Genomic DNA, 49,168 nt, shown 5'->3' with positions numbered 1-49,168 from the left:
ATTGCAGGCTGCACCACGATTTCATCGCCCGCCGCAAGACTGCCGCCACATACAGTTCCGGCATAGCCACGGAACGAAGCATCCGGTCGATTCACCCATTGCACCGGCATGCGGAAATCCGCGGGCGCATCGGCTTGGGGCTGAACCGTCTCAAGCAATGTCAGCAGGCTCGGGCCCCGATACCAGGTCATGCGCGGCGATACCGTGCCGACGTTGTCGCCGTGCAGTGCCGCGACCGGCAGGCTGTGCACCTGAGCGATGCCCAAGGTCATGGCAAGCTCACGGTAAGACTGGACAACCCGGTCGTAGACCTCCTGGCGGTAGCCCACTCGATCCATCTTGTTGACCGCCAACACGACTTCGCGGACGCCAAGCAATGCGCAGATATATGTATGCCGGCGCGTCTGTGGCAGCACGCCTTTGCTCGCATCCACCAGCACCACAGCAAGTTCGGCATGCGAAGCACCGGTGGCCATGTTCCGGGTGTACTGCTCGTGCCCGGGGCAATCGGCCACAATGAAGCTGCGCCGCGTCGTATGGAAGTAGCGGTAGGCCACGTCTATGGTGATGCCCTGCTCGCGCTCGGCATCCAGGCCATCGGTCAGCAGGGAGAAATCGAGCGCTCCCGAAGTTCCGCCGTGCAACTTTCGGCTGTCTTGTTCGAGCGCGGCGAGCTGATCGTCCGGCAACATGCCGGCATCGTAAAGAAGGCGTCCGAGCAGGGTACTCTTGCCGTCATCGACGCTGCCGCAAGTAATAAAACGGAGCAATCCGGCCGTCATCAAAAGTAACCTTCCTGCTTCTTGCGTTCCATCGACGCATGCACGTCGTGATCGATGACCCTGCCCTGACGCTCCGAGCTGCGCGAGGTGACCATCTCATCGATGATCTTGTCCAGCGTATCGGCAGCCGACGCCACCGCGCCGGTCAGCGGATAACAGCCCAGCGTACGGAAACGCACCTGGCGCATCTGTATCGACTCATCGGGGCGTAGCTGGAGCCGCTCGTCGTCGACCATGATCAGCGCGCCGTCGCGTTCGATCACGGGCCGCTGCTCGGCAAAATAAAGGGGGACGACCGGAATATTTTCGCGGCGGATATACTGCCATACGTCCATCTCCGTCCAATTGGAGAGTGGAAACACCCGGGCGCTTTCGCCCTTGCGCAACCGGGTGTTGTAGGTGTCCCACAGCTCCGGACGCTGGTTCTTGGGATCCCACCGGTGCTGGGCGTTGCGAAAGGAAAAAATCCGCTCCTTGGCGCGGGATTTTTCCTCGTCGCGGCGCGCACCGCCAATGGCCGCATCGAAGCCGTACTTATCCAGCGCCTGCTTCAGCGCCACCGTCTTCATGACATCGGTGTGCACAGCCGCCCCATGTGTCAATGGCGAAATACCCTGGCGCAAGCCGTCTTCGTTGATGTGCACCAGAAGCTGGACGTCGCCCTCGGCTACGATCCGATCGCGGAAGGCAATCATCTCGCGAAATTTCCAGGTGGTGTCCACATGTAACAGCGGCATGGACGGTCGCGCGGGAAAGCAGGCCTTGCGCAGCAAATGCAGCAATACCGAAGAGTCCTTGCCGATCGAGTAAAGCATGACCGGGCGCCGGAACGACGCCATCGTCTCGCGAAAAATATGGATGCTCTCCGCTTCAAGCACATCGAGCCAGGACATCGAGGACATAGACCCTTTCGCGTAGTAAATCCAACAGTCGATCCATCGCGGCGACCATCGGGCAAATTTAGCCCAAAATCGCTCCCTTCACACGATCGCCACAAATACCTGGCACTCGATCGCAGGATGCTGCCGCTGCCATTTCAAGACCGAACCGAACATGTAAGATCCTGCTTATGAGCGCATCGAACGCGAAGGGAACAGCCCGACTCGATGTCGAAACCCAACCGCCGTGCTTGCGCATCGCGGGGGACTGGACGCTTGCCCATTACGCCGAGCTGGAAACGACTATCAGGCCGTTAGCCGCCGCCATAGGCGACGGCGTAACCGTCGATATGGAGCGCCTGGGCGCCCTCGATACCGCAGGTGCCTCCCTGCTTGTCGGCCTGCTCGGCGCAAAGCGGCTGGCCAGCCTGGCACAGGCCGTACCTTCGATGGCACCCGCCCGCCGCGCGCTGCTTCAGACGGTCGGCGATGCGCTCGATGCCTATTGCAAACCCTCGCCGCCCAAACGCCCCTCGTCGGTGATCGACCTGCTGGAGCGGATCGGTCTCGCGATGGAGACATTCTGGCGGCATGCCGTGGGACTGCTCGCCTTCATCGGCTTGACCCTGGAGACGCTGGCCCGCACGTTGCCGCGCCCGCGGCGCTGGCGTGTCACACCGCTGGTTGCCCATCTGGAGCAGACCGGCCTCGATGCGGTCCCGATCGTGGCCCTGCTGACCTTCATGGTGGGCGCCGTGGTGGCCTTCCTTGGTTCGACCGTGTTGGCCGATTTCGGCGCGACCATCTATACCGTCGACCTGATCGGTTTTTCGTTTCTACGCGAATTCGGCGTTCTGCTGACGGCCATCCTGATGGCCGGCCGCACCGCCAGTGCTTTTACCGCGCAGATCGGCTCGATGAAGGCTAACGAAGAAATCGATGCGATCCGCGCGATGGGTCTGGACCCGGTGGAACTGCTGGTGCTGCCACGCACGCTCGCGCTACTACTGGGTTTGCCGATGCTGACCTTCATCGCCATGATCGCCGGCCTGATCGGCGGTGGCGTCGTCTGCGCACTGACCCTGGATATCCCGCCGCCGATGTTCCTGTCGTTGCTCAAGTCCGATATCGGTGTGCGCCATTTTCTGATCGGCTTGTCAAAGACGCCCGTATTCGCCTTCCTGATCGCGGTGATCGGTTGCCTGGAAGGCTTCAAGGTCAGCGGCAGCGCCCAATCGGTAGGCGCACACACTACCTCGAGCGTCGTGCAGTCGATCTTCGTAGTGATTGTGATCGATGCACTGGCAGCACTGTTCTTCATGGAGATGGGCTGGTGAGCGCGCACCCGCCAGAAACGTCCGACGACGTCATCCAGGTCCGCGACCTGACCAATCGTTTTGGCGAACAAGTGGTTCATGAACACTTGGACCTTGACGTTCGCCGTGGCGAGATCCTCGGTGTGGTCGGCGGATCGGGTACCGGTAAATCGGTATTGCTGCGCTGTATCGTCGGCCTGCGCCGCCCGACCTCGGGACGCGTACATGTCTTTGGCGAAGACCTCCTGACCTTGCCTCCAGAGCGCCGCTCGCTGGTCGAGCGGCAATTCGGCGTGCTGTTCCAGAACGGTGCGCTGTTCTCGTCCCAGACGGTCGGCGAGAATATCGCCATGCCGCTGATCGAGCATGCCGGCCTCAAACGTGAGGAGGCGATGCACCTGGCTGGCGTGAAGCTCGCCCTGGCTGGCCTGCCGATGGGCACCGAGACGAAATATCCGGCGCAGCTGTCCGGTGGCATGGTCAAGCGCGCTGCCCTGGCTCGCGCGCTGGCACTCGATCCGAAAATCCTGTTTCTGGACGAACCTACCGCGGGGCTCGACCCGATCAGCGCAGCAGCATTCGACCGCTTGATCGTGACGTTGCGCGATGCGCTGGGCTTGACGGTATTTCTGGTAACGCACGACCTGGACACGCTCTATACCACCTGCGATCGCGTCGCCGTGCTGTCGCAACGCAAGGTCCTGGTGGCCGATCGTCTCGATACTGTCGCCCGCACAAACGATCCGTGGGTGCAATCGTATTTCCACGGCCCTCGCGGCCGTGCTGCCGAGGAAGCCGCTGCACGGCATTCCGGCTCAACGCACGAGGTGGATTGATATGGAAACCCGCGCACATCATGTCCTGATCGGCGCCTTCACTGTCATCGTGGTGGCCGCCGCGCTGCTGTTTGCGCTGTGGCTGGCCAAATCCAGCGCGGATCGCCAGTTCAGCGAGTACGACATCGTCTTCAATGAAGCCGTTACGGGCCTCTCCCAGGGCAGCGCCGTGCAATACAACGGCATCAAAGTGGGCGACGTAACGCATCTGCGCCTCGATCCGGCCGATCCTCGCCGCGTACTGGCACGGATCCGCCTTCGCGGCGACACGCCAGTGCGTGTCGACACCCATGCCAAGCTGGCACTGACCGGCGTTACCGGCCTGGCCATCATCCAGCTCAGCGGCGGCTCTCCCGACAGCCCGCCCCTGACAACCACAGACGGCAATGTGCCCTCGATCGTTGCCGACCCATCGCCGCTGGCCAAGCTGTTGGCCAATGGCGAAGACCTGATGACCAACATCAATGAAGTCGTCGCCCGCGCCAGCAAGCTGCTCTCGCCGGAAAACGTCGACCGCATCGATCACACTCTGGAGCATCTCGACCAGGCTACCGGCGTGGTCGCCGACCAGCGCGAAGACATCCGCCAGCTGCTGCGCGAACTGGCTACCGCCAGCAAACAGGCCAATGCCACGCTGGCTCAGACCGAACGGCTGGCCAGCAACGCCAATACCCTGGTCGACGGTCAGGCCCGGGCAACGCTCGAAAGCGCCAAGAACGCCATGGCCTCGCTCGAGCGCGTCACAGCAAGCGTCGACAAGATGCTCAACGACAACCGCGACGCGCTCAATGGCGGCCTGCAGGGACTCAATGAAGTCGGCCCGGCCGTACGCGAGCTGCGCGATGCGGCCGGTTCACTACGCGGCATCACCCGCCGCCTCGACGAAAACCCGGCCGGCTTCCTGCTCGGTCGCGAACGCAGCAAGGAGTTCGTGCCATGAGGATGATCCGCCGCGCCATCTCGATCTCGCTGCTGCTCTCACTTGCCGCCTGCTCAGTGCTACCCAAGGCCGAATCGCCAAGCATCTATCGCTTGCCGGCATCCGCCATCCCGCGTAACCAGGCTCCAACACTCGGCCGGTCACTACGCATCGACACGCCGCAAGCCGAACGCATGATCGACAGCGCGCGCATCGTCGTGCTGCCGGAAGACAACGTGATCAGCAATTACCAAGGGGCGCGCTGGAGCGATAACGGCCCTACCTTGCTGCGCAACCGCCTACTCGATGCCTTCCGTGACGATGGCCGCATTGCTGCTCTGAGCAGCGACGACGCGGGACTGCAGGCCGACGATAGCCTGAGCGGCGATCTGCGTGCCTTCCAATCAGAGTATCGTGGCGGCCTGCCGACGGTAGTGATCCGCTACGACGCCCGCCTGGTGCATACCAATGGCTTGCGCATCGTCGCTGCGCGCAGCTTCGAGGTGACCGAGCCAGTCAATGGCAAAGCCGTGCCGGAAGTCGTCGCCGCGTTTGGCCGCGCCAGCGATAGGCTGGCATCGCAAGTCGTGGATTGGACGTTGCATCAATCTACGCGCTAGCACCGATCAAGCGAAAGGTCAGATGAGTCGAGGCGCCTCCAGCCCCGGCATCTTGGGTAGATCGTGCCGGTAGTGACGCTGCGTGTCTCCGCTCATGCATAGCACGCTACCCGATGGCAGCTCCAGCGATCGAGCCGCTGCTTTGCCTTCACGCGGACGGAGGCGGAACACCCGTGTCGCGCCCAGACTGACCGAAGCGATCGTCGGGCGCGCGCCCAACTCCGGCTCATCGTCGCTATGCCAGCCCATCGAGTCCCGGCCATCCCGATACAGATTGGCCAGGACGCTGTTGAAGCGTGTCCCGCACAAGCTTTCCAATCGCGCACGCAACGATGCGAGGCTGGCGGTCCATGGCCGAGGCTCGAAACGCGTACGTGAATAAACGTAGGTCGCTTCCTGATCGCCGATCCAGCAGCTCAGGCGCGGCGAATCGACCTCTCGGCCAAAGATGCGGATGCGATGGATCTCCCAAGGAATTTCTTCGCGCAATGCGCGAAACAACCGCTCCGCATCGACAGCCGACATCCAGCCGGGCAACAACCGCAACTCGGCCCCCGGCAGATCGATGGCCTGCCACTCCGACGCTTCGTGATGAAACAAGGGCATGTCGAACAACGACTCGGAATCAGGCGATCGCTGGATAGGCAGGCTCCGCATCCAGCGTTGCCGCGCACACTGCCGCCAATTCGAGCAGGCGCAGATCCGAACCACGCGCACCGACCAGTTGCATGCCGATCGGCCGGCCATCTGGCAACATACCCATCGGGATGCTGACTGCGGGGCAGCCTGCCAAGCTAGCGAAGCCTGTCAGATCGGCCTGCGAATCGGGCGCCTCCGTACCGAGCGGAAACGCGCCCTGTGGCGTAGTCGGCATGACCAGGACGTCGACCTGGGAAAAGAGCCGACGCATCTTGAGCGTAGCGATGTCGAGCACGCGATCGGCCACGGCGTAATCGGCCGCACTCTTGTTCGCGGCGTAGTCGAGCATCTGACGGAAACGAGGCGATACGGCCGGCTCGGCACTTTGCAGTTCGGCGGCGAAAGTACTCAACATCTCCGCCTCCATCAGCAACAAACCGGCACGGCGCGTGCGCGCAAAATTCCAGTCGGCAAAATCCACGATGCGACGCTCACCCAGCTCGCGCGGCAGCTTGGCCAAGGCAGCTTGGAATACTTCGATGACCTCCGGTTCAACGCCAGCGCCCGCCAGATCGTTCAGAAGCCCTGCGCGCAGGTTGCCGGGCTCCCAGTCCGGTGGAGAGAACGCCACCCGGCGACGACGCGAACGCGGATCGTCCGCGTCGTAACCGGCCAGGACCTGTAGAAGGACAGTCAAATCGTCCACACTACGCGCCAACAGGCCAACGGCATCCAGCCGACGTGCTGCCGGAACCATGCCGCGCGCGGAAATCTCGCCATGCGTGGGCTTGAGAGCATAGATGCCGCAATAGCTGGCGGGGATGCGAATCGAGCCCAGGCTGTCCGAACCCACTGCCGCAGCGGCCAGACCGGCGGCCACCGCCGCCGCCGCACCGCCTGACGACCCACCGGCACTGTAACCGTGCCGATAAGGATTATGGGTGGGACCGAAATGGGGATTATCGGTCGCCGCGCCCAGGGCGCCCTCATCCATGTTGGTCTTGCCCAGCAGGACCGCACCCGACGCTCGCAGCCGCGACACCACATGGGCATCGTCTTCCGCTGGCATCCTGCGCCCTGCCAGACCGGCCCGCGTCGGCCAGCCGGCCACATCGAAATTGTCTTTCAGAGCGATGGGAATACCATCCAGGCGCCCGATAACCCCGTCGCGGCGCCGGTGCTGCGCGGCTCGCGCCTGTTCCTGCACCAATCCCGGCACGATCTCCAAATAGGCGTTCAATTCGGGGTTGATGCGTTCGATGGCATCCTGGTAGACCTCCGCCAGCGATTCGGGCTGGGTGCGCCCCATAGCCAGCCAGTGCAACAACTGGCAAACGCTGGCTCGACGCAACTCCTGGTCGGTGACGGGCGGCAAAGTACTCATGAACGCTCCCTGGGAGATTTGGCCCGATTATCGCTGGCCGGCGTGAAACGTTTGCAAGCCGTACCGCAGCAGAAACGCCCTGCGTTGCCCCGAGCGCCACGAAACCGGACAATGACCGTTTATCCGTACCCGCCAGCACGGTGAGCCGTGCCAGCACGATTGGAGTCCGCCATGAGCGAACGCGAAACGATGGAATACGACGTGATTGTCGTCGGCGCAGGCCCTTCCGGCCTGGCCTTCGCGATCCGCCTGAAGCAGATCAAGCCGGAGATCACCGTGTGCGTGATCGAAAAGGCCTCCACCATCGGTGCGCAGATCCTCTCCGGCGCGGTCATCGAGCCCCAACCGCTCGATGCCCTGCTTCCCGGCTGGCGCGATACCCCCCCGCCGGTCTGCATTCCGGCCAAGGAGGACGAATTCTGGCTGCTCAGCAAGACCGGCGCGCGCAAGCTGCCGATTCCGCCGGGCATGCACAACCAAGGTAACTTCATTGTTTCGCTGGGCGCGATGTGCGCCTGGCTGGCCCCGCAAGCCGAAGCGCTGGGCGTGGATATTTTCCCGGGCTTTGCTGCTGCCGAGAACATCTACAACGACGACGGTTCGGTTGCCGGAGTACGCATCGGCGACATGGGCGTAGCCAAAGACGGTACGCACAAGAGCGGGTACACCCAGGGCATCGACATCAAGGCCAAGCTGACGGTACTAGCCGAGGGCGCCCGCGGGCACCTGACCAAGCAATTGATCAAGCGCTTCCAGCTCGACAAGGAAAGCGACCCGCAGGGCTATTCCATCGGCATCAAGGAGCTATGGCAGGTGCCGGCAGGACGCGTGCAGCCGGGAAAGATCGTGCATAGCTTCGGCTGGCCGGCAGACAACCATACCTACGCCGGCAGCTTCCTCTATCACCTGGACAAAGACCGCATCGCTCTGGGTTATGTCAGCGGCCTGGATTATAGCGATCCCGACTATCAGCCGTGGGAGGCCTTCCAGCAATGGAAGAACCATCCGACCGTCAAATCCTTGCTTGAGGGCGGCACGATCCTTTCGGCCGGCGCACGCGCCATTGTCACCGGCGGCTATCAATCCCTGCCGAACGTGGAAATGCCAGGAGCACTACTTATCGGCGATACCGCCGGCCTGCTCAACGTGCCCAAGATCAAGGGTACGCACCAGGCCATCCGCTCGGGCATGCTCGCTGCCGAGCATGTCGCCGATTCGTTGAGTAGCGCAGGCTGGAACGCCAAGCTGCGCGGCTCGGAGGTCATGGTCGAACTCAAGAAAGTCCGCAACATCAAGCCCGGCTTCAAGAAAGGCCTTTGGTGGGGCATGCTCAATGCGGCCTGGGAAACCGTTACCGGCGGCGCATCGCCCTGGACATTGAAGAACAAGGCCGATTGGAATGCCCTGCACAAGCTCGGCCAGCAAGAAGAGCCAAAGCGCGATTACGCGCAGCGCGATCTTGCCCCGCGCGATCGCTTGGCCGGTGTGTATTTTGCCGCCACCGAGCACGATGAGGACCAGCCCATCCACTTGCGCGTGGCCGATACCACCATCTGTATCGATCGCTGCACCACCGAGTACGGCAACCCCTGCCAGCGTTTCTGCCCCGCCAATGTTTACGAGATCGTCCAGGACGAGGCGGGCAAGCGCCTGCAGATCAACGCGGCCAACTGCGTGCACTGCAAGACGTGTGACATCAAAGACCCCTACCAGATCATCGACTGGGTGACGCCGGAAGGTGGGTCGGGACCGAATTACCAGAATTTGTAAAGGTACCCGCTCCGGCGGGATGCCTCGCTCCTCTCACTTCAACGCATCTGGCTCGGAAGAGCCGGCCTGGTGGTCAGCATCCGTCGCCAGCTTGACCTGTAGTGATGAAATCGAGAGTTCCGCATCTTCTGCGACCCAAATCCGCGTCTCGATGCGGCGCATGCCCCGTTGTACGTGGAAAGGAACGCGTATCAGCGGGTCGGTTTTTGGCGAAATATCGTCTCTCGTCGCCTTTGCAAGCGTTGTGGCAACCCCGTTGGCCACAACATCGATGTCGACCTTGCCCTTGTCTCCGATCAACTTTCCTTTTATCTCGAGATAATAATCCCCGGGAGCAAGGACCTGGTACGGCCCGAAGAAAAGGAAGCCGGCCCGATGATCTGTCCTGAACTCTTTCGACGAGATGTCAAAATGGCCTACTTCATGGCCGAAACGAGTTGACGAAAGCTCGGGCCATTCGAATGGAGGCAAGCTTGGGCACATGGCTTTTGCTTGCTCCCAATGGGCGACACCCTGTTGCTCGATCGCCTGTCGCCCCTGGGCACTCAACGTCAAGACACCGTAGAGCGGGCCATCGACAAACATGAAGTCTTTGTCTTCGCGCAGGCACCGCAATACCACGGACATCTGCTCACGTTGGGCCGAAATCGCACTCGGATCCGGCGGCCACGTGTCCGCATTGCGCAGCATGTCGATAAACGGAAACACCGCAGCATCGACCTCACCTCGCGCCAATAGAGATCGCGTGTCATCGACGAAATCGAGTGCAGAGGCATCCGGCGTAAGCGCCAGGAACGTTGTGCTCCAACGGCGGATGGCAATCGCTACGTTCTTGTCGCCCCCCACGTTCAACGTATCGAATTTGTTGAACGCACCAAGATAATTGGCGAGAAAGTCGTTGCCACGCGGCAGGAAGGCAACCTTGCGATAGCCCTTCAGCGACTCGCCCATCGGATCGGACAGATCGCGCTTCAGCGCGAAAAACTCATCCCGACACAGGACACCTGACGCCACCCTGATGGGGATGTTGGGCATACATACAGTCAGAAAAACCAATGATGCTATGGCATAAGCCAGTACCGGCCGACGCTCCTGTTGCGAAGCCAGTAAAACGATAGTCAGTCCCCACAGCCCCAGCATGCCAAGTGCGAGCCACCGATAGGATGCTCGCATGTTGTCGAAAGCCGTCACATGCTTGGATATCCAGGCGCTGCCCGTCGATCCGCTCGCATAACTTGCATCCATCAGGCCGGCAATCTCGCCCTTCGGTTTCACCGAGTTCACTTTCAGCGATGGGCCAAGAGCGAAATAGATTCCGAACAATGCGATGGCAACTAGATATTTTGCCTTTGGCTGGCGCCGCCCAAACCACAAGCCGCAAATAGCGGTCAGGATCAGCGGTAGACAATACGTCGTGTTCCAAACCGATGGATCGCCGAACAAGGTATCTGGATCGTAATTCGTGCTGAGACCCAGATGGCCCCATAACCAGATGATGTCCTGGTCCGGGACGACCAGCATTTTCAGATCGGCCCCAAACGCACGAAAGAAGTCGATCGGCGACGGTTCGAAATGCCTCACTCCTTCGTACTTCATGTAGAGGAGCGCAGCCACTCCAAATCCCATCGCCATGGTCGGCGCGACCACACGAAACAGATAGCGGCGAGAGGGGGCGTGGGATATGAACCTGAAGATCCCATACAAGCTTGCCGCAACGAAAAACAGCACGAATGTATAGCCATCCATGAAAGCGGCCAGCAAGGCGACGCCAAAGAAAATGCTCATTCTTCGCCAAGGAAGGCGCTCCGAGTGGCTTGCCGCTACTTCAATCAGTGCGATTGCCGCGTATAGATACGTTGGGAGCAACGCGAATCCGAGCGACAGCATTGAGTATCCGCTATGCACCCACACCATGGGCAGACAGACCCATACGACGGCGGCAGCAATCCTCAGTACTCCGTTGACGCCTAACTGACCCGCCAGCTTCGTCGCCCCCCAGAAAGCGAGTGCAAGATACAGGAGAGCCATGATGCTGTAAGCATCGACTGCTGCGACCGGCAACAAGAGCAGGATCAGTGACTCGAGGAAACCACCGGCCAGTCCAAAGGCCATCGGCGACCGGGCCGGCATTCCGAAATCGTGCGCATATATGGAGGGCCAACCACCATTGACGAACGATTGGGCAAAGCCGGAAGTCCACATCATCTGTCCGAGGCTTGCGGACGAGTAGAACGGGATGGCTGCATAAATCAGCGCAGATAAGGTGAACCCGGCAAGCCAGCACATCACGTACGTCGCAATGGCAAGCCTGGAACGGCCATCGGCGCGGCTCAACGACACTTCATGATTTACAGACACGCTTCCCCCCAACGGCTTAACGATCAGTACCGACGTCCCCACGAGCGGCACCTGAGAAATTCATTCTGGTTGCAACAACGCCGATGAGCAGAAGACCGACGTCGCCAGCAAAACTGATTACCCGGAATGTTGCGGCCAATACCAGTATGTCTTCCTGCGCAAGCTGTCCGCGAAGCAGCAGGAGAAATACCGCTTCACGTACTCCGAGGCCTGCGGGCGCGCCGACGACCAAAAATCCTGCGACCCAACTGGCAGCCGCAGCCATGGCAAGAAGCGGCAACGGCACACCGCCCTCCACCAAAGCGTGCGCCGGGACCTCCATAGCCAGTGCCATACAACAGAAAAACGCGCAATACAGCGGAAAGACGCGAGCTATTGCCATCGGTCTTAGTGGAGGTGTCCACATCTGAAGCCATCGACTACGTGCACGCAATCCGCTCAATAAAACCGTCCCGAGATAAATCAGCAGCCAGGCAATCAGCAGACAGCCAGCTATGGAGGGACTCCACGTGAGATAGGCTCGCCACTGAGGCAAGGCTGGCCACGCCCAAGCCATTGCCGCAACGACCAGCATCGACGCTTCGGCAAGCGTTCCGAACAGCAACGCCACGTGCCCCAGCCCTATGCGGCGAAGCAGCACATGGCGACCGACATAGTGGGCGACGTTGCCAGGCGTGTACTTGGCAAATTGAGTCGTCGCGTAAACGGGAAATAGCCGCCCGTACGTTGCCGAGGATTCAAGCAAAGCGTTTTGCAATAGACACCATGCAGTGGCGACAAGACACAGGCCAAGCAAATAGACAGGTACGGCAACAGCAGCACCCCGGATAAGCGCCCCCCAATGTGCCGAGCTCGCTAACCGCGACCACGCTTCTTGATGTGCGAATTGCCAGACGACCCAGGCACAACCGACGACGGCCAGTATCGAGCCGAGCGGGCGTAGCCATGCCTTAAGCGCGACGGACACGGCAAAGCACCATGGTCCAGGGCAACGGAAATCTCGTCTCCACCACATCCAGGTGACGATCGAGCATGGCAAGAAACGCGGGTGCCGACCAATGCTGTACGTGCCCAGGCGTATTGCCCATATCACGGATATATCGCCCACGCGCAAGATTCAGCGCCCGCCATAAAGGTTCGCGCGGCACACTGACCAGAACATATTGCTGGCTAAGCTGAGACAGGATGCGAACGGCTGCATCCGGATCGTCCAAATGCTCCAGGACCTCGCAGCAAACCACCAAATTCGCAGGTTCAAGGCTCGTCGGATCATCGAAGATATCCTTTACGGCAAAGGGAATATCCAAGCCGGCTCGCATGGCGCGCCGCCTCGCCTCTGCAACGGCTTCAGGCGCGATGTCGCAACCTCTGATCTGCCAACCCGCTTGCGAAAGGCGCATTGACAGTTCGCCTTCTCCGCAACCGATTTCCAAAGCCCTGCCAACAGGCCCGGCCTTTTGAGCAAGGTGTTCGAAAGCGCCCAGGAATCCCCTCATCAATGCCCGAGCGATCGGATTTCGTGTGTGATATTTATCGTAATAGTTGCCGGCTGGCTGCATCCGGTCGCCCTTGCGCCACTCAGTCTTGCTTAAATAAAACGCGCTTCGAACCCAATAGGTGTACGAACGCACGCACCTGTGCCCGCAATTTTCTGCGCCCCCCCTGCGCAGCCAGCTCCAGACGCAGCCTTGATCCTGGCGGGATTTAGTGTGACTCTCGCTCTATGTAAGGTACTCGACAGCTTGTAACAAAGCCATTGTGCGGCGCACAACGGTTGCCACCCATGGCCCAGTTGTCCGTAGTCCAATCAGCAATGTCTTCGCCGGAAGCCGTCAACCATGGGTCCTCCTCTGCGCAAACTGATCATCCAGATCCCTTGCTTCAACGAAGCGGAAACACTGGGAGTGACCCTTGCGGCCCTGCCGCGTAGCGTGCCCGGATTCGACATTGTCGAATGGTTGATTATCGATGACGGATCCCGTGACGGCACCGCCGAAATTGCGGCTGCTCTTGGCGTCCATCATGTCGTCCGTCATCCGGTAAACCGAGGTTTAGCGGCGGCCTTTATGACCGGACTGGATGCGAGTCTGCATCGTGGTGCCGATGTCATCGTCAACACCGACGCGGACAACCAATATAACGCCGACGACATCCCGGCATTGACGCAGCCCATTCTCGACAGGGAAGCGGATATCGTCATTGGTGCTCGCCCCATCGATGATACGGAGCACTTTTCGTTCATCAAAAAGAAACTGCAGCGACTTGGCAGCTGGGCAGTCCGTATGGCCAGCCATACAGACGTGTCGGACGCTCCCAGCGGGTTCCGTGCCATGTCGAGGGAGGCCGCGATGCGCCTGAATGTATTCAACGAATACACCTATACCCTCGAAACCATTATCCAAGCGGGCTTGAGCAACCTGGCCGTCAAATCGGTACCCGTGAGGACAAATCCGGATCTGCGACCGTCGCGACTAGTCAAAAGCATCTACAGCTATGTCAGGCGTTCGTTAGGAACGATTCTGCGGGTATTCGTCACCTATCGCCCCTTGACGCTGTTCCTTTGGATCGCCTTTGCTCTTGGATCTATCGGCCTGATCGCTATTGCGCGTTTTATCTATTTTTACGTGCATGGCGACGGCAGCGGACATGTGCAGTCCCTGGTGCTTGCCTCCACCTGCCTGCTGCTTGCCTCCCTGCTTGCCGTCCTGGGCATCCTCGCCGATTTGGTAGCAGTGAATCGAAAGTTGCTGGAACGTGTGTTGTATCGCGTCAAACGACTGGAACAACGCATGCCCGACATAAGCCTGCGGCGGCCGAGCATCGCCCCACAGCTGACCGGGCATGCTCATCATCATCCCCATGCCCCGACACCGCCCTGCCCCGAACCGGCCATACAGCCGGGTTCCAAAGAGGTCTGAGCTTGCGTGATGGGGAGAGAGCTCTAGGGTTTCCGCTCAGAAACCGGCGTAGTCGCTACAATGGCTCCTCCCTGGCCCAGGCACGAAGCGCGCCAGCCCCCTACCCGAACACCTTCATGTCCGATCTTAGTTGGAGACTCCAGCGTATAGGCTTTTTCTTCCGCCGGCTGAACGGCAGCCTGGCGGCTCGCGGCTGGGCTGGCACATTGCAGCGAATCAAACAGGAACGCGTCCGGGCACGCGGAGCCAGGCTGGCATCTGAGCCCATCCTTAAGGACGAGCCCTCGATCTCCCCGACAACACGGCGCATCTTGATCGTGGATGCCATGGCTCCCGATCCGACGCGCGATTCCGGCTCGGTGCGCCTGCTGCATATTTTCGACGCTTTGCGCGCCGAAGGCTGGCACGTCGATTTTTTTGCCGACGACGGTATCGCAAGCACGGACGACATGGCTCGACTGGCCATGCTGGGGGTCAGAACCCATGGCGGCGACTTACGGCGCTGGCTCATCGATAAAGGCGCCGGACTGGATGCAGTGATGTTGTGCCGGTTACATGTCGCACGACAACACCTGGCGATCGTTCGAAAATATGCCCCGCAGGCCACGGTCGCTTTCGATACCGTCGATTTGCACTATGTTCGCGAGCGTCGCGCCGCTGTCGTCAGCGGCAGTTCGCGCATGCTTCGTCAGGCACAACGCTCACAACAACTGGAAACCGACGTTATCGGCGAAGCCGATGTGACTTTTGTCGTGAGCTCGGAAGAGCAGACCATTCTCTCCAAGGATATTCCTCAGGCACATATCGTGTTGCTGAGCAATATCCATGAACCTTCAAGACGAACCCGGGAATTCACCGAGCGCCGTGACTTGCTCTTCGTCGGGGGTTTCGGGCACCCCCCCAATGCCGATGCCATGCAATGGTTCGTGGCTGACATCCTTCCCCGCATCCAACAAGCGGAACCGGACATCAAGCTGCACATCGTCGGCGACATCGACGATCTCTCCAGGCAATGCATGGCCCGCGATGGCGTCATCGTGCATGGTCGTGTCGCGGATCTGCTTCCGCTCATCGAGGCTAGCCGGCTATCGGTCGCGCCATTGCGCTTCGGTGCCGGCGTCAAGGGCAAAGTCAATCAAGCCATGAGCCACGGCTTGCCGGTCGTCCTGACCACGATTGCCGCTGAAGGCATGCATATCACCCAGGACGTCGATGGCTTGCTGGCCGATACTCCTGAGGATTTTGCCGCCGCGGTCCTCAGAGCCTATCGCGACGAAGCGCTATGGCTACGCCTGTCCGATGCGGGCCCGGAAAACATCCGAGCGCATTTCTCATCGAATCTCGCCCGGCAAGCATTGCGGGCGGCGTTTCAAAACACACGCCGCCCCTAGCCTGAACAGCCTCCATCAACGCGGGCCAAGCGCCACGCTATAATCTTAGGCCAATTTGCCCGGGCAGGCCTAAATTCCCTGCTACATCAAGGACTCGCACATGAAAATTCTGGTCGGCTATAAGCGCGTTGTGGACTATAACGTCCGTATCCAGGTCAAACCGGATGCGACCGGCGTCGTTACCGACGGTGTCAAGCTCTCGGCCAACCCTTTCGACGATATTGCCCTGGAAGAAGCGCTTCGCCTACGCGAAAAGGGGATTGCCGAAGAAGTAGTGATTGTCAGCATCGGCCCCGCCGACCTTACCGCACACCTGCGCAACGGCTTGGCTATGGGCGCCAATCGCGCCATTCATGTGCAGACCGCCGATGCCATCCAGCCACTAGCCGCCGCGCGCGCGTTCCTTAAGCTCATCGAGAAAGAACAGCCCGGCCTGGTCATTCTCGGCAAACAGGCCATTGATGACGATGCCAATCAGACCGGCCAGATGCTGGCTGCACTCTGGGACCGTCCGCAGGCGACCTTCGCCAGCAAGGTGGATATTGCCGACGGCAAGGCCGTGGTGACGCGCGAGGTCGACGCTGGCCTGGAAACCATCGAGGCAGAGCTGCCTGCGGTGATAACGACCGACCTTCGCTTGAACGAACCCCGCTTCATCAAGTTGCCGGACATTATGAAGGCCAAGACAAAGCCCATCGATGTCATGGAGTTGGCCTCGCTGGGCATCGATCTGGGGCACAAGATCCATGCAACGCGCTTTACCGCCCCGGCCAAGCGCAGCAAGGGCGTCATGGTCAAGGATGCCGCCGAGCTAGTCGCGGCCCTTAAGCACAAGGGCCTGCTGTAAAGCAGCCAGAAGGAGACTATTCAATGAGCAAAATCCTTGTTATCGCCGAGCACCTCGACGGGAAACTGAACAGCTCGACAGCTCGCGCCGTCAGCGCGGCCAAGGCAGTCGCGCCGGAGGCGATCGACGTGCTGATCCTGGCTGACCGAGTCGAGACCCTTGCCGTTGACGCCGCCAAGATCGACGGCGTCAATCGCGTACTGACCGTCGAACGCTCAGAAAACGCGCACGCTCTGGCAGCGATGCTTGCGCCGCAGATTGCCAAGGTCGCGGCGTCCTATAGCCACGTTTTTGCCCCCTCGACGACCTTTGGCAAGGATCTCTTGCCGCGTGTGGCAGCACTGTTGGGCGTAGGCCAGGTCAGTGACGTCATCACGGTCGCTGGACCGCACGCGTTTACCCGCCCGATGTATGCGGGCAACGCCATCGTGGATGTCGAGGTTCCCGCAGAACAGATCGTTGTTGCCACGATCCGCACTGCATCGTGGCCAGCCGCTTCCATGTCGTCGGGCTCAGCAACGGTTGAATCTATCCAAGTAGACGTCGCGCTGCCGACTCACACACGCTTTGTCGAACTCAAGCAGGGCAAAAGCGATCGTCCGGATCTGCAGAGCGCCTCGCGGGTCGTCTCCGGTGGCCGTGGTGTAGGCTCCAAGGAAAACTTCGACATCATCTACAAATTCGCAGACAAGATTGGCGCTGCCGTCGGCGCATCCCGAGCGGCTGTCGATGCGGGTTATGTGCCCAATGAACTACAGGTCGGCCAGACCGGGAAAATCATTGCCCCTGAACTCTATGTCGCAGTCGGCATCTCGGGCGCGATCCAACACCTGACAGGTATCAAAGACGCGGGCACCATCGTGGCCATCAACAAGGATGGCGAAGCACCGATCTTTGAAATTGCGGATATCGGCTTGGTGGGAGATCTCTTCAAGCTGCTTCCGGAGCTGGAGCAGGCACTCTGAATATGGTGGCAACCATGCATGAGCTGCGCTGCTTCAAGGCTTACGATGTCCGGGGTCGCGTTCCGGACGAACTGAATGAGGACCTGGCCCGCAGAATCGGCAGAGCCACCGCCGAGATACTGGGCGAAGGTCCCGTCGTGCTCGGACGCGACGTTCGCCTGAGCAGCCCCGTGCTTCAGGCGGCACTGGCCGAAGGCCTGCTGGATGCCGGCCGCGATGTGATCGACATCGGCTTATGCGGCACGGAAGAGGTCTATTTCCAGACGCCGAACCTGAGTGCCGCTGGCGGCATCATGGTGACCGCAAGCCACAACCCCATGGACTATAACGGGCTCAAGTTCGTCCGCGAGGGCGCGCGCCCGATCAGCGGGGATAGCGGCTTGTTCACCATTCGTGACCAGGCGCAGCGCAACGCTTTTGCGCCAGTGCAGGCGCGCGGCAGCATTCGCAGTGCACCGGGCAAGAACGACTACACAAGTCACTTGCTCAGCCACATCAAGCGCGACGCACTCAAACCGTTGAAGATCGTGGTCAATGCCGGTAACGGTGGCGCGGGCTTAATCGTGGACCAGCTGGCCCCGCACCTTCCCTTCGAATTCATCCGTGTCCATCACGGACCCGACGGTAGCTTCCCGAACGGCATTCCCAATCCATTGCTGCCTGAAAATCGAAGCGCGACGGCGGACAAGGTCCGCGAACACGGCGCCGACATGGGCATTGCATGGGACGGCGACTTCGACCGCTGCTTCTTTTTTGACGCCGATGGCCGCTTTATCGAAGGCTACTATCTGGTAGGTCTGCTCGCCAAAGCAGCACTCGCCAGGCATCCGGGCGGGAAAATCATTCACGACCCCCGTTTGACCTGGAACACCATCGAAATGGTGGTCCAGGCCAACGGCATTCCTATCCAGAGCAAGACCGGACATGCGTTCATCAAGGAACGCATGCGCGCTGAAAACGCGATCTACGGCGGCGAAATGAGTGCGCATCACTACTTCCGCGAATTTGCCTATTGCGACTCCGGGATGATTCCCTGGCTGTTGATTGCCGAACTGGTATCGGCCAGCGGCATGTCGCTGGCGGAACTGGTCGAAGACCGCAAGCGCGCGTTTCCCTGCAGCGGCGAGATCAACTTCAAGATCGACGAAGACGCATCGAAAGTAGTGGATCGCGTGCTGTCGCACTTCGCCTCCGCGTCGCCGACCTTGGATCGAACCGACGGTGTGAGCGCGGACTTTGGCATGTGGCGCTTCAACCTTCGAAGCTCCAATACGGAGCCACTACTACGCCTGAATGTCGAATCCCGCGGGGATGAGGCACTAATGCACGATCGCACTCGAGAAATCGCCGATCTGATCGGCCCGTCTGGCCACGCCTGAGGACATACGATGAATATTCTTCCCATCATTCTTTCCGGGGGCTCAGGCACGAGACTGTGGCCGGTATCGCGCGAGGCTTATCCAAAGCAGTTTCTCCCACTCGTGGGGGAATCGACCATGCTTCAGGCCACGTGGCAGCGTATCGCACCGATCGCTACCGGCCAGCCCATCATTGTCGCCAATCAAGAACACCGCTTCATGGTAGCCGAGCAATTGCTTGAAGTTGGCGCAAAGCCGCAGGCGATCATTCTCGAACCTATCGGCCGAAACACCGCGCCGGCGATCGCCATCGCCGCGCTGGAAGCCATGCGCCAAGGCGAAGATGCACTTCTGCTGGTGCTTCCGTCCGATCATGTCGTGCAAAACGAAGCTGCATTTCATGCAGCTGTCCGTGCGGCGCTGCCGGTGGCATCGGAAGGCAAACTGGTCACATTCGGCATCGTGCCGAACAGTCCGGAAACCGGCTATGGCTATATCAAGGCGGTATCCGGCACAGGTGTCCGTGCTGTCGAACGCTTTGTGGAAAAACCCGATCTGGAGACCGCACGAACATATGTGTCGTCCGGAGAGTATTACTGGAATAGCGGCATGTTCCTGTTCAAAGCGTCGAGTTACCTTGCGGCGCTGGAGACATTCCAGGCACCCATGCTCAACGCCTGCCGCCATTCCTGGGAACAGGCCAAGCGCGACGACGACTTCGTAAGGCTGGACTCCGCGCTTTTTGCCGAGTGCCCTTCCGACTCCATTGACTACGCTGTCATGGAAAAAACGGATGCAGCGGCAGTCGTCCCGCTGGATGCCCAATGGAGCGATGTGGGCTCATGGTCGGCTTTGTGGGAGGCCCAGAAGCACGACGATCATGGCAACTCGCATCATGGCGATGTCATGGCCATCGATTGCCGTAATACGTACGCGCACGGCCAACGCCTGATTGCCATGATCGGCCTGGAAGATGTCGTTGTCGTCGAGACCGACGATGCCATCCTGGTAAGCGATAAGAATCGCGTGCAGGAAGTAAAAACCATCGTATCGAAGCTCAAGCAAGATGGGCGGTCTCAAGTTACCTGGCATCGCAAGGTATACCGCCCGTGGGGTGCCTATGACTCCATCGACAATGGCAATCGTTTCCAGGTGAAGCGCATCACGGTGAAACCCGGCGCCACCTTGAGCTTACAGATGCATCATCACCGTGCGGAGCATTGGATCGTTGTCAGCGGCACAGCCAAGGTGACGCGAGGCGACGAGGTCATACTGCTGACCGAGAATCAAAGCACGTATATCCCGCTTGGCGTAAAGCATCGCCTCGAAAACCCGGGACGCCTCCCTCTGGAACTGATCGAAGTGCAGTCGGGAAGCTATCTGGGAGAAGACGATATCGTCCGGTTCGAAGACGTCTACGGCAGGACAAGCTGATTCAACAGGCCCGATGTGGGGCGTCCTTTCAACTCACAAGGGAAGTAGCTTAGTTGTAGCCGGTGGGCGTTAAAATGGCCGCCGGCTTTACTCCGACAGCAGCCTCCCGTTGGCGCCAGCCAGGCAAGACCTCATGCACACCCCAGATGGCCCCCTAGCCAACGCCCCTGCCCCCGCCACCGTTCCTCGTTGGCTGCTGCCATCCTGGCTTCTGCGCTGGGTTCCACTGGGGCGTGAAGTCCTGGCATTTGGCATTGTCGGTCTCATCCAGATCTGCATCGACTGGATGATCTTCGTTGTACTTACCCATTTCGGGGTCGGTCCCGCCGCGGGTAACGTCACTGGCCGCATTACCGCTGCGGGACTTGGATTCTGGCTCAACGGCCGCTGGACATTCGCCCAAAAGAACTGCAGCCATGAGACGCTTCGCTGGCAGAGCTTTGTCCGCTATTCGCTAACCTGGTGCATGACGACGGCGCTGAGCACCATGATCGTCCTCTGGGTCGACCACGGTCACGGCCTGCATTGGGCATGGGCGGTGAAACCGGTGGCCGATGCCCTGCTCGCCGCGCTCAGCTTTCTGGTTTCGAAGTACTGGATATATCGACCCAGTCGATATGACAAGGACGTGCAAATCAAATGACCGACACCGCCTCGAACTATCCACGCATCGCGGCCATCATCCCGGCCTACAAAGTCCGCCCCTTTGTCCTGGATGTCATCGCGAAAATCGGCGCGGAAGTCGAGCGCATTTACGTGATCGACGACGCTTGCCCAGACCAAAGCGGAAAACTGGTTGCCGAGAAGTGTAACGATCCCCGCGTGGAAGTCTTGTTTCTCGATGAGAATCGAGGCGTCGGCGGTGCAGTCATGGCCGGCTACAAAGCAGCCCTTGATGCTGGCCTCGACATCTTCGTGAAGATCGATGGCGACGGCCAGATGGATCCCGCGCTGCTGGACGACTTCGTCACGCCCATCGCGCTCGGCTATGCCGACTACACCAAGGGCAATCGGTTTTACGATCTCGAGAACATCGGTCGCATGCCAAAAGTCCGCATCTTTGGAAATGCCGCCCTTTCGTTCATGACGAAGCTCTCGACGGGCTATTGGGATCTATTCGATCCAGCCAACGGTTACACCGCGATCCACCGAGAAGCCGCATTGCGGCTGCCGATGAAGAGTATCAGCAAGCGCTACTTCTTCGAGACAGACATGCTGTTTCGCCTTGGAACGCTACGAGCGAAGGTCATGGATGTTCCCATGGATGCACAATACGGCGACGAGGTCAGCAATCTCAAAATATCGAAGATCCTGGGTGAATTCCTGGGCAAGCATCTGAGAAATTTCTGCAAGCGAATTTTTTACAGCTATTTTCTGCGCGATATGTCGATTGCATCATTGGAATTGCTTGCCGGCTTAATCATTCTCACCTTTGGCATCGCCTTCGGTGCGGTGCACTGGATGCATTCTTATGCGCTCCACATCGCCACGCCCACCGGTACCGTCATGATTTCGGCGTTGTCCATCCTCTGTGGTCTGCAGCTACTCCTGGCGTTCCTTAACTTCGACTTCTCGCGAGTACCGAAGCAAGCGCTGCATCTTACCCGGCATCCGCGTAATCGCAAGCACGCGCCTTAGCCGAAGAGTCAAGCCATCCTAGAGTGTTCGTGCCTGCGACAACGAGCATGCGCGAACGCGCTCACCGACAAAAATGCATTGCGAACCAGCTGGCGCCGGATAGTCTTTCCACAGAAGGATGACCCATCGCAGATTGGCCTTATCCTGGATGAGGGGATCGATATGCGCCCCATGGGGCGCATAGGCCATATAAGGTGCAGAACGCAGCGGGAAGAGAAACATGCTGACTTCGAGCCGATCTCTACCGACGACCAGTGCGTGTTCCATGGCTTCGCGGCCGAGCACCTTCTCTATCGCGCTCGCCTCGCTCCCCTCGGAAAGGTCGTTACGGAAAACCCCTTTCTGCTGCACCGTCACGTAACAGGCACTCGCAATCGAGGACACCATGATCGCGAATATCCATACGCGACAGTCCGCACGCGTGCGAAGCGACCAAAGCATACCCAGCCACAGCAGCACAAGCGTGCCGCCCGCAACCGTGCGGGACACGAACAGAAACGCCCATTCCGGACCATCGCTCACCACGGAAATAGGAAGCGTCACTGAATACCGTCGGCCAAAGATCACCAAGTAAGCGATCGCAATAGTACTCAACAGCGCAACAGCGATCTTGCCTGGCCGAGCCAGTTTCGCCCTCTCTGCCATCAGCATGGCGAGAAGCCAAAGCGGCGCGAGGAAGAAGTAGTATCGACTATGCAGCCTGCCGATCTCCCCCGCCGACACCGTAAAAACCACCGCCACGCCGATCAATACTGTGGTCGCGATCAGCAGATAGCGTGCGAAATCCAGTGCCTGCACGTCATGTTGAGACGCCTGGACAAATCCCAGGCGTGTTCTGAGCGTTCCGCAGAGGACGACGAGGGGGAGGCTGAACATCGCAAAAAACAGAGCAAGATGCCCGGCTGCGACATGCATGACATCCTTGGCGAGGCCCTTTGCACCACTGTCGTAATTAAGTATGTGCTGCGCCCACTCGTGTATCTTCTCCGCGTAAACCCCCATGGAAGCAGATGGCAAATCGACCTGGGGTGGAAATGAAAGCTTACAGACCAAGAAGCCGGCAGCAACACCAAGCAACAGCGCAGCGACCAGACGCAGCTTGACCTTCGAGCACAACAAAAAAGCCAGTACCACACCGAACAGAAAGATAGCGTGCGGCTTGACGTAGTACATCGAGCCGATCACGAACCCCGCTGCCGCCAATCGCTCCCGGGCCCTGCCCGATCTCAATCCGAGTACCAGCCATGTCGCCAGCATAAACAGGGCGAAGTACATGGCCTCTGGCATGAAATACTTCGTATACATGCTCATGGGCAGCAGCACCGCTGCGCCGACGAGGAGCACGATGCGGCCCGGCGCTATGTCGAGCCGCACCGCAATCGGAATGAGCGCCGCGATCCCTGCAGCCCAGAAGGCGACATTGAACCATTGTGCCAGGGCGTAGAAGTTTTGCCCGGCCCCAGCGGCTAACGAATAAACAAAGAAATACAGCCTGTTCGGCATCAGCTGCGCCAAGTGCCGGTCGATAATATCCGAAGGAAGAAAATTCGGGTCGGACCACAGCTTATAGACATATTCGTCGTGGAACACGACAGCATTGTCCACAAATAGATTTCTAGCGAACAATACGATTGCAGCTAGCGCAACCAGCCCTAATGCCAAGACAAGCGGCAGTGGCATATCGCGTATGACACGATTTTCGGCTGTATCCGCGTTATTCACGCTTGAGCACCCTGACCATACTTGATATCCCCCAATGGGGAGCGCGGGATCCATGATTCTATGCTCCCTATCAAAGCAGCAAGCATTACGGCGTAGCTCATAGGCCTAGTAATTACTTTTGTGGAGCGGTCACTAGCATATTGATATTCAGTTTTATTGGATACGCCAAATTTTATGCAGTTGTACCTAATAGCGACCGTATCGGATCCAACGCCAACGATGTGCCGAGCCAACGAGTATCAGTTTTCCAGTCAGACAGCGCCTGCGCAAAAAAGCGCATAGAATGCAATATCGGCGCTGCCATGTGCATATCGTCTACCACCCCAAGCAAAGCTCGACAATATCCCGCAGCGGTAAATTGTTGACTTGCCCAAGCTTGAGCCCTTCGGCCGAGCGCTAAGCGCGCTTCAGGTTCAGCATGAAGCCATTCCAGCGCTTTACATAAAGAATCTATTTCGTTATCGGGGTCGATATGGACCACGTGGTCCGACGGGATCTCCCGGTAAAAGCCAACATTGGTAACTACGACCGGCTTGCAATGAAGCATGGCTTCGATTGCCGACGCAGATGCAGCTTCCAGACTAGGCCATCGCAAACAACTAACGACATCGGCACCCCGGACGATCACCGCTAGCACATCGTCGTCCACAGGACCCGAAATCACAAGGTTGACACCCAGGTTCCTCGCCAATGCAGATAGTTCGAGCGCCTTCAACGTATCGCATTGCCCAACCAGACGAAAAACAGCGGATCTACGTAATTTTTCACTCTGAGCCAATGCGCGGATGACACTCGCCGCACGTTTATTGGCATTCACGTTACCAATGGTGAGGATATTGAAAGGCTCACCATCAGCATGAGCTTCCGCATTGCTGACAGCGCTCTCCCCATCCCATGCCGGCACTTCATAAGCAAGCGGTACCGCGCGCACCGGCCCAGCACATGAATCAAGCACACGCTTGATGCCCCAGCTACTGTGCGTGATCACTGCTGATGCCATGGCGCACAACCACTCAGTCATAGGCATGGCGGCGCAAGTCAGCTCGATGAAATCTTGTCGGTGGGAATACTCAAAGAACTTCTTATTCGATCCGGCACCGTACCAATGCAACAACGCCTGCTCAGCTTCCGCCATATGCGTCTGAGCCCACTGGAAAAACAAGTTGCCTAGATAAAAATCATGTAGACAAACAACAGACGGATACTTAGAAAGCCATTCAAGGCTACCGTAGTGATAATGATAGTTATCACCAATCTGGTGAACGATCGCGTCTGCCTGCGCACAAGCAGCGTCGACAGCGCTTGTTTGCAACCAATCGATAACTTCAACACTGAAGGATTGCGGCACTGCCGATAGCAACACCTTTTCCTCTGAACGGATCAGAACAACGGTGTGCCCTTGTGCGGAAAGTTCCCTGACAAGCAAGCCAGTCATGCGACCGATAGCCGACGCTTTGAGTCCCGGCGCGAAAATTACGATATTCATTGCAATAGCATCCCGACGGTCGACGGCCAATTGATGTCCATAGCGTGCAAACGCTCTCTCGCACCGTCTCCATACGCCTGTGTGCGCCTTGAATCAGCAAAAGCTTGATCAAGTACACCCGCCAACGCCTCTGGATGAGGCATGGCAACCCATCCAGTTTCCCCGTGCCGGGCCAGACCTAAGACACCGCCACTATCGCAAGCACTTATCAAGGCTTTGCCCGCTTGCGATGCTTCCATTGTAACGTAGGCGAGCGCATCTTCATCATATGGCACATAGGCAACCGCTTGTGCGCCATTGACGTAAGCGGCATATTCGTCTCTCGATAGAAACCTCAAATCAAGCTTCACTCGATCGCCGAGATCATGTTGATCCACCAACCGCTGCAAAGCGTCCGCGTCGGCGGCTGAATCGGGCGGACCGGCGACCAGCAACTTGGTCTTTGGCGACGTATACCTCATAGCCTCGACTAGCAGGTGTTGCCGCTTCATAGCATTGACTCGCCCTGCCGCCAGCACATAGCCTTGCGACTCCCCACCAATGAACCGTTCGGGATCGTTGACGGGTGGCACCAGAACATTTGCTTCGCGGCCGTTGTAGCGGGCGAGGCGCGCTTTGGTCACGTCGGAAATGGTGTAGATCGAGCGCATCTCGGCAAATGCCTGCTGGTCCGCTTCGCGAATCATCGAGCGCAACGCCTCACCCTGCTCTCCGGGTGGCAAGTTCGTCTGCCCAGCGTCAAACAGATCGTATGCCTGACGATACTGATGCACCAGCCAGAGAGTTTTGTGCGGGTGCCGGATCAAATAGGCGGGAAACTTGAGTGCAATGACACGGTCCACATTCCACAGCTCGAATGCGCGCATCATCAACATCTGCGTCGGGATGGCTTCTGCTGGCTCCCATTGAAAGGGAACGCGCAAGATTTCCGCCTGATGCCCAGCCAAAATGAGGTTGCGCTCCAGGTTAGCCGCCAACTCTTCGGCGCCACCCCAGACAAAGGGCGCCATGTTATTGACGATCAACACCTTCATGCCAGCAACCTTTCAAGGACGTGCGTCCACGAGATCTTCAGTTCATCCAGACGCGCGGCAGCCCTTACCCCCATACGCCGGGTCTCATCGCGTTGCATGTAGAACTTGTCCAACGCATCCGCGACGCTACGGGGATCCGGGTCAGCCACATACCCGTTATCTCCATCGCTCACCAACTCCATGACGCCACCGGAGTCGAGCGTTGTTAAAATGGGCTTACTGGCGTGGCTGGCTTCAAGACTAGGGTAACCATAGGAATCTTCGTCCAATGGCAAATAGGCTGCGGCGAGGCAATCTGCAAGCAGCTCCACCTTCTCCTCCTCGCTTATCCAGCGATCCTCGATTGTGACCTTGTCATCGAGGCGATGCTTCTGAATCAGTGCGCGCAGGTGATCGGCATATGAGACATCGCCACTACGTCCACATAAACGAATTCGTACTGCGGTCTTGACGTGGCTCATGGCTTCGATGAGCAGATGCTGCCGCTTATGGTGCTCCATGCGACAGATATAAACCACCTCGTCATTAAAGGAACGACATTCAAAGCGCTCTGAATCGAATACGGGAGGATAGAGAATTTCACTATCTACGCCGTTGTATTTCTTCAGACGCTCGCTCACGACACGCGAATTGGTAAACACCTGCTTCGCCTCCGCCAGCGCCGCATTGTCGGCTGCGCGAAGCGCATCGCGAACGCCGCGATACTTGGCGTTATCCGGGAACCCCCGATAGGGGGTATCCCACAGATCATAGAAGGATCGGATGTGATGGATAAACCAGAGAATCTTGTGCGGGTGACGAATAAGATGTGCCTGGGGCCTGAAACAGATCACCCGATCTGCCGCAGATAGATCAATCCAGCGCAGCGCCGCCATCTGCTGGAACAGCAAATCGGGCGCGTCCACTTCCGGCAAGTAGACCCGCTCGACGGTGTGTCCTTGGCGCTCGAGCATGACCTGGAGCCATTCGACAATATTGCGAGCCCCGCCATAGATGAACGGGACAAAGGTCGAGCATAACGCAATTCTCATCAGGTCAAGCTCTCGGCCAGCGCGGCCGCTATATGCGCGACATCTTCCTGAGTAACGTCCTGATGCGTAGGAAGATTGATACCTCTCGCCGCCCAAGTATCCGCCACTGGATAGCTCGTATTCTCCGCATAGGGCGGCATGACGTGCATCGGGTAAAAGACCGGGCGCGTTTCGATGCCGAGGCTGTCGAGTTTGGCCATGACCGCATCTCGTCGCTCTTCACCCTCATCTCTCAAGAAGATGTTGTACATCCAATAGACCTGTTTAGCCCACGCCGCTTCCGCAGGCAACACCAATCGATCACGCAAATCCTTTAATGCCTCGTCATACCAGCGAGCGAGACGCTCACGTTCGAATAAGGCTGCATCTACGTTTTCCAATTGCGCGAGACCAATGGCAGCCTGGATATTCGTCATGCGATAGTTGTAACCGATAACCGGGAACCAGTACCGACGCTTCGGGTCCATGCCTTGCCCGCGGAGAAGTCGGAGCCGTGCGGCAAGATCGTCATCGTCCGTGGTGATCATGCCACCCTCACCTGTGGTGATGATCTTGTTGCCAAAAAAGCTGAACGTGGCGCACGTACCGAGACCACCGACACGCTTACCCTGATACTCAGCACCGTGTGCCTCGGCAGCATCTTCAAGAACCCACAAACCGTGTTTGTGAGCCAGCTCGCTGATCGCCCCCATATCCGCTGGGTGACCATAGAGATGAACCGGAATAATGCCTCGCGTCTTCGGCGTGATCTTTCGCTCGATGTCGGCAGGATCGATATTCATCGTACCTTCGCAAACATCGACTAGCACGGGTATCGCACCGCAATAACGTACTGCATTGGCTGTTGCGATGTATGTCACTGTGGGTACGATGACCTCCTCTCCCGGCTGGAGACCCATCGCCACCAATGCCAGATGCAACGCGGTCGTACCATTGTTGGTGGCGATAGCGTGTTTCACCGAGCAAAACTCGGCGAACGCCTGCTCAAATGCGCCGATGTACTTACCTACCGACGAAATCCAGCTTGTGTCGAGGCAATCGAGTACATAGTCACGCTCGTTACCGGCGAGCCTAGGCTGTGCAACGGATATACGCTTCATATTGAACTCTCTTACCCTTACTTATATTTAATGATACGTGCTGGCACGCCAACTGCCGTGACGCCATCCTGGATATCTCCAGTAACGACCCCGCCAGCACCGACGATTACATTCGTTCCTATGCCGACGCCGGGGATAACTTTGGTACCTATCCCTAGAAACGACATCCTTCCTATAGCCACCGTCCCGGCGATCGCACATTGCGGCGCAATATGAACCCCCTCGGAAATACGGCAGTCGTGGTCAACCGTCGCTCCTGTATTGATGATGGCCAGATCACCGACCTCGCTGTCGGCATTAACGACTACGCCGGCCATGACCGCCACACCACGCCCTATGCGGACGCTCGGCGATAGCACGGCATGCGGGCTGATAGCATTGACTAACTCATAACCCTGCGCTACCACGGCTGCGCCGAGTCGAAAGCGCACGGTATTGGATCCTACGGCTACGAAGGCCCGACGATAGCCTTCTTCATAGAGGTTTGCGATCGATTCATCGCCCTCGAGGACTGGCACCCCCAGGCATCGCCCATCTGCGGACTCACCGACACAAAATGCTACCGACTCGCCCATGGCGCGCAAGAGGTCGATACACACCTTCGCGTGTCCTCCGGCACCTATGACAACAATCGATTGCTTCACGTCAAACCCCACCAGACACGAAAAATAGCAAGCTTTCAGTCCTCTTGGAAACGCCTATGGCTTACTGAACCACCGACTCGAATCTCGCCGAGCAAACAGGAGATTGGTTGACTCGAAGCGATCAAGTTCGTTGCAGCTCACTAAAAGCAACACACCAGTTTCAGGATCGATGACCCGATACTCCATATTCAGGGACGCAAATGCTCCGAACCATTCGTCTCGAGAATGACCGCTGCGGCTCAAATGTGAAGGACCGTATTCCACGATAATGCCCATATTTGGATGAGCCTCGATCAACGACCTTGCGCCAGCAAGAACATCGAGCTCAGCGCCTTCGACATCGATTTTCATGAGCGCCACGGGTGCAGAATGAGGAACAACCTCATCCAATCGCACTGTATCTACCCGAACGGGCTCCTTGTCTCCAACATGACTTGCATCCAGCGGAAACAGCGAATGATGGCCACTGATCTTCCCAAGATAAAGAGTACGACTCGCCGATTCCCGCCCTATAGCCTGATGATGCACACTCACCATGGAAGCATAGCCGTTAGTCCAGACGGAGCGCTCAAGCAGTTTTGCTGTCGGGCCATAAGCTTCAAACGCATAGACGTGGCCTAGCCCCCCCATCGCCCTCGCGGCCGCCAAAGAATGCATACCGACATGCGCCCCGATATCGATAAAAGCATCTCCTTGCTTGACGGCAGACTGAATGAAAAGGCGAGTGCCGCGCTCAATATCACCTAGCTCAATCAGACTGGCGATCATCGGCGCGTCGTCTGCAGCACAGAGAACGTATCCCACGTTCGTAGCAACAAGCGTCGCACCATCGCCGCAAGGCACCGCGAAACGGTGTTTCGACACAAGAGCGTGAGATTCGAGCCGGTCTAGACGGGCAGCAAGATCGTCCCATGGCATGAAACGTTCGATAAGTTGGTCAAACTTCTGGCCAGGCATATCGCTTCGTTGGGATATGTAGCAAAGCCGCAACGATTGCACTTCCTGAATGATACTCACCGTCAGTTTTAGTTGTTGCTCGTATGCCCATGTATGGCTTTGTAGCGATCGCTGATAGGCCTGCTCTTGCACAGCAATAATGTCCGCACGAAGACTCCCAATCTCCTGTCGTACTTCCTCGCTCAAATAACGCCGTGCGCGAAAAGCTAATGGCCTCACAAACGGAAGCATGATCCTGTACAGACGTCTAGCCATACCACGCACACTGCGCCGCCACCCACTTGGAGGCTGCGGCGCTGCCTGCTGCGGCTCTAAAACCTGCTGGTTACTTGGCGGGGAATCGAACCGATGCGGCGAGCTCTTCGCCGACCTAGTAGCAACATCGATATCCGCTTGTCGCCTGTATATATGTTCCATAGCGTTCTTCATCCGCCGAAATACGCTGACACGACATCGCTCGGTGCGCCATCCATGCGTATACGCCCATGCTCCAGCCAGAGAACTCGATTGCATGTGTGCATAATCAGCTCACGCGAGTGGCTTGCGATGACCAGGATATGAGTGGACTGCACCACTTCAGCCATACGAGCCTCTGCTTTGTGCTTGAAATTCTCGTCACCCACCGACAACCATTCATCCATCAGGAGGATCTCTGGACGGACTACCGTCGACACCGCGAATGCCAGACGCAAATGCATGCCGGTCGAATAAGTACGCACAGGCATATCGACAAAGTCCCCCAATTCGGAGAACTCGATAATGCTTTCGATCTGCCGCGTGACTTCGGCGCGCGTCATTCCAAGCAAGCCGCCGCGTATGAATATGTTTTCGCGCCCTGTGGCTTCATGATCGATACCGAGCGAAATATCGAGCAACGAACCGACATCGCCCTCAATGCGTGTGGTTCCTGCCGTTGGCGCGTAGACGCCACTGAGCAAACGCAACAATGTGCTCTTGCCCGCACCGTTGTGACCGAGCAGTCCAACGCGGTCGCCGTCACTGAGCTTGAATGTCAGCCCCTCCAGCGCGCGAACAATGACTCGCCCTTGTTGATCTTCGCCAAGCTGGCCGCCCGTAGCGACGCTCATGAGCCGCTTCTTCAGCGAGCGTCCGCTGGCATTGTAGATCGGAAAATCTACGGTAACGTCGTTGAATTCAATGATTGCCATAATTGTCAGAACCCTCAGAGCCAGTACGCAATGCGGCGCTTGTAGCGGCCATAGAGCGCGATTGCCACGAACCAGCCCAAGACGGCCAATGCCAATGAAACCCACCAGTCAGTAGCGGTTGGCATGGCATTCAGAAGAGGCGAACGCACGATAGAGATCAAGTGGTAAATCGGGTTGAAATCGACGAGATAGGCACCTGCGCGTTGCGACAGATGGCCCGGCATCCACATGATCGGTGTAAGGTAATAAACCACCTGCAGCGCGCTGCCGACGATCTGCGGCAAATCACGATAACGTGCACAAAGAACGCCCAGCAGCAGCGCGCCCCAGGCGAGGTTGATGGCCAGCAACACAAAGCCGGGAATCGCAATTAGCGCCTCCCAGCCCAAAGGCCGTCCGACCGCCAAGAGTACCAACGGGAAAATGACGATGTTGTGCAGGAGAATCAGCACATTCCGCCACATCATTCGCAGAATGTGGACAAACAGTGGAATCGGCAGTTGTTTGATGATGCCCTCGGCAGCGATAAAGCCGGTACACCCCTCCATGACCACCACCGACATGAAGTTCCACAGGATCATGCCCGCCGCCAGAAATGGCAGATATTCCTTCATCGCAGTCTGAAATATCTGCCCAAACACGACGCCAATCGTGCCGATCATGACGCCCATGCTGATGGTCAGCCAGAAAGGCCCCAACGCCGAACGACGATAACGTTGGCGTACGTCTTGCCAACCGAGCATGCCCACCAGGGAGTAGCGCCGCGCTGCAGCGGCAATATCCCTGATCGCAACAAATGTCGGGCTCTTCTGCATCGAAATTACCAATTCAAATCGGATAGCTTTGGCACATGATCGGGTGCCCGCCTGGCTCTAGCGCCGTAACTCAAAAAAACGCTTACGTCTCGAACATCCATTGCAGGGTCTCCCTGATCGAATAATCAGGCAACGGCCCCAACAGTCGCTCGATACGGGATGGATCCCCCCGCAGATGCGTGACCTCATTTGGGCGCACGAATGCGGGATTCGTCCTTACTTCAATGACCCTGCCCGCGATCCGCTCCATAAAGCCGATGATTTCGCGGATAGAGATTTCCTGGCCGGAGCAGACGTTGAAGACATCCCCCGCCTCGGCCTTTTCGAGCAATCCCATATACAGCGAGACTACATGGCGAACATCATAGAAATCGCGACAGACGTCGATGTTGCCTAATTCAAGGACAGGCTCACCACGGCGAAAATGTCCGACGATCTTGGGCAGCAGGAAGTTTTCCCCCTGCCCGACGCCGGTATAGTTGAACGGTCGCACCGTGACGATCGGCAACCTGTCGCTCCACACGCGCGCCATGTATTCCATGGCCACCTTGCTCACGGCATAGTCGTTCTGTGGCTTGAAGGGCGCATTCTCATCGATTGCTCCCGGCCTCACGCCATAGACATTGGCGCTGCTGGCAAGGAGTATCTTCTGTGGCAAGCGATCGAGACGCGATACCGCCTCAAGCAGATTACGCGTCCCAACGACATTGACATTATAAATTGCTGCAGCATCGCCGTGAGCGACAAACGAGATAGCTGCCAGATGCACGATCAAATCCGGCCTGAGGCGATCGATGGCCGCATACACCGATTGCCGGTCCGTCAAATCGACGGACTCGCGACTGGCTCCCACTACCGACACGTCTCCGCCCCAACCATGGACACGATAGCCCGCCCCCACGAGAGCGGCTTCCATGTACTTGCCGGTAAAGCCCTGGGCTCCAGTCAGCAGGACGCTCGGCTGCGTCATGTCAGAACGACGCTCCGCGCCCGTTACGAACAAGATCCGCCTTGACCATCATTGCGCAAAGCTCTTCGAGCGTCGTCTTTGGCTCCCAACCCAGCTTGGCCTTGGCTTTGGCGGCGTTACCGATCAATAGGTCGACTTCCGCCGGACGGTAGAACTTCGGATTGACTCGCATCAGCACCTTGCCGGTAGCCTTGTCCGTCGCAATCTCAGACTCGTCCTTGCCGGAGAACTCGAGTTCGATGCCGATCGCCTTGAATGCCATGCGAACGAAATCGCGCACCGTCTCGGTGCGATTAGTGGCAAGAACGAATGTTTCCGATTCGTTGGCCTGCAGCATCCGCCACATCCCTTCGACGTACTCCTTGGCGAAACCCCAATCGCGTTTCGCATCGATATTGCCAAGCTCAAGACAGTCGAGCTTGCCCAGCTTGATCTTGGCGACCGAGTCGGTAATTTTCCGAGTCACGAACTCACGGCCACGCAAAGGGCTTTCGTGGTTGAACAGAATCCCGCTGGAGGCGAAGAGATTGTAGCTCTCGCGATAATTGACCGTGATCCAATGCGCGTAAAGCTTGGCTACACCGTAGGGGCTGCGTGGGTAGAACGGCGTATCCTCCGTCTGGGGAATCGCCTGGACCTTGCCGAACATTTCAGAAGTCGACGCTTGGTAGAAGCGAATCGCCGGATCGACGAGGCGAATAGCTTCCAGCAAATGCAGAGCGCCCACACCTGTGATGTGGGCCGTTGTCGCCGGCTGATCGAAGCTCACCCCCACAAAGCTCTGAGCCGCTAGATTATAAATCTCATCCGGCCGCACGCGGCTTACCAGACTGATGGTCGATCCCTGATCGGTCAGATCGTGCTCCACCAAGTGCAAATTCGGATCGTTCTCGATGCCTAGTTCTTCAATGCGCCAGAAATTGACCGAGCTGGTGCGGCGAAATGTGCCATAAACCTCATAGCCCTTGCTGAGAAGCAACTGAGCCAGGTAGGCGCCATCCTGTCCGCTAATGCCAGTGACAATTGCTTTTTTCATTGAAGCGATTCCTGAAAATTATAGTCTTTTAATCGAAACGGAGGTCCACCGGGACCGATTATACCGCCGAGCCGGAACGAGCTTTTTTGCTATCGACGGCCCTACGGACCGACACCAACCCCAGCAGCGTATTGTAAAGACGGAGGCCTAACCGTGAATAACGGTGCGCCCGCCTCCAGCGCGCAGCTGCCGCCTCTACTTCGGCCCGGCGCGCTGCTAGAGCGGGCTGCATCAAGCTCGCGATGCCATCGGCAAGCTCTTCCGGCCGAACTCCCGGCAACCGATGAACCGCTCCGCCTACGTCATCGAAAATAGCAATCGGGGTGACGGCTACCGGGCGACCCGAGGCCAGCCCATAGCGCACAGCGGCACTGGACGACTCACCGGTACCCTGATACGGGAAAACGATCAAATTGGCTTCGTCCAGTTGGCGTAGCGATTCCTCGTCTTTCAAATAGTCAGTTTGGAGAACCACCTTGCCCTGCAACCCAAGCTCGGCGATGCGCTTGCGCGCAGCATCGATCATGGCTTTGGATTCCCCGACCGGATATTCGGCATTGATCATCTTGAGGCGGACGTCCAAGCCTCGAGCGACCAGCAACCCGGTCGCCTCGATCAACTCCACGAGCCCCTTGTGCGGAAGGAAAAAACCATAGGACGCCAGCACAAAGGGACGTGTGGAAGCTCCCGGCCTCTCCTTGCCTCCTCCCGCACCATCGGGGACATCGACAACGCCATGAGGAAAAATTGCAACGTTGTCCACCAAACCCAGGTCTTTCAACCTGTTCAAGTCGCCCACGCCATGCACAAGAATCCTGTCGCATCTGGCCAACGCATCGGCGAGCAAAATCAACTTGCGATCGGGCACATGAGACGGATCCTGGGTCGCATGCATCATCATGATGACGACGCGTCCGGCATCCTTTTGCGCGTGAAGAAAATCGGCAAGGGGGCCGAATTCGAAAAATCCGTACTGAAACTGCACCACTACGACGTCGCTGCCTGCCGCCTCGATGGCAGCGGATAATCCAAGCAGCGATTCCGATCCGGACGAGCTCCAGCAGCGAAGAACCTCAGGGCCATCCTCCGCCTGCCTATCGGCGGCGTTCGCTGCAAAGATCGCCACCTCGCAGGGCATCCGACGGACAAGATGCTCAGAATAGCTGGCAATACCGCACCGGGTATTCCAGGTTGTCACCCAGCCGATCTTGGGCGCACGCGCTCTTGGCCCTGTAGCGAGACCTCGCACAAAATTGTCGGCGCGCGCGGCTACATCGCTCCATTTAAAGTGCTGGCGTAGCAACTGCTGGGCACTCGCCACCTTCTGCGCACGCACTTCGGCAGAAGCATCGTGAACTTCTCGCATGGTGCTCGCCAGCTCATGGCGATCCGGCTCGGCCCATACGGAATGGAACAGACCAAAATGTGTCCGCGCCTCTTCGAAGCGATAGTCCACCAGCCACGCGGTGTCTTCGTTGCAAAAATCAAGCTGACCGCCCCATGCGGTCGTAATGACCGCCAACCCGGACATCATGGCTTCGGCCAGCGGCAATCCGAACCCCTCTGCCCGACTTGGCGCAACCAAGGCGTGGCACTGTTCGTAGAGCGCCTTGAGTGTTTCCTCAGGCAGATCCTCTTCGATGATCTTTACATCGGGGAAATCCCTGCGACCACCGCGTGCCTCGGCGAGCCACGCTTGGATTTCATTGTGCGGATTGGCAAATGTCTTGATGATCAGCGAAACGTCGTCCGCCGCACTGAATGCATCGCCGTAGGCTTTAAGTAGAACATCCGCTCCCTTGCGCGGAAAACAAGACGATACATGCAGAAAGCGAAACGCTTTCGCCTCCAGTGTATAGCCAGGTGTCGCCTTCACCCGCTCCCAATGATCGACACCGGCCTCGCTTACCGAGATCGGCACGGCGACCCCGGCATCCAGCAATATCTTTCGCACATGCTCGGAAAGCGCCGAGATTCCCTGCAAATGGGCGTTAAATGTATCCACCCACTCCGGCGGGAAGGCCGATTCCTCCCACGCATAGTCGTGCAATAGATTGAAGCGCGAGCGCATATCGTCCACGCGGGGCGGATACAGCAGGCGACTGGAGACATCGGCTTGTTCTGCCGGCATGGCGGGCTCGCGTGCGTGCAAGGCGGCGACGTCAGCCCGCGATGCGAGAAAGGCCGGATTAGCATCGAAGTCGCCCGGTCCTTCGGTCGAGTGGAGCGCGACTTCGTTTCCGTGCTCATGCAGCGCAAGAGCAAGCTCTCGATTGACCAGCGCCAGGCTATAGCTGCTATCGAAAGGACCCTCTACGCGCCACTTCAGCACAGCTGGCGTGCCCAACGAGATTCTCGCTGCATGCAATGCCTCGTCCTGGTTCTCCGCAATAGCGCTCGCTGCAGCGTTCAAGTCCGTGCGTGAAGGCGCGGAGCCGGCAACGGACAGAGGCCCTATGGAATCGATCAGCGTCTGATAACTTGCCTCGATAGCGGTGGCAACTGCTGCCCAAGATCGGGAAGGTCCCTGCTTTTTGGCCTGCATTGCCTCGAATGCCCCGATCGCCCGCTTTGCGCTTCCATCCCAGGAGAACTTTCCGGACTGCACTTTCGCGTGCTCGCGCAAACTGGTTGCAAAACCCTCATCGCGCAGCGCGCGATTCATCAGCGAGCCGATCTCGTCCACACTGGTTGGATCGAACATGGCATCGGTCCACCCAATCACCTCGGGGACACTAGTCGTCGACGAGCCGATGGTCGGCACACCGCATGCCATCGCTTCAAGCGCCGGCAAGCCGAAACCTTCATGCAACGATGGAAACACGTACAAGGAGCAGCAGTTATACAGCGCAATCAGATCCGTGTCCGATATATAACCGGTCATGACGATACGATCTTCAACGCGGTGCTTTCTTGCTGCGCGAAGCAGCCGTTCTTGATCGGCAGGAAGTACCCGACCCGCAATCACAAGCTGATAGCGATTCTGCAGATCGCTCGACAGCGTGGCATATGCCGCAATCAGCCGCTCCACATTCTTGCGTGGATCCATCGCGCCGCTGTACATGACAAACTCACCCTGGATACCCAGGCGATTCCGAACAAGCACCTTCTCGTGCCCGGAAAGTTCGAGCAGTTTGAAATCCTCGGAAACCGCCGAGGAGATATTTACGATGCGATCCGGAGCGATGCCAAGCATATCGATCGCTTCTTTGCGAGCATGTTCGGAGATCGACAGCAACACGCCAGCGCGTTTTAGCGATTCTATTTTGGAGTCGTACCATGCCTTTGCCCAATCTGCGCCGAGGTACCTCTGCGGATTGAGCAGCGGAATGAGATCGTAAAGCGTAACGGCTGCGGGAGGATCACCGGGTCCGGCCGCTACGGAGGTGACGGCGCGATCTTGAGCTCCCTCGAAAAGGCTGGAGAGATGAACGACATCCGGTTGCAGATCGCGAACGAATGCCTCACGCATTCGCTCCGATACGCCGCGGCGCCAGCCATTGGCCGAATCGATCCATGAGACCGGCGCCAGGGTATCGAAGCGACAGATACGCTCCGGCGGCAACAGATCGGCGAACGCGGCCTCCAGGCCGGAAAGTCCCTCATTGAAGCCGGTATTGGCCGCCAACCAGACATCATGGCTTCCGGCCTGACGGACGATGGCTTGCGCCAACGCAGTCGAATAACGACCAATGCCGCGGAAGCGGCTTTCGGTCTGCGCCCCCTGCATGTCCAGGACGATACGCATCAGTCTTGCTCTTCCTTGGTGACTCGCTGGAGGTCCAGCAAAATGCGCGTCGCTTTCAGAGAAAGCGCACCTTGCGCGATATGTGAGGAGAGCGAACGCCCCTTGGCGACTTCAAAAGCACCCATGCTTGAAGCCAATCCCGCGCGAACGGCAAATCGCTGCAACCTGACGAGTACACCCGGATGCCGCGAAAGCACGCTCATGACCCGAGCTTTCAGCTGAGGACGCGCAAGCGCATACCTCATGCCCCTCGCCACGATCGGTCGGACCATCGCCACTGCAAGCGACCGCGCTCCCCCTGCCGAAAGTGCACGCCGCGCGCCGCGCAGGGGACGCGTAACGCGCCAGGATGTGCTGGTATAGACACCATCGAGCTCCGCGCGAAGCGTCTTCACCTGGACCTGCGCTGCCGCTGCAGCGCGGGTCTGCCCCAGGAGTTCTACATCCAAAGCGCGCCTGACTTTTTGTAACTTGTTCAATTGCCGCTCAAACTCGAGCCGCTGCTCGGCCGAGGCGGCACGTAGCACTGTTAGCTCTCCGTGAAGGCGCTCCGCCTCGCTACGCAGCTCCGCATTTCGTCGGTTGAGCTCTTCACAGAAAGGTGCGCTGGCGTCGCCGCTCAGGGCAAAATCATCAAACACATTGGCGCCCGCCATGAAGGCATCGAACAGCTCGGGATGCTGGGCTGCGACGTAGAAACGATTGAGCCCATCAAATAATGCGAACCGGTACCCTTTAGCCAGCAGCATGGGCTCCCAGGCCGCATAAGAGGGGGCTTGCTCCAAGGGCCGCGTGCTCTCGACCGCGATGATCCAGGGCCGAAACGTGTCGTCCTGCCAGCTGGCAATGACGTCGTATTCGTCACCCTCTACATCGATCTTCAGCCAATGGATGTCGCTGCTGGCCGCAGCGAAAACCGCGTCCAGGGTGATCGACGGGACGTGAAGCTCTTGCACTTCGAATCCATTCTCGCGATGACGATGCGCAACGGCGTCATCGAGCGTACTTAGCCCGGTATTCGGAATGGTGTGCAATTGCACCGTCCCCGTTGCCGTACCGACGGCCGCTTCCAGGACGACATCGCCAGGACGCGCATCGCGCAGTGCGGCAGCGTAGTTGGGCATGGGTTCGACATGCACACCGCGCCATCCCCGTTCGTGGAATGCCAGGCTCACCGAATCCACGACCGGATCCTGGGCGCCTATATCGACGTAAAACCCCGACGCAACGTGGCCGACGGCGCGCCACAGAAGCACGTCCTCGAAATTCTGCGCGTGGGAAATAAACCGGCTCAAACTTGCCTGCGCTTGCGTCCCTGGGGCACTCCGCTCTTCCATGGGCTTCATCGAGCCGAAAGCGCTCGATCAAGCTCGGTACGCAGGTCGGCAATATCCTCGACGCCAACGGAAAGGCGGATCAAGCCGTCGCTAATACCCAATCGTTTGCGGTTCGCCGGAGGAATGGATGCGTGCGTCATGATCGCCGGGTGCTCGATGAGGCTCTCGACCCCTCCGAGCGATTCCGCTAGCGCAAAAAGCGAGCAGCGCTCCAGCATGCGCCGGGCCGCACTCACGCCTCCCTTTACCTCGGCCGAAATGATGCCGCCAAATCCATCCATCTGCCGTTTGGCCAGCGCACGCTGCGGATGCGACTTGAGTCCAGGGTAGATCACCCGCTCGATCGCCTTGTGGCTTTCCAGCCAACTGGCCAGTTCCATGGCGGACTCGCAATGGGCACGCATACGCAAATGCAAGGTCTTCAGGCCGCGCATCGCCAGAAATGCATCGAACGGCCCGGACACGGCACCGACGGAATTCTGCAGAAACGCCATGCGCTCGGCCATCTCGGCGTTGGCTGCCACGACGATACCGCCGACCATATCGGAATGGCCGTTGAGATATTTGGTGGCTGAATGCAGCACCAGATCGGCACCGTATTCGATCGGCCGCTGCAGGATCGGCGAGCAGAACGTGTTGTCGACTACCAGGATCAACCCATGTTTCTTGGCAAAAGCCGCCACTTTGGTCAGGTCGACTAGCTTAAGCATCGGATTGGTCGGCGTCTCAGCCCAGATCATCCGCGTGGTCGGCTTCAAAGCAGCCTTCAGGGCAGCCGGGTCGTTAAGGTCGACAAAACTGAAATCCAGGCCAGCCGAACGGCGACGAACGCGCTCAAAGAGGCGATAGGTGCCCCCATAAAGATCGTCCATGGCAATGACGTGACTGCCGCTGTCGAGCAGGTCAAGTATCGTAGCCGCCCCTGCCAGACCCGAACCGAAGGCGAAACCGGCGCTGCCCCCCTCGAGATCTGCCACGCAACGCTCATAGGCCATGCGTGTCGGATTCTGGGTCCGGGAATATTCATAGCCCTTGTGGCTGCCAGGGCTTTCCTGGACGTACGTCGAGGTCGCATAGATGGGCGTCATGATCGCGCCCGTTGAGGGGTCGGGATGCTGGCCGGCATGAATCGCCCTTGTTCCAAGGCCGAAACTTTCCTTTTTCCCTTTTACTTTCATGCAATTACCTCGAAAACCCGGATTGACGGGCAGCGCATCCCGCGCCGCTAAAGGGACATATCTTAGCGCCCGCCGACGTGGTCGGCCGAACGGATTCTGAAGAATTGTTCACGTACCCCCCGAACCTAGCGCGGCCGCGCCGGTTACATTTTCAAGGTGCGCCATGATACCGGGCATCGCGCATAATCGGACTTCCAAGTCTGGATTTCCGCCGCTCCAGCGCGGCGCCACTCAAGCGAGCACATGCCTTTACTTCTCGTCACCGGCGGCGCCGGCTTTATCGGCGGCAACTTCGTCCTTCGCGCCATCGCGGCAGGTCACGATGTCATCAACCTGGACAAGCTGACCTACGCTGGCAATCTAGCCACGCTAGCCGCGGTCAAGCAGTCTCCAAATCACCATTTTGTCCAGGGCGATATCGGCGACCGGGCTTGCGTCTCGAATCTACTGGCCACTTACCGGCCCCACGCCATCGTGAACTTCGCTGCCGAGTCGCATGTGGACCGGTCCATCGACGGGCCAGCGGCCTTCGTCGAAACGAATGTAGTGGGAACGCTGGCCCTGCTCGAATGCGCACGGGACTACTGGCGCAGCCTTCCGGAGGCACAAGCCGGCCAGTTCCGCTTCCTGCATGTTTCAACCGATGAGGTGTTCGGCTCGCTCGGCACGGAAGGGAAGTTCCAGGAAATGACGCCCTACGCCCCGAACTCGCCGTACTCCGCCTCGAAAGCAGCGTCTGACCACCTGGTCCGAGCGTTCCACCATACCTATGGCCTGCCGACTGTCACGACCAATTGCTCCAACAATTATGGTCCGTTCCAGTTTCCTGAAAAGCTGATCCCCCTGACGATACAGAAGGCGCTCCGTGGCGAGGAACTGCCTGTCTATGGCGATGGCATGAACATCCGCGATTGGTTGTTCGTCGAGGACCATTGCGAGGCTATCGACGCCGCCTTGTTCAAGGGACGATGCGGCGAAACTTACAATATCGGCGGCGACGCCGAGCGGACCAATATCGATGTCGTGCGTACGCTCTGCCGCCTGCTCGACGAGCGGCGGCCGCGTGGCGGTGCCTCATATGAGGCGCAGATCCGGTTCGTCAAAGATCGCCCCGGGCACGACCGGCGGTATGCCATCGACGCAACCAAGCTGAAAAGCGAACTGGGTTGGAAGCCGCGTCACGGTTTCGAAGATGGTATGGCACGTACGGTCGACTGGTACCTGGCCCATCCATCATGGGTCGATGCCATCCTCGATGGCAGTTATCGCATGGAGAGATTGGGCGTATGACCTCCCGCAAAGGCATCATCCTGGCCGGCGGCTCGGGCACGCGGCTGTACCCGATTACCCAGGGTGTGAGCAAACAGTTGCTCCCCGTGTACGACAAGCCAATGATCTACTACCCGCTGGGCACGCTTATGCTCGCCGGCATACGCGACATCCTTGTCATCAACACGCCGCATGAGCAGCCCATGTTCCAGCGATTGCTGGGCGATGGAGAGCAGTGGGGGTTGAACATCCGCTACGCTACGCAGCCCTCTCCGGATGGCCTGGCGCAGGCCTTTCTCATCGGTCGTGACTTCATCGGCGGCTCGCCCAGCTGCTTGGTGTTGGGCGATAACATCTTCTACGGCGAGGGACTCACTGAGCGTATGCGTCGCGCACATGCGCGAACAAGCGGCGCAACGGTCTTCGGCTATTGGGTCAGGGATCCGGAGCGCTATGGCGTTGCCGAAGTGGACGTCGGCGGCAAAGTGGTCAGTATCGAGGAAAAGCCTGCAAAGCCCTTGTCCAACTACGCGATCACCGGCCTGTATTTTTACGATGGCCATGCGTCGGATTACGCCGCGGAGCTCAAGCCATCGCATCGTGGCGAACTGGAGATTACCGACCTGAATCGGCGCTACCTCAACGACTGCCAGCTCCATCTCGAGCAACTGGGGCGGGGCTACGCCTGGCTGGACACCGGAACGCACGAGTCGCTCATGGAAGCCGGCAATTTCATCCAGACCATCGAGAACCGGCAAGGCCTGAAGATATCCTGCCCGGAGGAGATCGCTTACCTAAACGGCTGGATCGACACTGAGCAACTGGCCAAGCTGGCCGCGCCACTACTTAAGGTTGGCTATGGTCAATATCTGCAGCGACTCGCGCGCGAAGGGCGCTGATACATGAAAGTAACTGACACTTCCTTGCCTGGCGTACGACTGGTCGAGCCCGTAGTACATGGTGACGCGCGAGGCTTCTTCTACGAAAGCTTTCATCAGGCTCGATTTGCCGAAGCCGGCATCGATGCTCGGTTCGTTCAGACCAATGTATCGCGTTCGGCATGCGGCGTATTGCGCGGCCTGCATTACCAGTGGACGAACCCGCAGGGAAAACTGGTAAGCGTGCTTGAAGGCGAGGTTTATGATGTCGCAGTCGACATCTGCCCCGAATCGCCGACTTATCGCCAATCCTTTGCTTGCATACTTTCGGCCGACAACAAGCGCCACCTCTGGATTCCGGAGGGTTATGCGCACGGATTCTGCGTACTCTCCGACTACGCACTATTCATGTATCAATGTACGGCGCTCTACGATCCACAATCCGATGCTGGCATCCGCTGGAACGATGCGACACTCGCCATCGATTGGCCAGTCAGCCAACCGGACTTGTCGCCCAAAGATGCAAAGGCGCCGTTTCTTGACGATGTACCGCGCGACCGACTGCCGGCGCGACGATCATGAACCTGCTGCTGCTCGGCGCGAATGGTCAGGTCGGGCACGCATTGCGGGCTGCCCTGTCTGGACTTGGCCGTGTTATCACGTCTTCGCGTGACAGCGGCGACCGTCCTTGCGATTTAGCCAAGGAAGAGGCGCTACTGAGGGCTCTTGATGACACCCGGCCAGATTTGATCTTCAACGCTGCCGCCTACACACAGGTGGATCGTGCCGAATTCGAGCTGGACAGCGCAGCCGCCATTAACACGCGGCTACCCGCAATTCTTGGACGTTGGGCATGTGCCCATGGGGCTGGCGTCGTCCACTATTCGACAGATTACGTTTTCGACGGCACAGCCTCGCGCCCCTATCGCGAAACCGATCCTGCACATCCACTCGGGGTGTATGGTTCAACCAAGCGCGATGGAGAAATCGCACTTGGCGAGAGCGGCTGCAATCACCTCATCTTGCGTACATCGTGGGTCTACGACGCTCAGGGCCGCAATTTCCTCAACACCATGCTTCGTCTTGGCGAGCAACGATCCGAACTGTCCATTGTGGACGACCAGACGGGTGCGCCAACCAGCGCGATTTTTATTGCCCGTACCACGGCTGATGTGTGCCGACGTTGGCTGAGCGTCTCATTAGCTGACCGGCAAGCGCTCTCCGGCATTTATCACTTGACCGCCAGCGGCCAAACTACCTGGTACGGCTTTGCATCCGCCATTTTTCAGATCGCGCTCAGACATGGTCGACTGACCTCGTCGCCACAGCTTCATGCCATCTCTACGAAAGACTATCCTACGCCAGCACGCCGTCCCGCATGGTCGGTACTCGACAATACACGGATACGCGAAACATTTAACGTGACTCCGCAACACTGGACTGAGGGTCTGGCGGAGATCGCCAACTTTTGGAAGTCGTCAGCTCGGCAGTGCTAGGGTCGGCCGGCGCTCAAGAGCTCTATAGCCAGGGACAAATCATCAATCCGACCGGGCGATTATCCCCAAGGCGGCTGCACCGGAGGTGGAATCGGGGCCTAGTTCCCAACCCCTTGGGCTGCCCCAGCCGACAACCCATTCCTGGACATCCCCGAAGCACGACGCCCCCCCTGCTCAACATGGCACAGGCCCGGAGGAGAACGCCCGCTTCGAACCGTGGAGTGAATTTGATGTCGTCATAGCCGCGTCGCCCCCGGTTGAAAAACGCACTCGTCTTTGCACCTACGAAAGTCCAATTGGTCAAATTGTCAGCATGCTGGCACCGAATGCGACATAGCTACCTGCTTTTGATACCATTCGGCGGCTAAAAGGTGGCCTAACGTCGAGCTCCAAGACCGCGCACGCCGCCCATTGGACTCTTATCGAAAAGGGTCGCTGACTGGGGCGCCAGCGGGGAGCAGGCGTCTGCTAGGCACTATTTTCTGGGCAACGGACTAAGCCGTCGCCGGGACACAAAAGGCTTATAGGGAACGACAGATGCACTTCTCGGAACTCCTCCCCTTTGAAGCCGTGCTGAGCGGCAAGCGCGTTTTCCTCACGGGGCACACCGGCTTTACCGGAAGCTGGGCGGCAGCTTGGCTGAACAGTATTGGGGCGAAAGTATGCGGATATTCCCTGGCCCCAGAAACGACACCCAATCTTTGGGGCGAGCTGGGACTAGAGCGAGAGATACAATCGATCGTCGGCGATATCTGCGACCCAGATACCTTAAGCAAGGCAATCGATACCTTTTCGCCAGAAGTAGTGTTGCATCTTGCAGCTCAGCCGCTAGTCCGTCGCAGCTACCGTGAACCGCACAAGACGTTCAACGCAAACGTCATGGGCACACTGAATGTACTTGAGGCTAGCCGACGCATTGCCGGCATAAAAGCCATCGTCTGCGTTACCACGGATAAAGTATACGAGAACATGGAGTGGCCCTGGCCGTATCGAGAAAACGATCGTATTGGCGGCAAAGACCCGTATAGCGCATCCAAGTCAGCTGCTGAGATGGTAATCCAGAGCTATCAGTACGCTTTCGAAACTAGCGATGGCCGCCCGCTACCGATCGCGACAGCGCGCGGTGGCAATATCATTGGTGGAGGCGACTGGTCCGAGGACCGTCTAATCCCCGATTTCGTGCGCGCCGTTACCAGTAATGAGCCCATTACCTTACGTTACCCGGAAGCCACACGACCGTGGCAACATGTCCTGGCGCTTGTCCAGGGTTACCTGATGCTAGCTGCCCGCCTGATCGACGATCCAGCAGTCGCTGCTCGAAGCTGGAATTTTGGCCCAGCAGACGGTCGAGGGCTTACCGTGCGAACAGTGCTTGAAGCATTGTCCGCCAATTGGGCTCGACCCGACCTACGCTACCTCGAAGCACCCGACAAGGAAGCCAAGCTGCTAGCGCTGGATAGCACGTTAGCGCGCGATGTACTTGGCTGGCAGCCCGCATGGAGTGTCGAAGGTACCATCGAGCAGACGGCGTTGTGGTATCGCGACTTCCACAGCGGGCAAAGAAGCGCGCTCGAACTCACGATCGAGCAGATATCCGACTGGCGCTCCAAACTCTCTCCCCCTGCAACCCAATACTGATGACCAGGATCTTGCTCACCGGTGGGACAGGGTTTATTGGCGTGCGACTGCTATCGCACCTGAACAAGGCAGGCATCGAAGTGATCTCATTAGGGAGATCGCCACTGCGATCAACTTGGATGTCTAACGTCGACCATCGGATCGTGCCTGCACTTCGATCAGAAGCCATCCGAGCAGTGTTGTCGGCAACCGACAACTGCGACGCTATCGTGCATCTAGCAGCCGCAGGCGTCAATCCAGGCGATCGGGATCCTCGCAAGCTAAACGAGATTAACGCAGCACTGCCCAGCGATCTGGTGTTTCTGGCTGATGACTTCGGCATGAAAGCAGTTGTAATGATGGGAAGTAGCTCCGAATACGCACGATGCGACAGCGATCTTATCGCCGAAGACAGTAGTCTTGAAACTCAAAAGATCTATGGTGCGACGAAAGCCGCTGGCGCATTGGCGGCAGTCGCAGCGGGCGTCGCTCTGAACATAACTACGGTTAATCTCAGGACATTTAATGTAATTGGCCCAGGTGAGGCTTCGCACCGTCTGCTGCCGTCACTATACGATGCCTTACGCGCCGGCGAAGCTGTACCGCTGTCGGCAGGAAACCAAGTGCGAGACTTCATACACGTCGATGACGCTTGCCGCGCAGTACTCACGGCGGTAGATGCAGCATTGGCCGACCAGCTTCCTTCCGGCCACTATAATTTATGTACGGGGCGAGGACATTCGGTACGCGAGTTCGCCAGCCAAGTCGTGACCGCCATGAGCATGCCCGCTTCTCTGCTTCGCTTCGGAGAACTTCCGCTACGCGCCGACGATCTTCCGCGCGTTGTAGGCGATCCACAGACTTTTGCATCGTATACGGGATGGCATCCAGAGTATTCGTTCAACGCAGCGATCGAACAAGCCGTCGCCGAACTGCTATCGGCAAAGAGCGCATTCGCCCATGATTGACCTACCTCTCGTCTCCATCGCCATCCCTGTCTACAACGAGGAGGGTAACATCGCGGTGCTTTATTCGCGCCTGCATACCCTTGCATCAGACATGGTGGACGAATGTCATTTCGAATTTGTCTTTACCGATAATAGCTCCACCGATAACACTTGGACCATGCTACGCAACTTGGCGGCGAAAGACAGCCGCATCCGCGCCCTCCGCTTTTCGAAAAACTTTGGTTTCCAGCGATCGATTCTGGCCAACTATCTGCACACCCGCGGCGATGCCGTCATGCAGATCGACGCCGACTTACAGGACCCACCCGAGCTTTTGCGAGAATTTCTTGCGCTCTGGCGGAAAGGCTACCATGTCGTGTACGGGATCCGCCGCGCAAGGCCAGAAGGGAGGCTAATCCATAGCTTCCGTAAAATCGGTTATTGGATGATCGATAGGATTAGTGAGCACCCTATACCACGCAATGCCGGCGACTTCCGACTGGTCGATCGAAAGGTTATCGACGCTTTAGCTAACCAGCGTTCCGCCGAACCCTATCTGCGCGGCCTCATTGCCGGCCTGGGCTTTCGACAAATTGGCATTACTTACGACCGCTCTGCCCGCACGGCGGGTGTCAGCAAATTCAATGTGGGCCAGCTCATACGCCTCGGACTAACCGGGGTATTCAATCACTCACTGGTGCCGCTACGTCTGGCGACAGTGGCTGGCACTGTCATTCTTTCGCTGTCGGCACTAGGCACTGTCTACTATCTGATACTAAAACTGCTGTTCCCAGACTTTCCGCGCGGAATCGCCAGCTTGCACATCCTGATCTTGTTCGGGATTGGATTCCAGTCATTGCTGCTGGGCATTCTCGGCGAATACTTGTTACGCATCTATCGCATTTTGCGTAGAGAGCCAATTGCCATTATCCAGGACGCAATAAACCTGGAACCTGAAGACATTAAACTCTGAGTAGCCCAAATATGAAGGCAGTCATCCTTGCAGGCGGTCTCGGCACGCGCATCGCGGAAGAGTCCGATTACAAACCCAAGCCAATGGTAGAGATCGGCGGCCGCCCTCTCCTTTGGCATATCATGAAAAATTATGCGAGGCACGGCATCAAAGAGTTCGTGATCTGCCTGGGTTATAAGGGCTACGTTATCAAGGAATACTTTTTCAACTACTACCGTCACACCGCCGACCTGGAAATTAATTTGCATACTGGCGAAGCTTCGGTGCTTAATTCGCAGGCAGAAGATTGGAACATTATGCTAATCGACACCGGGCAAGACACTATGACCGGCGGTCGAGTTAAGCGCGTGCGCCAGCACCTAGGTGATGCAACCTTCTGCTTGACTTATGGCGATGGCCTGTCCGATATCGATATCTCCAGCGAAATAGCCTTCCATGGCAGTCATGGCAAGCTTGCCACCGTTGCTGCCGTACAGCCTCCTGGCCGGTTCGGTGTACTGAACATCGGAAGCGAGTCCAACGTCACCAGCTTCGAAGAAAAGCCTCAGGATGAAATTGGCTGGATAAATGGCGGCTTTTTTATCCTGGAGCCCGCTGCTCTCGACTACATTGAAGGAGACGAAACTTCATTTGAGCGAGCGCCGCTGACGAACCTCGCGAAGGACGGACAACTGATGGCCTTCCGCCACCACGGTTTTTGGCAACCTTGCGACACGCTTCGTGACAAGCGCGAGCTGCAAGCATTGTGGGACACGGGAAACGCGCCCTGGAAGGCTTGATATGCTCAACGAACCATCTACTGAGATTGCAACAAAAAAAAACAAGGGTAGCCTTCGCCTTGTCGTGGGCTGCATCTTATCTGCAGGATGCTTGTACTTCGTTTTTCGCAACATCAAACTTAATGAAGTACTCCTTGCCTTATCTGAGTTCCGTTGGCCCTATCTTGTTATAGGTATCGTTTTGTTGGCCATTGGATACACCGCACGCATCGCACGCTGGCGAATGCTGCTCGAGGCATGCGGACCACGGGTTACTTTAAGGGCATGCGCCAGCCCATTCCTCGCGTCCATTGCTCTCAACAACGTACTTCCTTTTCGAGTTGGCGACGTCGTTCGTGCGCTTGTTTTTCCTGCCACGCTTGGCGTAACTAAAACAAGCGCCACGGCAACCCTGGTTCTTGAACGCCTAGTTGACCTTCTGACACTTTTGCTCTGTCTCGCGTTGGCTGCCTCTTTTTTTCCAAAAGGAGCCCTACCCACTCCGATTATCGACGCGGTCGTGACACTCGCGATACTTGGCTGTGCAGCTCTGCTGTGCCTCATGCTACTAACGGGACTGGTAATACGTGCAATACGCTCGCTGGCTAGGCAATTGGAGGACAAAGCAGATGGCAGGATCGGCGACATTCTTGAAGCAGCCGCCGAACTTGGGCAAGCTCTAAAGTCCATTTCGCGATTCCGCACCGTCGTAGCAGCTATCGCCATCTCTTTTATCGCCTGGGCCGGCGAATTAGGGCTCTACCTGATGCTGATGCAGGGCGCTGGCATGGCTTTTTCCCTACCAGGCGGTTTGCTGCTGATGTCGATGGCCACCATCGCCACCTTGGCGCCTTCCTCCCCGGGGTATGTCGGCCCGTATCACCTCGCTGCATTTACCGCGGTCCATTTAATGGGCGGCCCCTCTGCGCAAGCAATGACCATGGCGGTCC

At 58.2% G+C, this 49,168-nt stretch carries 43 protein-coding genes; 22 read left to right on the top strand and 21 right to left on the bottom strand.

Going from position 1 to position 49,168, the window contains the following annotated elements; genetic code table 11:
* Nucleotides 1–782: sulfate adenylyltransferase subunit 1 (locus VIM98_RS19740; protein WP_331994812.1), on the bottom strand; the 782-nt coding region annotated here is incomplete at its 3' end.
* A complete protein-coding gene (gene cysD, locus VIM98_RS19735; RefSeq protein WP_331994811.1) occupies nt 782–1,684 on the bottom strand; it encodes a sulfate adenylyltransferase subunit CysD in 903 nt (300 codons plus the stop codon). The genes cysD and VIM98_RS19740, both read right to left, overlap by 1 nt.
* A 167-nt stretch (nt 1,685–1,851) precedes the next feature.
* On the opposite strand from cysD, the gene VIM98_RS19730 reads away from it, so the two are divergent.
* The 4 genes from VIM98_RS19730 to VIM98_RS19715 are packed head-to-tail and all read left to right on the top strand — an operon-like array spanning nt 1,852 to nt 5,351.
* The gene (locus tag VIM98_RS19730) at nt 1,852–2,997 is read left to right on the top strand and encodes an ABC transporter permease (RefSeq protein ID WP_331994810.1); all 1,146 of its coding nucleotides are present in this window, start codon (nt 1,852–1,854) and stop codon (nt 2,995–2,997) included.
* The gene (locus VIM98_RS19725) at nt 2,994–3,812 is read left to right on the top strand and encodes an ABC transporter ATP-binding protein (RefSeq protein ID WP_331994809.1); all 819 of its coding nucleotides are present in this window, start codon (nt 2,994–2,996) and stop codon (nt 3,810–3,812) included. The genes VIM98_RS19730 and VIM98_RS19725 overlap by 4 nt, the downstream gene beginning before the upstream one ends.
* A gap of 1 nt (nt 3,813) precedes the next feature.
* Entirely contained in the window at nt 3,814–4,752 is a 939-nt protein-coding gene (locus VIM98_RS19720; protein WP_331994808.1) for an MlaD family protein, read from the top strand.
* Nucleotides 4,749–5,351, top strand: a complete 603-nt coding sequence (locus VIM98_RS19715) for an ABC-type transport auxiliary lipoprotein family protein (protein WP_331994807.1) — start codon at nt 4,749–4,751, stop codon at nt 5,349–5,351. Before VIM98_RS19720 ends, VIM98_RS19715 begins: the two co-directional genes overlap by 4 nt.
* 18 nt (nt 5,352–5,369) lie before the next feature.
* On the opposite strand, the gene VIM98_RS19710 is transcribed toward VIM98_RS19715, so the two are convergent.
* Together VIM98_RS19710 and VIM98_RS19705 are read right to left on the bottom strand one after the other, a co-directional pair.
* A complete protein-coding gene (locus VIM98_RS19710; RefSeq protein ID WP_331994806.1) occupies nt 5,370–5,957 on the bottom strand; it encodes an alpha-ketoglutarate-dependent dioxygenase AlkB family protein in 588 nt (195 codons plus the stop codon).
* A gap of 19 nt (nt 5,958–5,976) precedes the next feature.
* Entirely contained in the window at nt 5,977–7,374 is a 1,398-nt protein-coding gene (locus VIM98_RS19705) for an amidase (protein ID WP_331994805.1), read from the bottom strand.
* Nucleotides 7,375–7,545: 171 nt separating this feature from the next.
* Here VIM98_RS19705 and VIM98_RS19700 point away from each other — a divergent pair, with 171 nt between their 5' ends.
* Nucleotides 7,546–9,144 carry an electron transfer flavoprotein-ubiquinone oxidoreductase gene (locus tag VIM98_RS19700; protein ID WP_331994804.1) on the top strand — a complete coding sequence of 533 codons (1,599 nt, stop codon included), beginning with the start codon at nt 7,546–7,548 and terminating at the stop codon, nt 9,142–9,144.
* Between the two features lie 33 nt (nt 9,145–9,177).
* Here VIM98_RS19700 and VIM98_RS19695 read toward each other — a convergent pair whose 3' ends face one another.
* From VIM98_RS19695 to VIM98_RS19685, 3 genes are read right to left on the bottom strand one after another with little or no spacing between them, the layout of a single operon-like run.
* Nucleotides 9,178–11,478 (bottom strand): hypothetical protein, encoded by a 2,301-nt coding sequence (locus VIM98_RS19695; protein WP_331994803.1) that lies wholly within the window; start codon nt 11,476–11,478, stop codon nt 9,178–9,180.
* Nucleotides 11,479–11,518: 40 nt separating this feature from the next.
* Complete coding sequence (locus VIM98_RS19690; protein WP_331994802.1) at nt 11,519–12,469, bottom strand: lysylphosphatidylglycerol synthase domain-containing protein; 951 nt, start codon at nt 12,467–12,469, stop codon at nt 11,519–11,521.
* The gene (locus VIM98_RS19685; protein WP_331994801.1) at nt 12,453–13,133 is read right to left on the bottom strand and encodes a class I SAM-dependent methyltransferase; all 681 of its coding nucleotides are present in this window, start codon (nt 13,131–13,133) and stop codon (nt 12,453–12,455) included. The genes VIM98_RS19690 and VIM98_RS19685 overlap by 17 nt, the downstream gene beginning before the upstream one ends.
* A gap of 207 nt (nt 13,134–13,340) precedes the next feature.
* On the opposite strand from VIM98_RS19685, the gene VIM98_RS19680 reads away from it, so the two are divergent.
* From VIM98_RS19680 to VIM98_RS19645, 8 genes are all read left to right on the top strand, one after another.
* Complete coding sequence (locus tag VIM98_RS19680) at nt 13,341–14,420, top strand: glycosyltransferase family 2 protein (RefSeq protein ID WP_331994800.1); 1,080 nt, start codon at nt 13,341–13,343, stop codon at nt 14,418–14,420.
* A gap of 116 nt (nt 14,421–14,536) precedes the next feature.
* Nucleotides 14,537–15,811 (top strand): glycosyltransferase, encoded by a 1,275-nt coding sequence (locus VIM98_RS19675; protein ID WP_331994799.1) that lies wholly within the window; start codon nt 14,537–14,539, stop codon nt 15,809–15,811.
* A gap of 100 nt (nt 15,812–15,911) precedes the next feature.
* The gene (locus VIM98_RS19670) at nt 15,912–16,658 is read left to right on the top strand and encodes an electron transfer flavoprotein subunit beta/FixA family protein (RefSeq protein ID WP_331994798.1); all 747 of its coding nucleotides are present in this window, start codon (nt 15,912–15,914) and stop codon (nt 16,656–16,658) included.
* A 23-nt stretch (nt 16,659–16,681) separates the two neighbouring features.
* Nucleotides 16,682–17,623, top strand: coding sequence for an electron transfer flavoprotein subunit alpha/FixB family protein (locus VIM98_RS19665; RefSeq protein WP_331994797.1), 942 nt, complete (start codon nt 16,682–16,684; stop codon nt 17,621–17,623).
* Nucleotides 17,624–17,637: 14 nt separating this feature from the next.
* A complete protein-coding gene (locus tag VIM98_RS19660; RefSeq protein ID WP_331994796.1) occupies nt 17,638–19,002 on the top strand; it encodes a phosphomannomutase in 1,365 nt (454 codons plus the stop codon).
* A gap of 9 nt (nt 19,003–19,011) precedes the next feature.
* Nucleotides 19,012–20,415: a mannose-1-phosphate guanylyltransferase/mannose-6-phosphate isomerase gene (locus VIM98_RS19655; RefSeq protein WP_331994795.1), complete on the top strand. Its 1,404-nt coding sequence runs from the start codon at nt 19,012–19,014 to the stop codon at nt 20,413–20,415.
* Between the two features lie 133 nt (nt 20,416–20,548).
* Nucleotides 20,549–21,058, top strand: a complete 510-nt coding sequence (locus tag VIM98_RS19650) for a GtrA family protein (RefSeq protein ID WP_331994794.1) — start codon at nt 20,549–20,551, stop codon at nt 21,056–21,058.
* Nucleotides 21,055–22,053 carry a glycosyltransferase family 2 protein gene (locus tag VIM98_RS19645; RefSeq protein ID WP_331994793.1) on the top strand — a complete coding sequence of 333 codons (999 nt, stop codon included), beginning with the start codon at nt 21,055–21,057 and terminating at the stop codon, nt 22,051–22,053. The genes VIM98_RS19650 and VIM98_RS19645 overlap by 4 nt, the downstream gene beginning before the upstream one ends.
* Before the next feature lie 18 nt (nt 22,054–22,071).
* Here VIM98_RS19645 and VIM98_RS19640 read toward each other — a convergent pair whose 3' ends face one another.
* The 14 genes from VIM98_RS19640 to VIM98_RS19575 all read right to left on the bottom strand — a co-directional run bounded on the left by VIM98_RS19640 (nt 22,072) and on the right by VIM98_RS19575 (nt 40,280).
* Entirely contained in the window at nt 22,072–23,829 is a 1,758-nt protein-coding gene (locus VIM98_RS19640; protein ID WP_331994792.1) for a hypothetical protein, read from the bottom strand.
* Nucleotides 23,830–23,947: 118 nt separating this feature from the next.
* Nucleotides 23,948–25,261, bottom strand: a complete 1,314-nt coding sequence (locus tag VIM98_RS19635) for a glycosyltransferase family 4 protein (RefSeq protein WP_331994791.1) — start codon at nt 25,259–25,261, stop codon at nt 23,948–23,950.
* Complete coding sequence (locus tag VIM98_RS19630; RefSeq protein ID WP_331994790.1) at nt 25,258–26,295, bottom strand: glycosyltransferase family 4 protein; 1,038 nt, start codon at nt 26,293–26,295, stop codon at nt 25,258–25,260. The genes VIM98_RS19635 and VIM98_RS19630 overlap by 4 nt, the downstream gene beginning before the upstream one ends.
* Nucleotides 26,292–27,248 carry a glycosyltransferase family 4 protein gene (locus VIM98_RS19625; RefSeq protein WP_331994789.1) on the bottom strand — a complete coding sequence of 319 codons (957 nt, stop codon included), beginning with the start codon at nt 27,246–27,248 and terminating at the stop codon, nt 26,292–26,294. The genes VIM98_RS19630 and VIM98_RS19625 overlap by 4 nt, the downstream gene beginning before the upstream one ends.
* A gap of 77 nt (nt 27,249–27,325) precedes the next feature.
* Entirely contained in the window at nt 27,326–28,426 is a 1,101-nt protein-coding gene (locus VIM98_RS19620) for a DegT/DnrJ/EryC1/StrS family aminotransferase (RefSeq protein WP_331994788.1), read from the bottom strand.
* Between the two features lie 17 nt (nt 28,427–28,443).
* A complete protein-coding gene (locus VIM98_RS19615) occupies nt 28,444–29,070 on the bottom strand; it encodes a NeuD/PglB/VioB family sugar acetyltransferase (RefSeq protein ID WP_331994787.1) in 627 nt (208 codons plus the stop codon).
* Between the two features lie 54 nt (nt 29,071–29,124).
* A complete protein-coding gene (locus VIM98_RS19610) occupies nt 29,125–30,159 on the bottom strand; it encodes an FkbM family methyltransferase (RefSeq protein ID WP_331994786.1) in 1,035 nt (344 codons plus the stop codon).
* A 293-nt stretch (nt 30,160–30,452) separates the two neighbouring features.
* A complete protein-coding gene (locus tag VIM98_RS19605; RefSeq protein WP_331994785.1) occupies nt 30,453–31,196 on the bottom strand; it encodes an ABC transporter ATP-binding protein in 744 nt (247 codons plus the stop codon).
* A 14-nt stretch (nt 31,197–31,210) separates the two neighbouring features.
* Nucleotides 31,211–32,011: an ABC transporter permease gene (locus tag VIM98_RS19600; protein WP_331994784.1), complete on the bottom strand. Its 801-nt coding sequence runs from the start codon at nt 32,009–32,011 to the stop codon at nt 31,211–31,213.
* A gap of 82 nt (nt 32,012–32,093) precedes the next feature.
* Nucleotides 32,094–32,981, bottom strand: a complete 888-nt coding sequence (locus tag VIM98_RS19595; protein WP_331994783.1) for a GDP-mannose 4,6-dehydratase — start codon at nt 32,979–32,981, stop codon at nt 32,094–32,096.
* Nucleotide 32,982: 1 nt separating this feature from the next.
* Nucleotides 32,983–34,017, bottom strand: coding sequence for a GDP-mannose 4,6-dehydratase (gene gmd / locus VIM98_RS19590; RefSeq protein WP_331994782.1), 1,035 nt, complete (start codon nt 34,015–34,017; stop codon nt 32,983–32,985).
* Nucleotides 34,018–34,075: 58 nt separating this feature from the next.
* Entirely contained in the window at nt 34,076–37,066 is a 2,991-nt protein-coding gene (locus VIM98_RS19585; RefSeq protein WP_331994813.1) for a glycosyltransferase, read from the bottom strand.
* 698 nt (nt 37,067–37,764) lie between these two features.
* Nucleotides 37,765–39,102, bottom strand: a complete 1,338-nt coding sequence (locus tag VIM98_RS19580; protein WP_331994781.1) for an FkbM family methyltransferase — start codon at nt 39,100–39,102, stop codon at nt 37,765–37,767.
* A gap of 5 nt (nt 39,103–39,107) precedes the next feature.
* Complete coding sequence (locus tag VIM98_RS19575; RefSeq protein ID WP_331994780.1) at nt 39,108–40,280, bottom strand: PLP-dependent aspartate aminotransferase family protein; 1,173 nt, start codon at nt 40,278–40,280, stop codon at nt 39,108–39,110.
* 243 nt (nt 40,281–40,523) lie between these two features.
* Between VIM98_RS19575 and rfbB the strand changes: the two genes are divergently transcribed.
* The 9 genes from rfbB to VIM98_RS19530 all read left to right on the top strand — a co-directional run.
* On the top strand, nt 40,524–41,570 hold the full coding sequence (gene rfbB / locus VIM98_RS19570) for a dTDP-glucose 4,6-dehydratase (protein WP_331994779.1): 1,047 nt from the start codon (nt 40,524–40,526) through the stop codon (nt 41,568–41,570).
* The gene (gene rfbA, locus VIM98_RS19565) at nt 41,567–42,448 is read left to right on the top strand and encodes a glucose-1-phosphate thymidylyltransferase RfbA (protein WP_331994778.1); all 882 of its coding nucleotides are present in this window, start codon (nt 41,567–41,569) and stop codon (nt 42,446–42,448) included. The genes rfbB and rfbA overlap by 4 nt, the downstream gene beginning before the upstream one ends.
* Nucleotides 42,449–42,451: 3 nt before the next feature.
* Nucleotides 42,452–43,009, top strand: a complete 558-nt coding sequence (rfbC, locus tag VIM98_RS19560) for a dTDP-4-dehydrorhamnose 3,5-epimerase (RefSeq protein ID WP_331994777.1) — start codon at nt 42,452–42,454, stop codon at nt 43,007–43,009.
* Nucleotides 43,006–43,923 (top strand): dTDP-4-dehydrorhamnose reductase, encoded by a 918-nt coding sequence (gene rfbD / locus VIM98_RS19555; protein WP_331994776.1) that lies wholly within the window; start codon nt 43,006–43,008, stop codon nt 43,921–43,923. The genes rfbC and rfbD overlap by 4 nt, the downstream gene beginning before the upstream one ends.
* Nucleotides 43,924–44,460: 537 nt before the next feature.
* Nucleotides 44,461–45,561, top strand: coding sequence for a CDP-glucose 4,6-dehydratase (gene rfbG / locus VIM98_RS19550; RefSeq protein WP_331994775.1), 1,101 nt, complete (start codon nt 44,461–44,463; stop codon nt 45,559–45,561).
* Entirely contained in the window at nt 45,561–46,508 is a 948-nt protein-coding gene (locus VIM98_RS19545) for an NAD(P)-dependent oxidoreductase (protein WP_331994774.1), read from the top strand. The genes rfbG and VIM98_RS19545 overlap by 1 nt, the downstream gene beginning before the upstream one ends.
* The gene (locus VIM98_RS19540; protein ID WP_331994773.1) at nt 46,501–47,460 is read left to right on the top strand and encodes a glycosyltransferase family 2 protein; all 960 of its coding nucleotides are present in this window, start codon (nt 46,501–46,503) and stop codon (nt 47,458–47,460) included. Before VIM98_RS19545 ends, VIM98_RS19540 begins: the two co-directional genes overlap by 8 nt.
* Before the next feature lie 11 nt (nt 47,461–47,471).
* Nucleotides 47,472–48,239, top strand: coding sequence for a glucose-1-phosphate cytidylyltransferase (gene rfbF / locus VIM98_RS19535; protein WP_331994772.1), 768 nt, complete (start codon nt 47,472–47,474; stop codon nt 48,237–48,239).
* A 1-nt stretch (nt 48,240) separates the two neighbouring features.
* A partial coding sequence (locus VIM98_RS19530; RefSeq protein ID WP_331994771.1) for a lysylphosphatidylglycerol synthase transmembrane domain-containing protein occupies nt 48,241–49,168 on the top strand: 928 nt, incomplete at its 3' end.

Origin of the sequence: Dyella sp. (assembly GCF_036568765.1) — a bacterium.
GTDB lineage: Bacteria > Pseudomonadota > Gammaproteobacteria > Xanthomonadales > Rhodanobacteraceae > GSA-30.
This window is presented reverse-complemented; position numbering and strand designations above follow the sequence as displayed.

Bases quoted from the DNA above. Each gene is read 5' to 3' on its own strand.
- VIM98_RS19585 (WP_331994813.1), bottom strand. From the start codon at position 37,066: ATGGATCCACGCAAGAATGTGGAGCGGCTGATTGCGGCATATGCCACG.
- VIM98_RS19545 (WP_331994774.1), top strand. From the start codon at position 45,561: ATGACCAGGATCTTGCTCACCGGTGGGACAGGGTTTATTGGCGTGCGA.
- VIM98_RS19705 (WP_331994805.1), bottom strand. From the start codon at position 7,374: ATGAGTACTTTGCCGCCCGTCACCGACCAGGAGTTGCGTCGAGCCAGC.
- VIM98_RS19675 (WP_331994799.1), top strand. From the start codon at position 14,537: ATGTCCGATCTTAGTTGGAGACTCCAGCGTATAGGCTTTTTCTTCCGC.
- VIM98_RS19640 (WP_331994792.1), bottom strand. From the start codon at position 23,829: ATGGATCCCGCGCTCCCCATTGGGGGATATCAAGTATGGTCAGGGTGC.
- VIM98_RS19580 (WP_331994781.1), bottom strand. From the start codon at position 39,102: ATGGAAGAGCGGAGTGCCCCAGGGACGCAAGCGCAGGCAAGTTTGAGC.
- VIM98_RS19575 (WP_331994780.1), bottom strand. From the start codon at position 40,280: ATGAAAGTAAAAGGGAAAAAGGAAAGTTTCGGCCTTGGAACAAGGGCG.
- VIM98_RS19625 (WP_331994789.1), bottom strand. From the start codon at position 27,248: ATGCTCGAGCGCCAAGGACACACCGTCGAGCGGGTCTACTTGCCGGAA.
- VIM98_RS19730 (WP_331994810.1), top strand. From the start codon at position 1,852: ATGAGCGCATCGAACGCGAAGGGAACAGCCCGACTCGATGTCGAAACC.
- rfbB (WP_331994779.1), top strand. From the start codon at position 40,524: ATGCCTTTACTTCTCGTCACCGGCGGCGCCGGCTTTATCGGCGGCAAC.
- VIM98_RS19680 (WP_331994800.1), top strand. From the start codon at position 13,341: ATGGGTCCTCCTCTGCGCAAACTGATCATCCAGATCCCTTGCTTCAAC.
- rfbC (WP_331994777.1), top strand. From the start codon at position 42,452: ATGAAAGTAACTGACACTTCCTTGCCTGGCGTACGACTGGTCGAGCCC.
- VIM98_RS19660 (WP_331994796.1), top strand. From the start codon at position 17,638: ATGCATGAGCTGCGCTGCTTCAAGGCTTACGATGTCCGGGGTCGCGTT.
- VIM98_RS19605 (WP_331994785.1), bottom strand. From the start codon at position 31,196: ATGGCAATCATTGAATTCAACGACGTTACCGTAGATTTTCCGATCTAC.
- VIM98_RS19635 (WP_331994791.1), bottom strand. From the start codon at position 25,261: ATGAATATCGTAATTTTCGCGCCGGGACTCAAAGCGTCGGCTATCGGT.
- VIM98_RS19600 (WP_331994784.1), bottom strand. From the start codon at position 32,011: ATGCAGAAGAGCCCGACATTTGTTGCGATCAGGGATATTGCCGCTGCA.
- rfbD (WP_331994776.1), top strand. From the start codon at position 43,006: ATGAACCTGCTGCTGCTCGGCGCGAATGGTCAGGTCGGGCACGCATTG.
- gmd (WP_331994782.1), bottom strand. From the start codon at position 34,017: ATGAAAAAAGCAATTGTCACTGGCATTAGCGGACAGGATGGCGCCTAC.
- VIM98_RS19665 (WP_331994797.1), top strand. From the start codon at position 16,682: ATGAGCAAAATCCTTGTTATCGCCGAGCACCTCGACGGGAAACTGAAC.
- VIM98_RS19650 (WP_331994794.1), top strand. From the start codon at position 20,549: ATGCACACCCCAGATGGCCCCCTAGCCAACGCCCCTGCCCCCGCCACC.
- VIM98_RS19720 (WP_331994808.1), top strand. From the start codon at position 3,814: ATGGAAACCCGCGCACATCATGTCCTGATCGGCGCCTTCACTGTCATC.
- VIM98_RS19715 (WP_331994807.1), top strand. From the start codon at position 4,749: ATGAGGATGATCCGCCGCGCCATCTCGATCTCGCTGCTGCTCTCACTT.
- rfbF (WP_331994772.1), top strand. From the start codon at position 47,472: ATGAAGGCAGTCATCCTTGCAGGCGGTCTCGGCACGCGCATCGCGGAA.
- VIM98_RS19540 (WP_331994773.1), top strand. From the start codon at position 46,501: ATGATTGACCTACCTCTCGTCTCCATCGCCATCCCTGTCTACAACGAG.
- VIM98_RS19710 (WP_331994806.1), bottom strand. From the start codon at position 5,957: ATGCCCTTGTTTCATCACGAAGCGTCGGAGTGGCAGGCCATCGATCTG.
- VIM98_RS19630 (WP_331994790.1), bottom strand. From the start codon at position 26,295: ATGAAGGTGTTGATCGTCAATAACATGGCGCCCTTTGTCTGGGGTGGC.
- rfbG (WP_331994775.1), top strand. From the start codon at position 44,461: ATGCACTTCTCGGAACTCCTCCCCTTTGAAGCCGTGCTGAGCGGCAAG.
- VIM98_RS19595 (WP_331994783.1), bottom strand. From the start codon at position 32,981: ATGACGCAGCCGAGCGTCCTGCTGACTGGAGCCCAGGGCTTTACCGGC.
- VIM98_RS19645 (WP_331994793.1), top strand. From the start codon at position 21,055: ATGACCGACACCGCCTCGAACTATCCACGCATCGCGGCCATCATCCCG.
- cysD (WP_331994811.1), bottom strand. From the start codon at position 1,684: ATGTCCTCGATGTCCTGGCTCGATGTGCTTGAAGCGGAGAGCATCCAT.
- rfbA (WP_331994778.1), top strand. From the start codon at position 41,567: ATGACCTCCCGCAAAGGCATCATCCTGGCCGGCGGCTCGGGCACGCGG.
- VIM98_RS19655 (WP_331994795.1), top strand. From the start codon at position 19,012: ATGAATATTCTTCCCATCATTCTTTCCGGGGGCTCAGGCACGAGACTG.
- VIM98_RS19700 (WP_331994804.1), top strand. From the start codon at position 7,546: ATGAGCGAACGCGAAACGATGGAATACGACGTGATTGTCGTCGGCGCA.
- VIM98_RS19620 (WP_331994788.1), bottom strand. From the start codon at position 28,426: ATGAAGCGTATATCCGTTGCACAGCCTAGGCTCGCCGGTAACGAGCGT.
- VIM98_RS19670 (WP_331994798.1), top strand. From the start codon at position 15,912: ATGAAAATTCTGGTCGGCTATAAGCGCGTTGTGGACTATAACGTCCGT.